The sequence below is a fragment of the Streptococcus macedonicus ACA-DC 198 genome, from assembly GCA_000283635.1.
Classification (GTDB): domain Bacteria; phylum Bacillota; class Bacilli; order Lactobacillales; family Streptococcaceae; genus Streptococcus; species Streptococcus macedonicus.
On record HE613569.1, the window covers coordinates 779,557 to 837,227 of the forward strand.

Here is a 57,671-nt window from a genome sequence, read left to right on the forward strand (position 1 = left end):
CCAGTGGGGAAGTTGCCGTTGCAGATGTCATTTATAAGCTCGTCAAATCAGTACCTTATTTTAAAGAACACCCTAGGCGTGTCTGGCAGCAAGCTTTGGAACAAGATAGTTTGAAGCGTAAAAATAACTTTGCTCTTTTGAAAAAAGAAGGAACAAAGCAGACTGTCATTCTTCATTCTCACATGGATACGGTTGGCGTTGAAGATTATGGTCTATGGTCCTTTACTTTAAAAGAAATCGCCCATGACTCTGATGCACTGCAAGCATTTTTCAAGACTTATGACGAAGATCCTCTCATTCAAAAACACGCTCAATCTGGTGATTGGCTTTTTGGACGTGGAATTCTTGACATGAAATCAGGTGATGCAGTCAATATCGCAACGATTTTCTATTATATGGAACACATGGATGAGTTGCCCTGCAATCTGCTTTTGATGACAAATGCCGTAGAAGAAAATGACCATACAGGTGTCATTCAGGCTTCTAGTGAGTTGTTGCGTTTGCGTCAAGAGGGATACGATTTCAAAGCTGCCATAAACACTGATTTTATTTCACCGTCGTATGAAGGAGATGAGAAAAAGTACATTTACACAGGCGCAGCTGGAAAAATGCTAACGTGTTTTTACATCAAGGGGCGTGAAACACATGTTGGAAGCTGTTTAATGGGAATTGATGCGACGCTTATCTCAAGTGCTATTAATCTGAAAATCAATACCAATCTTGATTTGGTTGAAACCATTTCCAATGAGGAAATTTTGCCAAGTTCTGCCTTACTGCAACGTGACTGCAAAGATTTCTACAATGTGCAAACGAATAAACGAGCCAATCTGTATTTCAATACATTTTTGTATGAAAAGAGTGCTGATGCGGTTTTGCAGACTTTGTTAGCTGCTAGTAAAGAAGCTGTTCAAGAAGTGACAACAAACTATGAGGAACGTTTCAAACTCTACACAGAAAGAAGCCATATTCACAGTAATATCAGCCACGACATTGTAGTAATGACATTTGATGAATACCTTGCTAGATTAGCGAAAAAAGGCTATGACACGAAGATGCTCATTTCAAGCTTTTTGAATCAAATTAAAGATTATGATAAACGAGAAGTCGGCTTTCAATTAATTGATTATCTAGAAGCTAAAACACAATCAGACGAAGCAAAGGTAGTTGTCTTTTTAGCACCACCATTTTGCCCACACAATTATACGGATTCTGATAGCGAGGTTGACCAAGCACTCGAACAAATGATGACAGAATTTCCAGAACAAAATTTTGTCAAACGTCGTTTTTTCCCATTTTTGAGTGATTCAAGTTACCTTGCCATGCGGGAAACGACAGAAGATATTAACAAGCTTAAAGCTAATTTTCCGTTAATGGATAGCATTTACCCATTGCCAGTTGATACCATTAGAACACTTGATATTCCTGCTGTTGATTTAGGTGTTTACGGCATTGGTGCACATACTTGGAAAGAGAGAATTTATAAACCATATTCTTATCACACCCTTCCTAAAGTCATCAGAAGTTTTATTGAACATCTCACCAAGTAACAAGAAATAAATTTAGAAAATTTCGAAAAGTGCTTGAAATTTCCAAAATTTAGGATATAATTATAAAAAAACACAGGAGGAAGCTAAGATGAACATGACACAAACTCTTACAAATTGGCAAAGTTGGCGTAAGTAGAGTTGTGTTTATGTGTTTGCATAGATACGACTTTTGGAGTGCTTCTAAAAAGTATCTATGCGCTAATCTTAGTTACAAAGATAAAAAAGCGTGTAGTAAGTAATTACTAGACGCTTTTCTTTTTAGTTGACTCACCCTGCTGATAGATAATGTTAAGATTTTAAAACCAACGGAGAAAAGAATGAAAAATAAAGCACTTATTGGAACCCTTATTACTCTTGTTATTTTAGTTGCTGGTTCGATGATTTATGACCAGACTAAAAGCGATTCAAGTAAAAATGATGTGGTTAAAATTGGTATTTTGCAGTATGTGACGCACGATGCTCTAGATGAGATTGAAAGAGGAATTGAAGACGGTCTTGCTGAGGCTGGCTATGATAGTGATAACGCTGAAATTACGGTGTTGAATGCTGAAGGTGACCAAAGCAAGATTCAAACGATGAGTAAGCAGTTGGTCAATGCTAAAAACGATGTTTTGATTGGTATTGCAACACCAGCGGCACAAGGTTTGGCGTCAGCAACGAGTGATATTCCAGTTGTTATGGGAGCTATTTCTGACCCAGTTGGTGCAAAATTAGTTAAAAATCTTGAAGAACCAGAAGGAAACGTAACAGGGGTTTCCAACCAAGTTCCGATTGAACAAACCGTAGATCTTATTCAAGAGATTACACCAAATGCCAAGACAATCGGTGTTTTATATGCTAGTAGCGAGGATAATTCAGTATCACAAGTCGCTGAATTTAAAGAGGATGCTGAAGCTGCAGGCATTAATGTCATTGAATACGCCGTACCGTCAACAAATGAAATCACAACAACAATGTCGGTCATGACAGGAAAAGTTGATGCTATCTTTGTTCCACAAGACAATACCATTGCATCAGCCTTTACGACGGTTGTTAATGCTGCCAATGCTGCGAAAATTCCGATTTATTCATGCGTTGATACAATGGTAGAGCAAGGAAGCATTGCATCAGTTGCCCAAAGTCAGTATGATTTAGGTGTGGAAACGGCAAAAATTGCTGTTAAATTGTTAGCAGGTAAAAAAGTGTCAGAGGTTCCTGTCAATATTGTCAATACAGGGACGCCAACCCTTAATTTGAAAGCCGCACAAGAGCTTGGTATTACAATACCAGATAGTGTTCTTTCAGAAGCCACAGTGGCTGTTGAGGCAGATGATAATTAAGAAAGAAGGAGAAAAATCAGATGATTATTTCGTCAGTATCACAAGGGCTTTTGTGGGGAATTCTTGGTCTAGGAATTTACCTTACCTTTAGAATCTTGAACTTTCCAGATATGACAACAGAAGGCTCATTTCCGCTTGGAGGAGCAGTGGCTGTTACTTTGATGAACCATGGTTTTCATCCTGTTTTAGCAACACTTGCAGGAATGCTTGCAGGGTGTTTTGCAGGGCTTGTGACAGGCTTGCTTTATACCAAAGGAAAAATCCCAACCATTTTAGCAGGAATTTTGGTGATGACCTCTTGTAACTCAATCATGCTCATGATTATGAAACGTGCTAATCTTGGCTTGCTTGATATTAAAACATTGCAAGATTTATTCCCGTTTGCAGACAGCACTAACTTGCTGATTATTGGTCTTTTAGCGGTTGCTATTGTTATTTCAGGATTGATTTTCTTCCTATACACACGACTTGGTCAGGCTTATATTGCTACTGGTGATAACCGTGATATGGCAAAAAGTTTTGGGATTAATACCGACCGCATGGAAGTTATGGGGCTTACGATTTCAAATGGGTTGATTGCTTTGTCAGGTGCTCTTGTCAGCCAACAAGATGGCTACGCTGATGTCTCAAAAGGAATTGGTGTGATTGTTATCGGGCTTGCTAGTATCATTATCGGAGAAGTGTTGTATTCAACTGGTCTAACACTTTTAGAGCGTTTGATTGCCATTGTTGTTGGGTCGATTTTGTATCAATTCTTAATCACGGCAGTTATTTCCCTTGGCTTCAATACGAACTACCTCAAATTGTTTAGTGCACTTGTCTTGGCACTCTGTCTCATGGTTCCCGTTCTTAAAAATAAATTTTTCAAAGGAGTGACCTTATCGCGATGAAAAAAATTGTAGAATTAAAAAATGCTACCGTTCAAGTTAATAACGGTCTTGACGAGGTCAAAACAATCCTTGATGACGTGAATTTGACGATTTATGAACATGATTTTTTGACGATTTTAGGTGGGAATGGTGCTGGGAAGTCAACGCTTTTTAACGTGATTGCTGGAACTTTGATGTTGACTAGCGGAAGCATTTATATCCTAGACAAAGATGTGACGCATTCACCTGCTGAAAAACGTGCTAACTATTTGGCGCGTGTCTTTCAAGACCCTAAAATGGGAACAGCACCACGTATGACTGTGGCTGAGAATCTTCTTATTGCCAAATATCGTGGTGAAAAACGTGGTCTTTTGCCACGAAAAATTCATGCGTTTACCGATGAATTTCAAGCGTTGGTTGCACGAACTGGTAATGGTCTTGAAAAGCATTTGGAAACGCCGACTGGGCTTTTATCAGGCGGGCAACGTCAAGCACTTAGCTTGCTCATGGCAACGCTAAAACGCCCAGAATTGTTGCTACTTGATGAACATACGGCAGCCCTTGACCCTAAAACGAGTGTATCCTTGATGAATGTAACAGATGAATTTGTAACAGGTGACCACTTGACAGCACTCATGATTACACACCACATGGAAGACGCTCTGAAATATGGCAACCGTTTGATTGTTATGAAAGACGGCAAAATTATCAAAGATCTTAATCAAGACGAAAAAGCCCAAATGGCAATCGCTGATTATTATCAATTGTTTGAGTGAGAGAACAGCGCATTGTTATACAAAAACTAAAATGATATTTTTCTTAAAATGTAAGATAATGTTGTAAAAAAAACTCCATAAAGCACTAGCATAGTACTGTTAGTGCTTTTATTGTGATTAAGGTTTATGATAAAATAAATATAATTTTAAACAGAATAATGGGAGAACGGGATTTATGACGACAATTAGGAGTGATAAGGAGACTGCACAAACTTACGCTAGTCAGCTTGTGACTGCTTGTCAAACATTAAGTGACGTTGGTAATGCTAGTCAAGATACACAAACGGAGCTTCAAGGGAATACAAAAGCTCACGACCTTATGGAAGAATCAAAGTCTTTGTTAGCACAAATTGTGTCAAGTGTTGAAACAGCTTCTCAAAATCTTCATTCGGTAGCTAGTGATTTTGAAGTGGTGGATCAATTGGGTGCAGAAAGTTTTGGGAGTTAAGTTAGAGTGGCTAGTAAAGATAGATTAATTCAAAAAGAATGTCAAATTATTGCAGTTTTTTGAGGAAGCGACGACGGATAATCGTAAGCTTGCAGAAAGTATTTCTAATGATTTTGAATGGTATGATAGGGAAAGTCTAAGGTTAGAAAATAGCCTTTGGGAAATTTTAGAGCACAGCCATTATGCAGGCGAGATTGAGCTTAATAATAATCAGCAAAGAGGTTTTCGGTCACGAACTTTTGATTGTGTGATTGATTCGATTGTTGATTTAAAAAAAGAGGAGATACGGCTTGAAGATGAGATAGACAACGTCCGCAATGAAAGACGTAAGTTATCTTTACAGGGGGAGAAACGAAATGGGACTTAATATGACTTTGGAGCAGTCAGAAGAACAAGCAAGGAGCACGCAGTCTGTTTGTCAAGCAGAATAGGAAGAAAACAATAATTGTCTCTGTCATAATTGTTCTCCTTGTGCTTGTTGCTTCGTTTTTTGGTTACCGAGCTTATCGTTATCATGATTTTAAAAGGGCTTATGAAAAGGGAACAACTTATGAGCAGTTAGATGTTTTGATGAATAATTCAAGGTATATAAAAAATTAGATAGATTAGGATATAATGTTGCTGATAAGGAGAGTTTAATAGGTGGTGTTGTTCCACGGATTCTAAATCAAAAGAAAACTGTTTGGGTTTATCGTCCTAAGAATGATAAGTTTGAAATATCTTATACTCTTGATGAAGAAACGGAAGTTTATTTTGAACTAAATCAAAAATTAAAAATGTTTGATACATATGTAATGATTTCTGATAACGGTGGCATACACTACGGAGAAAGTCTAACATCATCACAGCAGGAAAAATTGCTAAAGGTAGTCAAAAAGGAACTTAAAACCATGTTGAAAACTATTTATGAATCAATGTATGACTAATACTTAGAGAATTTTAAAATTAGTGAAACTGAGTCAAAGTGCTCAGCTTTTTCATCCCCACAATCGAGCTCTCTAATTCCAAAAGAAGAAAATCTTCTGAAAATATGGTATAATAATAGTGCTGTAATTCGACTTGCTAACCTTTTTTGGAGGCAAGGACCGTTTGTATGAAAAAAGCAAAGTAATTTGCTCGTATAAAAAATAAATGAGGAGAAAACATCGTAATGAGCGATATTAAAATTATTGCCCTTGGAGGTGTGCGCGAAAATGCGAAAAACCTCTATGTGGTAGAAGTTAATGACTCTATTTTCATTTTGGATGCTGGACTTAAATATCCTGAAATTGAACAATTGGGTGTAGATGAAGTCATTCCAAATATTGACTACCTAGTTGAAAATAAAAAACGTGTGCAAGGAATTTTCTTGACGCATGGGCACGCAGACGCTATCGGAGCTTTGCCTTATATTCTATCGGAATTTAAAGTGCCAGTGTTTGGCTCACCGTTGACAATTGAGTTAGCGAAGCTTTTTGTTAAGAAAAATAACAATGTTAAAAAATTTAATAATTTCCATGTTATTGACGCAGAAACTGAAATTGAATTTGTAGATGCGACAATTTCATTCTTTAAAACAACTCACTCAATTCCTGAAAGTTTGGGGATTGTTGTTGGTACAGATGAGGGAAATATTGTTTATACAGGCGACTTCAAATTTGACCAAGCTGCCCGTAAATATTACCGTACAGACTTGTCTCGTTTGACTGAAATTGGGCGTGAAGGCGTTTTAGCTCTTCTTTCTGATTCTGCTAATGCGACAAGTAATGTTCTGACAGCTAGCGAATCAGAAGTTGCTGCTGAGATGGATAGCATTATCGCAGATGCTGAAGGTCGTGTGATTATTGCAGCCGTAGCTTCTAACTTGGTTCGTATTCAGCAGGTATTTGATTCAGCCGCAGACTATGGTCGTCGTGTTGTTTTAACTGGTTTTGACGCTGAAAATATTGTCCGCACAGCCATTCGTATGAAACGCTTGCGTTTGGTTGATGAAAAATTGATTGTCAAACCAAAAGACATGCACAAGTTTGAAGACCATGAATTGATTATTCTTGAAGCTGGTCGTATGGGTGAACCGATTAATGGTTTGCAAAAAATGGCGCTTGGACGTCACCGTTATGTGCAAATTAAGGAAGGCGACCTTGTTTACATCGTTACAACGCCAAGTCTTTCAAAAGAAGCAGCTGTTGCGCGTGTCGAAAACTTGATTTACAAAGCTGGTGGTGTGGTTAAACTTATCACACAAACAACGAATGTTTCAGGTCATGCCAATGCGCGTGATTTGCAGTTGATGATTAACCTTCTTCAACCAAAATATTTGTTCCCAGTTCAAGGAGAATACCGTAACTTGGCAACGCATGCTGAGTTAGCGCAAGAAGTTGGTATGTATCCAGAAAATATCTACATCGTCAAACGTGGTGATGTCATGGTTCTTGGTAAAGATGGCTTTAATCACGAGGGAAGTGTCCCAGCTGGTGATGTGATGATTGATGGAAATGCGATTGGTGACGTTGGTAACATTGTTCTTCGTGACCGCAAAGTCTTGTCAGAAGATGGTATTCTCATTGTTGCCTTGACTGTTAATAAACGCGAAAAGAAAATTGTTTCAAAAGCTAAAATTCACACACGTGGTTTTGTCTATGTCAAGAAAAGCCGTGATATTTTGCGTGAATCAGCTGAATTGGTTAATCAAACTGTTGAAAATTACTTGGCACAAGAAAGCTTTGACTGGGGTGAATTGAAAGGAGCTGTCCGCGATGATGTGGCAAAATTCCTTTTCGACCAAACCAAACGTCGCCCTGCTATTTTACCAGTAGTTATGGAAGTGAGATAAGAAGATAAGGGAGGTAAGGCAAAAGCCAAGTCTCCCTATTTATTATTTTGGATGTGCAGTTTTTTCTTGTTTTTTTAAGTTTTGATTGATACACTAAAAGCCCAAGATTTGAAAGTATGGTATTTAATCCAAAAATTCTAGAAAGTGAGGATAAGTATGAAAAATTTATTTAGGATAATCTTTTTTATTCCCAGGCTCATTATCAGTATTATCTGGAATTTTTTCTGGGCTATTTTTAGAACGATTGTAATTATTGGAATTGTTTGTTTTGGTTTACTATATTATGCCAATAACAGCAGTTCTCAGTTAGCCAATACGATTTCAACCATTGCCAATAATGTCACAAGTTATTTTTCGGCAAATAGTGATGATATTGCAAATAGCCTAAAAGACTTGTCAACGGATGATTTTACTTATTATTCGGGGGCACGTTGGTCAAGTAATTCTGCCAATGTCTATATTGAGACGACTAATGAAACGTTGATTGAAGCTTATGAGGAAGCTATCAATGCTTGGAATGCCACAGGAGTTTTTACTTTTAATTTGGTTTCTGATGAATCATCGGCGGACATTATTGCGACTGATTATTCTGATGCTAGCTCGAAAGCAGCAGGCTTTGCAGAGACAGAGACAAATGCTTTGACGAATCGAATTACTCATGTTGATGTGAAATTGAACACTTATTATTTAACGGAAAATGACTATGGTTACACGCATGATCGTATCGTTTACACCGCAGAGCACGAATTGGGGCACGCTATCGGACTTGACCATGATGACGATGAACAGTCTGTTATGCAATCTTCAGGGTCTTACTACGGTATTCAAGATGTCGATATCCAAAAAGTTCAAGAGCTATATGCTTCTTAAACTGACCATAAATCTTGGAAAATCTGCTGATTTCGGCAGATTTTTTCATATTCTCCTAGTTTAACGACTTGTGATTTGGTAAAATAGACATATGATTATTTTACAAGGGAATAAAATTGAACGCTCGTTTTCGGGTGATGTACTTTTTGATAATATTAATATTCAAGTTGCTGAGAAAGACCGTATTGCGCTGGTTGGGCGAAATGGTGCTGGAAAATCAACTTTGCTTAAAATTTTAGTCGGCGAAGAAACACCAACATCTGGTGAAATTAACACAAAACGTGATTTGACTTTATCTTACTTGGCACAAGATAGTCGTTTCGAGTCAGAGAATACGATTTTTGATGAAATGTTGCACGTTTTTGATGATGTACGTAGCATGGAATCACGTTTGCGTAAAATGGAAATGCAAATGGCAGAGCTGACAGGTGATGCTTTTGATAAATTGATGTCAGATTATGACCGTATGTCAGAGGAATTTCGTGTCAAGGGTGGATTTACCTATGAGGCGGAAATCAAGGCGATTTTAAATGCTTTTAAATTTGATGAATCCATGTGGCAAATGAAGATTTCGGAATTGTCAGGCGGGCAAAATACACGCTTGGCGCTTGCCAAAATGTTGCTTGAAAAGCCTGAATTACTAGTGCTAGACGAACCAACCAACCATTTGGATATCGAAACTATTGCTTGGCTTGAAAATTACTTGGTCAACTATCAAGGCGCTTTGATTATTGTCAGTCACGACCGTTATTTCTTGGATAAGGTGGCAACGGTGACGCTTGATTTGACAGCACATTCGCTTGACAGATATGTTGGTAATTATTCTAAATTTATAGATTTGAAAGCTGAAAAGTTAGCACTCGAAGCCAAAAATTATGAAAAACAAGCCAAAGAAATTGCCAAGTTAGAGGACTTTGTTCAACGTAATATTGTGCGTGCTTCAACGACAAAACGTGCCCAAGCTCGCCGTAAACAGTTGGAAAAAATGGAACGTTTGGACAAACCAACGGCAGGGCAAAAATCAGCTAACATGACTTTTCATGCGGATAAAGTGTCAGGAAATGTAGTCTTGACGGTGACAGATGCGGCAATTGGCTATGATGACCAAATCTTGTCAGAACCAATTAATATTGATGTCAAGAAATTCGATGCCATTGCCATTGTTGGACCAAATGGTATTGGAAAATCAACCTTGATTAAATCAATTGTGGGTCAAATTCCATTTATCAAGGGAACGTCAACTTACGGTGCCAATGTTGAAGTGGGTTACTATGATCAAACGCAATCAAATTTGACGCGTACAAACACGGTTCTTGATGAACTTTGGAATGATTTTTCAACGACACCAGAAGTGGAAATTCGTAATCGTCTAGGAGCTTTTCTCTTCTCTGGCGATGATGTCAAGAAATCAGTCAGCATGCTTTCTGGTGGTGAACGCGCCCGCTTACTTCTTGCAAAATTGTCCATGCAAAATGATAATTTCCTTATTCTAGACGAACCAACCAACCACTTGGATATCGATAGCAAGGAAGTTTTAGAAGATGCTTTGATTGATTTTGACGGAACGCTTTTATTTGTCAGTCACGACCGTTATTTCATTAATCGTGTGGCAACAAAAGTGCTTGAAATCTCTGAAAAAGGCTCAACCCTTTATCTTGGTGATTATGATTATTACCTTGAGAAAAAAGCGGAGCTGGAAGAAATGGAACGTTTGAAAGCCGAAGAAGCACAGGAAAAAACAGTTGCCATTGTTGAAAAAGCGCCAGCTAATGATTATCAAGCGCAAAAAGCTAACCAAAAGGAACTTCGCAAACTCACACGCCGAATCGCTGAAATTGAAAATCAATTAGAAGACATTGAAGCGCGTGAAGAAGCAATCAACCAAGCGATGTTAGCCACAAATGATGCCGTAGAACTCGTTGATTTGCAAAAAGAACTCGATGACTTGACTGAACAACAAGAAAAACTCATGCTAGAATGGGAAGAACTCAGCGAACAGGTTGAAGGGTAATTTTAATGATATGTAGCTGTCTGGAAATAGCAATAGGCTAATTTTAGACAAGTTTGCATATCATTTTTTAGTTTTTAAAAAAATCAATAGCAAGCTATCTACTTTTTGTGTCAAAGTTCTATAATAACTATTGGTAAATAGATGAAAATGTCTAGCAAATCTTGAAATTTAGCTAAAAAATTGTTTTTGGACTAAGTTTTGAGAGGCTTGCTTTTTTGAGTTTGGAGGCAATAATGAACCCGACAAATGCTCCTTATGGCTGGTTAGTCAAACGGATAGCACATCGTTTGGAACAAAATATGAACAATTTCCTAAAACCGTATAATATCACGATTATGCAGTCATGGGTTTTGATGTTTTTGAAGCGAACAGAGAACTGCTATACTTTTAAAGAATTGGAGAAACAATTTGAAGTGTCTCAGCCGACAATGGCTGGTATTTTGGCGCGTTTAGATCAAAAAAATATGATTATAACAAGCCAAGATGAGAAAGACAAGCGTATCAAAAAAGTTGAAATTTCTGATGAAGGTAGAGCTTTGATTAATCGTTTGGGCGAACACTTAGATGATTCAGAGCGTGCAATTGTTGGGGATTTTACCAAAGATGAGCAAGAGATGTTTCATTTATTGCTTGAAAGAGCTTATTATAATGTTGTAGAAAGAGGTGACGAGAATGATTAAAACTTTATTAGCGCAGGTGAAGGAGTACAAAACGCCATCTTTACTAGCTCCTTTGTGTGCCGCTTTGGAAGTTTTCTTCGACATGTCAATTCCTTTTGTGATTTCGAAATTGATTGACCAAGGGATTCAGGCAGGAAATCTTGCGGTAGCCATGAAATATGGTTTGTTTATGTTATTTTTGGCTATTTGTGGTTTGACGACAGGTTTCCTAGCAGGGAAATTTGCGGCGCAGGCTTCAGCTGGTTTTGCTGCTAATTTGCGTGAAGGAATGTATGACAATATTCAAACATTTGCTTTCTCAAATATTGATAAATACAGCACAGATGGTCTTGTAACACGTATGACGACTGACGTGACAAACGTTCAAAATGCTTACCAAATGATTATTCGTGTGGTTGTCAGAGCACCATTAACAATCATTTTCAGTATGTTTATGTGTTTTGTGGTTGACCGTCAATTGAGTTTGATTTTCCTTCTTGCTGTTATCATTTTGGCGGCTTCATTACTGTTCATCATGCGTAAAGCAATGCCTGCATTTAACTATGTTTTTCCGTAAATACGATGATTTGAATGCCGGTGTTCAAGAAAATATTTCTGGTATTCGTGTGGTAAAAGCCTTTGTCCGTGAAGAACATGAAAATACAAAATTCACTAAGGCTGCTGAAAATATTTACCGCCTCTTTGTCAAAGCGGAAAAAATTGTTATTTTCAATAACCCAATCATGATGTTTATCATCTTTGCTTGTATGATTTGTTTGTCTTGGTTTGGGGCTCGCTTTATCGTAGCTGGTAGTTTAACAACAGGTGAGTTAACATCACTTCTTTCTTACATCTTTGCCATGATGATGTCACTCATGATGTTATCAATGATTATGGTTATGATTTCAATGAGTATGGCTAGTGCGGAACGTATTTCAGAAGTTCTTAACGAAAAAGCTGACATTGTTAATCCTGAAAATCCATTGATGGAAGTTTCAGACGGAAGCATTACTTTTGACCATGTGCATTTTTCTTACAAACACGGCGGTGGTGAAGAAGTGCTTTCTGATATTAATTTGAGCGTTAAATCTGGTGAAATCATTGGTATTATTGGTGGAACTGGTTCTGGTAAGACCTCATTTGTTAACTTGATTCCACGTCTTTATGATGTTGATTCTGGTTCAATTAAAGTTGGTGGACGTGATGTTCGCGAATACGATTTGAAAGTTCTTCGTGACCAAGTAGCGGTTGTTCTTCAGAAAAATGTCCTTTTATCAGGGACTATCTTGGATAACCTTCGTTGGGGAAATGAAAATGTGACAGATGAAGAATGTATGGAAGCTTGCCGTCAAGCTTGCGCAGATGAATTTATCGAACGCTTCCCAGACAAATACAACACTTGGATTGAACAAGGTGGTAGCAATGTTTCTGGTGGTCAAAAACAACGCCTTTGTATTGCCCGTGCATTGTTGAAAAAACCAAAAGTATTGATTCTGGATGACTCAACAAGTGCCGTTGATACTGCAACAGATGCGAATATTCGCCAATCATTTGCTGAAACGATTCCTGGGACAACGAAAATCATTATCGCCCAACGTATTTCAAGTGTACAACACGCCGATAAGATTTTGGTACTTGATGATGGTAAGATTTCAGGATTTGCAAGTCATGATGAATTATTGAAAACAAATGCTATCTACCGTGGAATCAACGATGTTCAACAACAAGGTGGCGGCGATTTTGATGCGGAAGGAGGTAGCAATTAATGGCTCAAACCAAAAAAGAAATTAATAAACAAGATACGCTAAAACGTGTATTGGCTTATGTCTTGAAAAACTATAAATGGCGCTTCTTGCTAGTATTGGTTTTGATTTTAGTAACAGCGCTTTGTATGGTAGGCTTTAGTTTGTTCATGCAAACATTGATTGATAGTTATATTACACCTCTTTTAGCTGCTAAAAATCCAGATTTTTCAGGGTTAGCGCACGCTATTTTTCAATTAATCATTATTGGTATCATTGGTGTTCTAAGTTCTTACACTTATAACCGTTTGATGGTTTATGTTGGACAAGGAACAATGCGTCGTATTCGTATTGATTTGTTCACTCATATGGAACGCTTGCCAATCAAATATTTTGATACACATGCTCACGGTGATATCATGTCTATCTATACTAATGACGTTGATACACTTCCTCAGTTGCTTAGCCAAAGTATTCCGCAAGTGGTCAATTCATTCTTTTCAATCGTGGTGACTTTTACAAGCATGCTTATTCTTAACGTGTCATTGTCAATGTTATCACTATTTATGGTTGTGATTTTGTTAACTGTTGTGCGTAAAATCGCTTCGAAATCGTCTAAACATTTCCATAACCAACAAAATGACCTTGGTCGTGTCAATGGTTTCATTGAAGAAATGATGGACGGTCAAAAAGTGGTTAAAGTTTTCAATTACGAAGAACGTGCTAAAGAAGATTTCCGAAAAATCAATCAACAACTCCGCTATTCTGCCACAAATGCCAATATCTATGCTAATATTTTGATGCCAGTATCAGCTAACATTGGACATATTTCCTATGTACTTTGTGCCATGCTTGGGGCAACCCTAGCACTTCATGGTTATGCTGGATTGACCTTGGGAACATTGGTTTCTTTCCTAGTCCTTAACCGTAGTTTTACAAATCCGATTACACAAATCAGTCAACAAATCAACTCAGTTATCATGGGCGATGGCTGGTGCTGACCGTGTCTTTAACCTACTTGATGCCGAAGTGGAAACAGATGAAGGTTATGTTGAATTGGTAAATGCTACTGAGGACGCTGCTGGTAATCTTCAAGAAGTTGAAGAAACAACTGGTATGTGGGCTTGGAAACATCCACACGAAGACGGCACTGTGACTTATCACAAGCAAGAAGGTCCTGTAACCTTCTCAGATGTAACCTTTGGTTATAACGATGATAAAATGGTTTTACATGACATTAATTTGTTTGCGGAACCTGGTCAAAAAATTGCCTTTGTTGGGTCAACTGGTGCTGGTAAAACAACCATTACAAACTTGATTAATCGTTTTTACGATATTCAAGAAGGTAAGATTCATTACGACGGTATTAATATTCGTAAAATCAAAAAAGCTGATCTTCGTCGTAGTTTAGGGAGATTGTATTGCAAGATACGCACCTCTTTACAGGAACGGTTATGGATAATATCCGTTACGGACGTTTGAATGCGACTGATGACGAATGTATTGCTGCGGCTAAGTTAGCTAATGCACATGATTTCATTAAACGTTTGCCAGAAGGTTATGATACAATTTTGACAGGTGGCGGAAGTAATTTATCTCAAGGACAACGTCAATTACTTGCTATTGCACGTGCAGCCGTGGTAAATCCACCTGCTTTGATTTTGGATGAAGCAACATCATCAATCGATATGCGTACCGAAGTTCACGTTCAAGAAGGTATGGATGCGTTGATGAAGGGTCGTACAACCTTTGTTATCGCTCACCGCTTGTCAACAGTTCGCAATGCGGATTGTATCATGGTTCTTGAACAAGGACATATCATCGAACGTGGTAACCACGACGAATTGATTGCGCAAAAAGGACGTTATTACCAACTTTACACAGGTAATGCCATTAGTGAATAATAGATTTAGACAATCTTTGGAAAATAGCAGAGCTGTTTTTCAAGGGTTGTTTTTCTATTTTAGGTATATATTTTTAGTTGAAAATGCTCAATTGTCGTGATACACTTTGTTCAAACCAAAGGAGGGTTATCATGGTGAAATCTATTAACATTCGGCGACTTTCAGAGGCTATTTCGGTTGAAAAATGCAATGGAACTAAGGTGAATTATTTCTTATATCCCGAATTTGAGATTCATCAAAATGTTTTACCTGCAAATACCATTCAGGATTGGCATAAGCAACAAGCTATCGAGGAAATTATTGTACCAACAAAAGGAAATGTAATCATTCAAGTTTTGGAAAATAATACCATAAAGACCTATACGGCGAATTGCGGTGAAGTCTTACGTGTCAAACAATCCATACACTGAATCATTGGTGATGACAAAGAAGAAACAGAATTTATCGTTTTCCGATTTATACCGACTGGCAACAACCAATCTGATAAAATCAAAAACGACAAAGTCGATTGCGAAAAATTGGTAAGGGAAATATTGGAGGAGAAGTAAGGTTTAAAGACCATTTGGCGTCTCTTTTACCGTTGTTTTTAAAACGTTTTCAAAATCTCGGTTGAATAATTTGTGATTTGGGAAATAATATTATATGATGAATGGGTAAGAAAAAGATATTTGGAGGGCAATATGATGAATTTGTCTCAAGAACAATATATAGATATGTATCTCAAAATGCAGCGTATTCGTGAGTTTGATATGCGCATTAATAAGTTAGTTCGACGCGGTTTTGTCCAAGGTATGACGCACTTTTCAGTTGGGGAAGAGGCGGCAAGTGTTGGTGCAATGGCACATTTGACTTATGATGATATTATTTTTTCAAATCACCGTGGACATGGGCAATGTATTGCTAAAGACATGGATTTGAACAAAATGATGGCTGAACTCGCTGGCAAGGTAACTGGTGTGTCAAAAGGTCGTGGTGGTTCCATGCATTTGGCAGATTTTGAAAAAGGCAATTATGGTACAAATGGTATTGTTGGCGGTGGTTATGCGCTTGCTGTTGGTGCGGCGTTGACACAGCATTATCAAAAAACGGGCAACATTGTTGTTGCCTTTTCTGGTGACGGTGCGACAAATGAGGGTTCTTTTCATGAATCAGTAAACTTAGCAGCTACTTGGGGATTACCTGTTATTTTCTTTATTATCAATAATCGCTATGGTATCTCTATGGATATTACGAGAGCGACCAATACACCGCATCTCTACACACGTGCTGAAGCTTATGGCATTCCTGGTTTTTACTGCGAAGATGGCAATGATGTTCTAGCGGTTTATGAGACAATGGGGAAAGCGGTTGACCACGTGCGTTCTGGAAATGGTCCAGCCATTGTTGAGGTAGAATCTTACCGTTGGTTTGGGCATTCGACAGCTGACGCAGGTAAATACCGTAGTAAAGAGGAAGTTGATGACTGGAAGAAAAAAGACCCACTTGTCAAATTCCGTACGTATTTGACTGAAAATCATTTGGCAAGCCATGACGAATTGGAAGCTATTGATGCACAAGTGGTTAAAGAAATTGATGATGCTTACGTATTTGCTCAAAATAGCCCTGAACCAGATTTGTCAGTAGCATTTGAAGATGTCTGGGCAGATTAAGCAGCTTTTTAATCACAAGAGGAGAAAGACAATGACTGAAACAAAACAAATGGCATTACGTGAAGCTGTCAATCTTGCGATGACAGAAGAAATGCGAAAAGATGATACGATTTTTCTCATGGGAGAAGATGTTGGCATTTACGGTGGCGACTTTGGAACGTCTGTCGGTATGTTTGAGGAGTTTGGACCTGAACGTATCAAGGATACACCGATTTCAGAAGCAGCTATTGCAGGAAGTGCCATTGGCGCTGCGATAACTGGGCTTCGTCCGATTGTTGATGTGACCTTTATGGATTTTATCACCATTGCCCTTGATGCCATTGTTAATAACGGTGCTAAAAATAATTATATGTTTGGTGGTGGTTTGAAAACGCCAGTAACCTTTCGTGTAGCCTCTGGCTCTGGTATTGGTTCAGCAGCGCAACATTCGCAGTCTCTGGAAGCTTGGTTAACCCATATTCCTGGTATTAAGGTTGTTGCTCCAGGGAATGCTAATGATGCCAAAGGGCTTTTAAAATCAGCCATTCGTGATAATAATATTGTTATTTTCATGGAGCCAAAGGCGCTTTATGGCAAGAAAGAAGAAGTAAACTTGGATCCTGATTTTTATTTGCCGCTTGGAAAAGGTGATATTAAGCGTGAGGGAACTGATTTGACCATTGTTTCTTATGGTCGTATGTTGGAGCGTGTTCTTCAAGCAGCAGATGAAGTAGTAGCTGACGGCATTAGCGTTGAAGTGGTTGACCCACGGACACTTATTCCACTTGATAAGGAGTTGATTATCAATTCGGTGAAAAAGACTGGGAAGCTCATGTTGGTTAATGACGCTTACAAGACAGGTGGTTTTACTGGGGAAATAGCTGCGCTGGTTACGGAAAGCGAAGCTTTTGATTACCTTGATTATCCGATTGTACGTTTGGCAAGCGAAGATGTGCCAGTACCATACGCACGTGTTTTAGAACAGGGTATTTTGCCAGATGTTGCTAAGATTAAAGCAGCCATTTATAAAATGGTACGCAATGGTCGTGATGCCTAAGGGAGGTGTTTTCTGTGGCAAATGAAATTATTATGCCAAAGCTTGGTGTGGACATGCAAGAAGGAGAAATTCTTGAATGGAAAAAAGCTGAAGGTGATGAGGTCAATGAGGGTGATATTCTGCTTGAAATCATGTCTGATAAGACCAATATGGAAATCGAAGCTGAAGATTCTGGCGTGCTGTTGAAAATCGTTCATCCAGCAGGTGATGTCGTAGCTGTTACCGAAGTTATCGGCTATATCGGAGCAGAAGGTGAAACTCTTGTTGATTCTGTGGGTGAGAAACATGTTGAACCGTTAGCATCGGCTCAGGAAGCGAAAGCTCAACCGTTGCAAGCAAGCACAGCGCCAGCGATTTCCCAAAAGACGTCTGAAACTGGAAAAGTCCGTGCTACGCCTGCTGCTAGAAAGCTAGCACGTGAGCGAGGTATTGACCTTGAAAAAATCACTGGCAGCGGTGAAAATGGGCGGATTCACAAGGAAGATGTGGAACAATTTAGTAAGATTCGTGTGACGCCACTGGCTCGTAGGATTGCAAAGGACAGAGGTGTTGACCTTGAGACACTGGTAGGAACGGGTGTTTCTGGTAAGATTACCAAGGAAGATGTTTTAGCAAGTCTAGGTGATGTTGCGCCGCAAAAAGAACAAGCAGATGTAAAAGTGACAGCGCAAGCGGGAGCTTTGGCTGATGTTACGGCTGCAAGTGACGGAGTTGAAGTCATTAAGATGTCTGCTATGCGTAAGGCAATTTCAAAGGGGATGAGCCATTCTTACTTTACGGCACCGACCTTTACGCTTAATTATGATATTGATATGACGAATCTGATTGCCCTGCGTAAGCAACTTATTGAGCCAATTATGGCAAAGACGGGTTATAAGGTGACCTTTACGGACTTAATTGGGCTTGCTGTGATTAAGACCTTGATGAAGGAGGAACATCGTTTCCTTAATGCTTCTCTGATTAACGACGCTCAAGACATCGAACTACATCATTTTGTCAATCTTGCAATCGCTGTTGGGCTTTCTGAAGGTTTAGTGGTTCCTGTGGTTCATGGTGCAGACCAGATGAGTTTGTCAGACTTTGTGGTAGCATCAAAAGATGTGATTCAAAAAGCACAAGCTGGTAAATTGAAAGCAGCTGAAATGTCTGGCTCAACATTCACCATAACGAACCTTGGAATGTTTGGAGTGAAGTCGTTTAATCCGATTATTAATCAACCAAATTCGGCAATCCTTGGGATTTCAGCAACTATTGAAACACCCATCGTTCATGACGGTGAAGTGGTTATTCGCCCAATTATGGGAATGAGTTTGACCATTGATCACCGATTGGTTGACGGAATGAATGGTGCAAAATTCATGCTAGATTTAAAAGCGCTTCTCGAAAATCCGCTAGAATTGCTAATCTAAAGTAAAAAACGTGGGCGGTGACATAGGTGACTCGGGCATCTTTAAAGCCTAATGTTGACAAATAAATGATGTAGTCGGTTGCTTGGGTGAGAGCCGCCCAAAGCTGACTGAGAAACAAAAGTATTTTCTGAAGGGAAAACGTAAAATGGCAGTAGAAATTATCATGCCCAAGCTTGGTGTTGACATGCAAGAGGGCGAAATTATTGAATGGAAAAAAGCGGAAGGGGAGCTTGTCCAAGAGGGCGATATTCTGCTTGAAATCATGTCTGATAAGACGAATATGGAAATTGAAGCCGAAGATTCTGGCATGCTTTTGAAAATTGTTCACAAGGCTGGTGATGTTGTTCCTGTGACAGAAATCATTGGCTACCTTGGTGCTGAAGGTGAAGTTATTGACGAAGTTGTGCAAGTAACACCAGAACAAGCAGCGGCAAACTTAACCGCAGCAGGCTTGGAAGTGCCAAAGGCGGTGACGGCTGATGTGACTTCTGAACAAAAAACTCCACTTGCAGCTGATGAGTATGACATGATTGTGGTTGGTGGTGGTCCTGCTGGCTATTATGCCGCCATTCGTGGTGCGCAACTCGGTGGCAAAATTGCTATCGTTGAAAAATCAGAATTTGGTGGCACGTGTCTAAATGTTGGCTGTATCCCAACTAAAACTTATCTCAAAAATGCCGAAATCCTTGATGGACTAAAAATTGCTGCTGGTCGCGGTATTAATCTGGCTTCAACTAATTATAGTATTGACATGGATAAAACCGTTGAGTTTAAAAATTCCGTTGTCAAAACATTAACAGGTGGCGTTCGTGGTCTCTTGAAAGCTAATAAAGTAACCATTTTTGACGGACTGGCTCAAGTCAATCCAGACAAGACGGTAACGATTGGGTCGCAAACGATTAAGGGACATAGTATCATTTTAGCAACTGGTTCAAAAGTATCACGCATTAATATTCCAGGTATTGATTCACCGCTTGTTTTGACTTCTGATGATATCCTCGATTTACGTGAAGTACCGAAATCACTAGCTGTCATGGGTGGCGGTGTTGTTGGGATTGAGCTTGGACTGGTTTGGGCATCTTACGGCGTTGATGTGACCGTTATTGAAATGGCAGACCGCATTATTCCAGCTATGGACAAGGAAATTTCGCAGGAATTGCAAAAAATTCTGACGAAAAAAGGTATGACCATTAAAACCAATGTCGGAGTAGCCGGAATTGTTGAAAAAAATAGCCAGCTTGAGTTGACGCTAACCAATGGTGAGACAATTCAAGCAGATAAAGCTCTTCTATCGATTGGACGTGTTCCCCAAATGCAAGGTCTTGAAAATCTCAATCTTGATATGGAAGGTAATCGCATCAAAGTCAATGCTTACCAAGAAACGTCAATATCTGGTATTTATGCTCCTGGTGATGTCAATGGTCAAAAAATGCTAGCGCACGCTGCTTATCGTATGGGAGAAGTGGCTGCTGAAAATGCTCTACGTGGCAACCATCGCAAAGCCAACCTCACCTACACACCAGCAGCGGTTTATACTCATCCAGAGGTTGCCATGGTTGGAATAACAGAAGAGGCTGCGCGTGAGCAATACGGCGATATTTTGATTGGAAAATCAAGCTTCACAGGCAATGGACGAGCTATTGCGTCTAACGAAGCTCAAGGATTTGTCAAAGTCATCGCTGACAGCAAGTATCATGAAATACTTGGTGTGCATATCATTGGCCCCGCAGCAGCAGAGCTCATCAATGAAGCGGCAACCATTATGGAAAATGAATTGACCGTTGATGACGTTGCCCAAGCGATTCATGGACACCCAACTTTTTCTGAAAATATGTATGAAGCTTTCCTTGATACTATTGGTGAAGCTATTCATAACCCACCGAAGAATTAAATCAAAAGTATGCTCTAAAACTATGTTTAGAGCATACTTTTATAATTGAAATAATATATTTAGTCCCCAAAGTAGCAGAGCTCATCAATGAAGCGGCAACCATTAAAGGTCTCTTAATGATAAAAGATAAAGAAATCGAAGCATGGTCTTCTGACGAATTAGCCAAAGAATTAACCATGCTCAAACAACAACTCTACTATCAGATGAAATTGACGGTAGAAGAGTTGGTTGCTTTTGGTCGTTTTCCTTATAGTCACGGACGTTTGACGAAAAAAGACCAAGGGAAAATAGATGAAGCAATAACTTACATGGACTTGCAGCTGTTTAGAAGGCGGATGATTGATACGCTTTCTGGTGGGCAGTTACAACGTATGTTTATTGCTATGGTTTTAGCTCAAGATACGGACATCGTCCTTCTTGACGAACCGCTTAACAATCTGGATATTAAGCAAGGTATTTCGATGATAAAAATACTGCGTTCTCTAGTTGATGACTTAGGGAAAACGGTGAGTTTAAGGATGGAAAAGTTTTCTGTTCAGGAACGCTTCATCACGTTATGGTGAAAGAGATTTTAGACAATCTCTATGATATGGACCTTATTTTAGATGAGATTAATGGTAATAGGATTTGTGTTTACCAATAGAAAGTTTATATGGTGAAAACATGAAGAAGCAATTGACATTACTATTAACCGCAATGATGGTACTCATTATGGCTGTATTTTTAGGTGATTGTTCGTCAAGCTCTAGCTCAAATAGTACAAGCCGATCTAGTGACGCCTCTGAAGTGACAATTACAGATGCAACAGGAAAAGTCAGCGTAGCGACGAATCCTAAAAAAAGTGGTTGTCCTTGATTTTGGTGTTGCGGATACACTCCGTACTTTAGGGTACGAAGATGTGATTGTTGGGATGCCGAAAGGGTCTGTACCAACGTATCTCTCTGATTTAACTTCTAAAGATTCTATTACTGACGTCGGAAATTTAAAAGAAGTTAATTTGGAAACTATTGCAAATCTAGAACCTGACTTAATTATCGCTTCTGGACGAACATCAAGTCAATTGGAAGATTTCCAAGAAATCTCACCGACAATTTATTTTTCAACAGATACGAGTGATTATTGGAATTCTCTTCAAAAGAACGTTACGGAATTAGTTAAAATTTTCGGTAGTTCTGCCAAGAAAGAAGCTAAAAGTCAATTATTAGATATTGATGATTTGATTGAAGAAACAGCAGAGAAAAATGCTGACACGACCAAAACAACGTTAATGTTGATGCTTAATGAGGGCAATATGTCAGGTATTGCTGCTGATGGACGTTATTCATTTGTTTATGAGGACCTTGGATTTAAAGCAACTGATTTGGAAATTGAAAAATCAAGCCACGGTGCTAAAGATAGTTCAAGTTCTTCAAGCTCATCAAGTTCATCATCAGACACGAGTTCTTCATCAAGCTCAAGCAATCAATATCACGGTTCTGGTTTAAGTTATGAAAGTATTAGTGAAGTCAACCCAGATATTATTTTTGTCGTTGACCGCACTTTGGCTATTGGGGGAGATGACTCAGCCAATTCAGATATTTTAAATAATGATTTGATTCAGGCAACGAACGCAGGTCAAAATAATAAAATCATTACCTTAACATCAGACCTCTGGTATTTGTCTGGTGGAGGTTTGGAATCAACCAAACTAATGATTGAAGAAGTTGCAGCATACGCAGGTAACTAAATCTTAATTGACCATAATCTCCCTAATACACATAGATAAGAGAGATTTTCTCAACCATAAAAAGCCTAAGAAAATAACATTAAAAAGCCTAAGAAAGTAACATTTCTAGGCTTTTTCGTTTTCTTCAACAGTTTGTGTCTTCGCGAGATAGACACCGATTAAAGTGGTGGCAATAGCTATGACTGATTGGAGATTTAGGTTTTCTTGGAAAATCACCCAAGCGTAAAGTGCCGCAACAACAGGCTGTGATAGAGTGATTAAAGAAGATAGGCTGGCATTGACTTTACCGAGACAGTAAGCTAGTAACCCTTGCCCAAGAATTTGGGAGACAAGAGCCAAAGCCAAAAGTGGCAAAAGCTCTGCTATATTTTATGGTAGGTAAAATTCTTCGGTCAAGAAAATCACAACAGCAAGCACTAATAGTGTTCCAAAGGCACTAAAAACCATAATCACGTTAGATTTGACGGTGTCGCGCAATTGATAAACGGTAATCATAAACATGTGTACAATAGCACGGTGAATCTTCTTAATCAAATTGCGCTGGCTAATATTTTATCAAGTGGTGATTATGACCGCTTGGTACGCAAGATTAATCATGTTTTTAAGAAGCGTTACGAGGCATTCAAAAAGGAATTTGAACGGTTTCAGTCGCTGATAAAGCTTTCATCAAATGTCAGCGGTCAATATTTTTTGGTGACTTTTCCAGATAAAATTAATCAGGGTGATTTGATAAAACAAGCTGAAAACGAAGGGGTTCGTGTTTACTATACCATGCAATTCTGGCAAGAAAAGGCAGCTTGTTCGCAGGAAAGTTTTTTTCTTGGGTTCAGTAAAATTGATTTGGAAAATATCCCAGATTGTGTCAGTCGCCTTAGACGAGCTTGGGATTGATCGCAGTATTTCATTGAGGAATTCTTCCAAGCAAATTAAGAGACTGAAAGCGGCGATTTTGCTATACTATTCTTGTATGTTATAAAAGGAGCTTTCGCATGAAATATATTGTCAATAACTCCCATAATCCTGCTTACAATGTGGCTTTGGAAGCTTACGCTTTTCGTGAATTGTTAGCTGAAGATGAGCTTTTTATTCTTTGGATTAATGAGCCAACGATTGTTATTGGTAAACACCAAAATGCTATCGAAGAAATTAACAAAACTTACACAGATGAACATGGTATTCATGTGGTTCGTCGTTTATCAGGTGGCGGTGCGGTTTACCATGACCTCAATAATTTGAATTACACGATTATTTCTAATAAATCACAAGAAGGGGCTTTTGATTTTAAAACCTTTTCCCAACCTGTCATTGAAACGCTAGCTGATTTAGGGGTGACAGCGACTTTTACGGGACGTAATGACCTCGAAATTGACGGAAAGAAATTTTGTGGCAATGCGCAAGCCTATTATAAAGGACGAATGATGCACCATGGTTGTCTGTTATTTGACGTGGATATGACTGTTCTTGGAAATGCTCTGCAAGTTTCAAAGGATAAAATTGAATCCAAAGGGGTTAAATCTGTGCGTGCGCGTGTGACCAATATTTTAGATGAATTGCCAGAAAAAATGACTGTTGAAGCCTTTTCAAATCAATTGTTAAATAAAATGAAAGAATCTTATCCTGATATGACAGAATATGTCTTTTCTGATGATGACCTGAAAAACATTCAAGCCTTGGCTGACCAACAATTTGGCACTTGGGACTGGACTTACGGAGAAGCACCAGAATATACAATTAAACGCTCTGTTCGTTACCCAGCAGGAAAAATTACCACATATGCTAATGTTGAAAAATCAGTCATTAAAGGAATGAAACTTTACGGTGACTTTTTTGGCATCAAAGATGTGGCTGACATTGAACAAGCCCTAATCGGACTTCGCTACGAATACCCAGATGTTTTAGCCAAACTCCAAACAATTGATACCACTCAATACTTTACCAACATCACTCCACAAGAAATCGCCAAAGCAATCGTGGAGTGAGGGAATATATAAAACTAGCTAGCAAAAATTGCTAGCTAGTTTTTATTATGTTTTTTAGTTAGGCATCTTGTGATGAGTATTTAGTGCTTATTTCCAAGTTGCGTTTTCGTAGGAAACAGTGACAGGGTTATCGTCACTTACAAGATAAACATCAACAATAGTTGCTTTTTGACCTGATGTTAAGCCATCAACAGGTTGGGTTGAAACATTTGTAAATGTGTAATCCAAGGTTTTACCTTCAGAATCTAAAACAGTCCATCCACCTAAATCAATATAATCTGAACTGGTATTCTCTACTATTGTTGTAACAACAAGTGCTTTTTTACCTTCAAATTTACTATATTCTTCCTCTGGATATCCTTCTTTTAAGTCAATATTTTCATCTATAACAGGTTTCTGTATTGTCATTTTTAAACCTGTTGATTCATATCCAGTAACATGCATATCAGCTTCAGTGAAAGTGTAACTTTCGTCAAATGAAAGGTTGTGAGAGGTCTCCTCTTTACTAGAGCTTGATTCTTTGATAATCTCAATAGAAGTCGTAGTTGTTTCTTCATCTGAGCTCTTTGAGCAAGCAACAAGTGTAGTAGCAGAAATGAACAATACTCCTCCTAATAACATTTTTTTCATTAAAAATTCTCCATTCAGCTTTTAACGTGGTTCAGTTTTTTTGCACGTTTTCCTAATTTAGTCTAAGTAGTGCGTGTGTTTGGTAATCCATTGTTGCAATTTAATATTAAGCCAGAATGAGTAGATACCGATTGTAATGATAGTTAAAATGAGCCACTTAATCCAATTGCCAAAGAGTTGTGTGGCTGTTCCGTCAAAGGCTAGACGGTGTCCGTCAATAACAGTATGTTTGACTTTCCAGTTTATCATGATACAAATACCCCAAGGTGCGCAGATTCCAAGGGTTAAAATGGTAATCAACCCAGCTAAAATACTGTGTCCAATGTAACTTAATAAACCACCGTCAAAATAACTTTCTCGTTTCATCCTATATATCTCCTTTGTATTTAAACGATTGCTTTACGCAAAAACGTTATTAGTGTAGCATATTGGACACAGCTATTCAAGATGACATGAGTAAAAACAAACGAAAACCACCCAAAGTTGCACTTTAGTGGTTATTATTTGTGGTGAAAAATGTTATTGTCTTTCGATTTATTCACGCATTATTTTGAGAAATTGTTTGGTACTTGGGGATGACGTGTTTTGTTTTTTCCAGAGAATTTGTAGGGTGTCGTGATTATTTTCAGCAAATGAACAAAGGTTAAGTCACTATCTGGATATGAGGTGTCGATAATGTTGCCAAGGCAAAGAGCAATTCCCACACCAGCTTTGACGAGAAGTGAAGCATTATAGAGCAAATTATAGGTTGCGACGATACGATAATCCCCTAAACCAGCCAATGCGCTAGGTTCTGTACTCGTTTGAGCAGAAGTGATAAGTGGGTAAGCCAGCGCATCAGTGAGGTTTGGCTTTTCAATCAGCGTTAACGGATGCCCTTTAGGCACCAAGGCTCCCCAGTGGTCACGGTTGTCAAGGGCTAGGTGATTGTATTTTTTGATATCGTAACTGCCAATGGTAATTCCTAAGTCATAAACGCCTTTATTTAAATGTTCGAGAATGTCATCTGCGTTACCGCTGCGAATATGGACACGAATATCTGGATATTGTTCGGTTAGCGTTCTGATAGCGCGGAAAACAATATCAAGCGACGGGCTTTCGGGAGCTCCGATGTAAATATCACCAGCAATGCTATCTGTTTTTCAAATGTTATTTTCAGTTTTTTCAACCAATGCTAGAATTTCAATGGCACGGTTGTAAAGGTATTGCCCGTCATCGGTCAATTGAATTTCACGGCTACCTCGGTGAAATAAAATCGTGTCTAATTCATCTTCTAATTCTTTAATTTGTCGTGAGAGTGTTGGTTGTGTCACGTGCAGAGCGTCAGCTGCATTGGAAATGCTAGAGAAGCCTTTGACAGTCATTATCATTTGAAAAATGAAGCAACAATCAATTTCTTAGGAACTTGTTTAGAAAATTTTGTGAAGTATGTTGGTTTGGTAAATGGACTGAATGCCCCAAACGAAGAAATTCTCAAACCTGCTGGAGCTAACGAAAGTACACCAGTATCTACGGATGCTAATTCAGGTCCTTCAGCTAGTTGGAATGCGAGTGCAGCCCCAGTAGTCAAGCCTATCACCTCTAACTAAACAACCCCATTTGATAAAACACTAGACGACATCTTTGGTTATGATTTAGGCATTGAAGGAAAAGATATTTTAGATACAGTAGCTTTAGATTAAAAACAAAAACGCCTTTATGGCGTTTTTTTGATTAATTAAGTAATTGCTGATAAAGGTTTAATTCCTCTTCCTCGTCAACGTTAAAGATAATTTTATTAACAAATTGGCTATGTTCTAAAAAGTCTTTTGCGGTTTGAATGGCAATTCTTGCCGCATTTTCATTAATAAAATGAACTTCATCATCTGTTGCAAGGGATGATAGAGCAACAGATTCAAGATGATTTTTTTCTGCCAATGTTAGACAAGATAAATAACTTTTAGCAAGTAAATCTTCATCAGTTGGCGTCAAATGTTCGTTGATAGCAGGGCTAACGGTGTGAAGCACAAATTTGGCAGGCAAGTTATAAGCTGGCGTAATTTTTGCCGTTCCAGTTGGTTCGTCATGACCTTGTTCTTGCATGAGTTTGTAGCAATCCAGACGAAGTTGCACACCAGCATAGGTATGAATAGCATTGTCAGCGCAGTCATGAAGCGGTTGGAAACAACCAAGCATACGGCGATTAGCAGTATTGACGATGGCATCCACTTTGAGACGCGTAATATCACCTTTCCAAACATAAAGGCGGTCGTCTGTTGGAATGGGTTGTAGATGATTAAAGAAAACAACGACACGCTCTGCTTTTTTGAGTTGTAGATAGTTGTTTTGCATATCCAAAAAGCTGCTTGAAACCGCCATTGGTGGACGAACATTAAGAAGAGCACGCAATAATGTTTCCTGACCAGCTAAGTCACTAGGAACATTAATTGCTCTAAATTGTGGATTTTCCTTAATCAGGTAATCTAGAAGGTAGGTCACCATTTCTTTTTTTGTCATATGGTCTCCTTAGCATAATAAAATCGCTTTCCTAAGCATAAGTATATCACCTTTTTAAGGAATTAGCATTAAGAAAAATGAAAAAATCTGAAAATGACAAATAGGAATCCGTGCAGCAGTAACGAATTCCTATTTTTTGATAATCAATTCCAATGCTTTTTGTAATTTTTCTTCTTGCTTTTCTTTATCCTCAACTGGATTTTCGATGATTTGATTGATTTTGTTGCTAATAACGATACCCATGGTACGGTTAATGCTAGAACGAACAGCAGTTAATTGTGTCACGATATCGATACATTCTTTATCGTCCTCAATCATTTTTTGAATCCCACGCAGTTGCCCCTCAGCACGTTTTAAGCGATTGATAATGTCTTTGTTATTTGTTGCCATAAAGCCCTCCTTTGACTGTTATTATACCGATATGGGGTATTATTTGTCAAACTCAAGACATTATCATTGACAGTAAATTATAGGATGTGATATCATCTAAATATACCCATAGGGGTATCTGTTGATAGAGAGGAGACAAGGTTATTTTTCTAAAAAAATTATTTTCATCATCGATAAAAAATATTGATATTACAGAACTTCAACGACTTTTAGATAAAGATATTGTGTTATTAGACGTTCGAACAGCTCAAGAATACGCTAGGGGGCATATTAAAGGAGCTCGGTCATATCCTTTAGAACGTTTGAATACCTATCAGGGTACTAAAGATAAGCCAATTTATCTTATTTGTCATTCTGGAGCTCGCAGCAAACGTGGCGCAAAATTATTACAACAAAAAGGCTATGAAGCCATTTCGGTTAAAGGCGGTATGATGGCTTGGCATAGAAAAATTATCGGAGGAAATAAATGACTAAAATTTTAATTGTTGGTGGTGTCGCAGGTGGGATGTCAGCAGCGACTCGTTTACGCCGCTTAATGGAGGACGCTGAAATTATTGTATTTGACAAAGGACCTTATGTTTCATTTGCCAACTGTGGGCTTCCATTTCACGTTTCTGGGGAAATAGCAGAGCGTGAAAGTCTTATCGTACAGACACCAGAACGTTTGAAAGCACGATTTGCTATTGACGTTCGACCAGAATCAGAAGTGGTGGCAGTTGATACGGATAAGAAAAGCATCACAGTTCGCTATGCGGATAAAGTCTATGAAGAATCATACGACAAACTGATTTTGTCACCAGGTGCCAAACCAGTTGTTCCTCAAATGGAAGGGCTAGATAGTGCTGATAACGTGTTTGTGCTTCGCAATATTCCTGACTTGGATAAGATTCTAAATGCATTAAACAACACCAAAGCTAAACGTGCCACTATTATTGGTGCTGGGTTTATCGGACTTGAAATGGCAGAAAATTTGGCTAAAAGAGGCTTGCAAGTGATAATCGTTGAAAAGGCACCGCATGTTTTACCACCGTTAGATGAAGAAATGGCTGCTTTTGTTAAGGATGAATTGACACGAAACGGCATAACAGTTTACACTAATCAATCTGCCAAAGCTTTCAAGGATAATGGAAAAGTTATCATTCTTGAAGATGGTAGTGAGCTACTATCTGATATTACTATCATGTCAGTTGGGGTTCAACCAGAATCAAATTTAGCCAAAGAAGCAGGTCTTAAACTTGGTATACGTGGGAGGATTCTTGTTAATGAGTATTATCAAACCAGCAATCCAGATATTTACGCTGTTGGAGATGCCATTATTGTCAAGCAAGAAATCACTGGTCAAGATGCGCTTATTTCTCTAGCTAGCCCAGCAAACCGTCAAGGTCGCCAAGTTGCGGATAATATCGCTGGCATCGCTCGTCAAAATAAAGGAAGTATTGGAACAGCTATTGTTCGTGTCTTTGATTTGGCAGCTGCTTCAACAGGCTTGAGTGAACGCATAGCTCGCCAACAGTTTGAAGATGTAGCTGTTGTCCATACAACATCAAAAGACCATGCTAGTTATTATCCCAATGCTAGTGACATCGTTTTGAAATTGATTTTTAATCAGAAAACGGGTGCTATCTATGGAGCACAAGCTGTTGGGCAAAAAGGCGTTGATAAGCGTATTGATATTCTAGCAACAGCGATAAAAGCAGTTCTGACGGTAGCTGATTTACCAGAATTGGAATTTACTTATGCACCGCCATTTGGCTCAGCTAAAGACCCAGTAAATATGGCAGGATATGCTGCGCTTAACATTATGGAAGGCTTTAGTGAAAATGTTCAATGGTATGCTTTATCAGATGAATTAGCCAAAGGAAAAATCTTGCTTGATGTTCGTACGGGAAAAGAAGTTTCACACGGTCATTTTGCAAATAGTATTAACATACCACTTGATGAATTGCGTGACCGTTTAGCAGAATTAGACGCCAATCAAGAATACATTATCAGTTGCCACAGTGGGCTTCGTTCTTACATTGGGGAACGTATTTTGAAGCAAAATGGCTTTAAGATTCAAAATCTTGATGGTGCTTATTTCCTTTATAGTACTGTCAAACCAGAGGAGGTTATTCATGATTAAAACAATTACAACTAGAGAATTACAAGAAAAAATAAGCAAAAAGAAGCTGCATTTGCTTGATGTTCGTGAGAAAGTAGAATACGCCATGGGACATGTGCCAACAGCGGTTAATCTACCTTTAAGCGAATTTGTATCAAGCTACCAAACACTTGATAAGGATAAGGTTTATCATATCATTTGCCAAAGTGGCTCACGTTCTGAACAGGCAGCAGTTTTCTTATCTCAACAAGGCTATCAAGTTGTCAATGTCGCAGGTGGCACATCTGCTTGGATAGGAGTATTGGAATACTAAAATAGTTGACATCATTAAGCAAGGCTACTGGTCCTGCTTTTATGTTATAATCAATCTATGATTGATAAGAATAATATGTTACAAAATGCAGAAAAGTTTGTTTATGATAAATTGCATACAGATACCAGTGGACATGATTGGTGGCATGTGGTGCGCGTGAGAAATACAGCGCATGAGTTGGCAGAAAAAGAAGGAGCAGACCAGTTTATTTGTGAATTGGCAGCGTTGCTTCATGATATGGCAGATGATAAGTTAAATGCTAATCCCGAGCAAGCTTTGACAGAGCTGAAAGCTTGGCTAATGCAACAAGAACTATCAGAAGAAGCTATTGAGCACATTATCCAAATTATCACGACCATGTCATTCAAAGGAAGTGGTCAAAGTGTTCCGCCAACTTTGGAAGGTAAGATTGTGCAAGATGCAGACCGTTTAGATGCCATTGGTGCAATTGGAATAGCGCGGTGTATGGTTTATTCGGGAAGCAAGGGACGTCCGATTCATGACCCAAGTAAGGTGGCACGTGACAATCTTAGTTTAGAAGATTATCGCAACGGGCAAGATACGGTAATCATGCATTTTTACGAAAAGTTACTCAAACTTAAAGAGTTGATGAATACGGCTTATGCTAGAAAAATGGCAGAGCACCGTCACAAAGTTTTAGAAGATTTTTTAACAGAATTTTACGCAGAATGGGACGGCAAGTTATAGGTTGCAACAAAAAGGCAAAATGTTATAATAGAAAAACGAAAAGATTGGGGGTCAATAAAATGACAATTAGACGTGCGACAATCGCTGATATTCCAACATTGATGGATCTTTTACAACAAGTTCTTTATGTGCACCATGTGGCAAGATCTGATTTATTTCAAGAAAAAGGTGTCAAATACACAGAAGACGAATTAGCGGCACTTATTGCTGATGATAATCGTCCGATTTTCGTTTATGAAGATGATAACGGAAAAGTGCTTGCGCATATGTTTACTATTGTTGAAGACGTTCGTGCACCAAAAGTTCCTCAAAAAACACTCTTTATTGATGATTTGTGTGTGGACGAAGCAGCGCGAGGACAAAAGATTGGTGAAAAACTCTATCAGTTTGCTTTGAAATACGCCAAAGAAATTGGTTGTTACAACCTAACGTTAAACGTCTGGAGTGCAAACAAATCAGCCGTTCGCTTCTATGAACGTCAAGGCATGACACCACAAGAAACACGTATGGAACAGATTATTGATTAAAAATGAGAAGTAAATGTGTAAAACGTTTACTTTTTATTTCTTGCTAAAAAAGACTTACGAAGAAAAAATTTTTATGCTAGACTAGCTCTTGTTGACTGTAAACTGGAGTCGAGTATGGGAAGGAAAAATCAGTAAAAAGATTTTCCAAAACGTTGTCCTTACAAAGGCTTTTTGTTTGTACGCAGACCTAGGTTGATTGGTTAATGAATAATTAATTAATTAATGAATGGAGAACTAAAATGCCTAGAAATTTTAAAGAAGCTTTGCTATTTACGTGTATGATGTGTGGAATGATGGTCTTTGGAATGAGTATTTGGAACTTGCAGGTTGCAGGTGCCTTTGCATGGAGCCATGTTTTTCTTGGTTTCTTTCCAGGATTTGTTGTTGCCTTTATTTTAGATATGCTTATTATCGGACCACTGGCTAAAAAAGTCACTTTTAGCCTTATCCCACGTGATTCAAAAAGCAAATACGTTAAAATTTTTGCGGTATCTGGTTGCATGGTTCTAGGAATGGTCACTTGTATGTCATTATATGGCATCATTTTCAATTTAGGCTTGGAAGGTGTCAGCCTTGTAGCCTATGGACAAGCTTGGCTAACAAATTTTGTTGTCGCATTACCATATAATTTTGTCGTGGTTGGTCCAATCGCCCGTTATTTCCTAGGCGGAATTCAAAAACAAGCCGTACTAGCCTAAACACCCCCTAAAAAAGCAAGGAGTTATCCTTGCTTTTTTAGGAGTTAAAAAGAAGTTTTGTCATTAAAACAACTTATCTTTATCACTTTTTCAAAAAAGTAGTATAATAACGGTAAGAACAATGTAACCGTTTTTAGAAATTGAGGAACAAGTTATGACTGATAACGTAAATGAAAAAGTTAATCAACTTGAACTTGAAACTTACGCAGCTAACGACGTTTACCAAGCTGCTAATACGCAAAGTTCTGGGTTAAAGCAACCACAAGTTGAAGAACGGCAAAAACGGTATGGAATGAATCAACTGAAAAAAGCTGACAAAGAACCTATTGCACTTACCTTCATTAAAAATTTTACAAGTCTAATGGCAATTTTGCTTTGGGTAGGTGGTGGCATTGCTATTCTGTCTCATAGTTTAGAACTTGGGCTTGTCATTTGGTTTGTCAATATTGTCAATGGGATTTTCAGTTTTGTACAAGAATATCGTGCCAGCCAAGCGACAGAAGCTCTCAAAAAAATGTTACCTTCCTATGCGCGTGTTATTCGTGAGGGACAAGAAGAGAAAATCTTAGCAGAAGAATTGGTACCTGGCGATGTCGTCTTGATTGAAGAAGGGGACCGTATTTCCGCAGATGGTCGGATTGTCTTTGCGACTGATTTGCAGGTTAATCAATCAGCGCTGACAGGCGAATCAAATCCCGTTTTTAAAACGAGTGAAGCTGATAATGACTCACAAAAGATAGCGCTTGAATACGATAATATGGTCTTTGCGGGAACGACAGTCTCATCTGGTTCTGCGAAAATGATTGTTTCTGCCATTGGAATGGCAACACAGTTTGGACAAATTGCTCACTTGACCCAAAATATGGCTGATGACAAGAGTCCGCTTCAAAAAGAACTAGACCATTTGACAAAGCAAATCTCAGTTATTGCGATTACAGTTGGTGTCATTTTCTTTATCGCAGCAACCTTGTTTGTTCATGAGCCATTTGCTAAAGCATTCATTTTTGCGCTCGGTATGATTGTTGCCTTTATCCCTGAGGGCTTGCTTCCGACCGTTACACTTTCTTTGGCAATGGCGGTGCAACGTATGGCTAAATCAAATGCCTTGGTTAAAAAATTATCTTCTGTTGAAACCTTGGGAGCAACTTCTGTCATTTGCTCGGATAAAACGGGAACATTGACCCAAAATGCCATGACAGTTAATCACCTCTGGCAAGTCTCTGGAGCTTATGAAGTAACAGGGCTAGGATATTCAGCAGAAGGAGACATTCGTAATAGCGGTGGTAAGAAAGCTTCGCTTGTCGAAAATCAATTGCTTGAACAACTTGTCCGCTTCGCTCACCTTTGTAGCAATGCACAAGTCTTGCCACCTGATGACGAGAATGCTTCTTATACTGTTCTTGGCGACCCAACCGAGGCTTGTTTGAATGTTCTTGCCGAAAAAGCTGGAATTACTCTTGAAAATAATAATCGCTGGGCACCGCGCTTGAAAGAATTACCTTTTGATTCTGTGCGCAAGCGAATGACAACGATTAATCACATTGATAGTTTGATTGATAGCAGTTCTTTGGTATCGATTACCAAAGGGGCTCCAAAAGAAATGACTGAGCTCTGCCATTATTATAAAGACCAAGAGGGCTTGCATGAAATGACTGCCGATATCCAAGCGTGTATTTTAGCAGCAAATGATGCCTTTGCTAAAAATGGCTTGCGTGTGATAGCTCTTGCTTACCGTGCTTTGGAAAAGGAGAATTTGGTTCAAGAAAGTCAATGGACTCAAGAAAATATTGAACAGCACATGGTCTTTCTTGGCTTGATTGCCATGAGTGACCCACCACGTGAAGGTGTGCGCGAAGCGATTGATAAATGCCATAAAGCTAGTATTCGCATTATCATGGTGACAGGAGACTATGGTTTGACCGCACTTAGTATTGCTAAGAAAATTGGTATTGTTCTTGGCGATGATGCACGTGTGGTAACTGGATTGGAACTTGAAAAAATGTCTGACGAGGATCTTAAAGAAGCTCTTACTGGTGAGATTGTCTTTGCGCGTGTGGCACCTGAACAAAAATATCGTGTCGTAACAGCCCTTCAAGAATTAGGCGAAGTTGTTGCGGTAACTGGTGATGGTGTTAATGATGCGCCGGCCTTGAAAAAAGCTGATATCGGCGTGGCCATGGGTGTTACGGGAACGGATGTAGCTAAAGAATCTGCTGATATGATTTTAACGGATGACCATTTTGCTTCCATTGTTGATGCAGTCGAAGAGGGGCGAGCGGTTTACCATAATATCAAGAAATTCTTGACCTATATTTTCAATTCAAATACGCCAGAAGCGGTGCCGTCTGTCTTTTTCCTCTTGTCCCGCGGTTTTGTCCCACTTCCTTTGACGGTTATGCAAATTTTAGCGGTTGACTTGGGAACGGATATGATTCCTGCTCTTGGTTTAGGAGTTGAACCTCCAGAACCCAATGTGATGCAAGAACCTCCGCGCAAATTATCAGACCGTCTTTTAAGTAAATCACTTCTTGTTAAAGCGTTTCTATGGTATGGCTTAATTGAGTCGGCACTTGCCATGGGTGCTTTCTTTATCACTTATTTTTTACATAATGGCAATTTGGCAGTACTTGCTAGTTCAGGTCAACTTTATCGTGAGGCTACAACCATGACTTTGGGGGCTATCATTTTCTGTCAAATTGGTATGGTGATGAATATCCGTACCTCTGACCAATCTATTCGTAAATTGTCTTTATTTGGCAATTCCTTAATCAATATTGGCTTGGTAGTTGAATTAGCTATTTTTATCCTATTAGTTTATGTACCTATTTTCCATAATCTCTTTAACACCGCAAGTTTGGGTGTGTGGCATTGGATTTATCTTATACTTTGCCCATTTGTCATCATTGGTTTAGAAGAAATTCGTAAGCGGCTGATGACACTTTAGAGACGATAAAAACGGTAACCCTAGCTTTTACATACGAGCTAGGGTTAGTTTTATTTTAAGGACGTTTGGAACGTCGAAAGTCATTCAACATTTTTAGAGAATTTGGTAGTTTGGCTTTTTCTTGACACTCTTGGAAAATGCTTGTAAAATTCAAGAGAGTAAAGAGGACGATATGGCAACAATTAATGACTATCTAGCAAAACATAAAAATGAAACGTTTGAGCAATTTCCATTTAACGAAGCAGATATTCTTTGCTTAAATGAACTGGGGTATTTTTGCTTTGAAGATTTGGATAATACGCTTGATTTTTCAAAAGAATTGATATTACATGACATTCTGGTGCCTTATGAGGCTGGTGAGAAGGTATTCAATCATAGTTTTTTGATAACCAAGGCGCGTGTTGAATTGCTGAAAAATGTAGCCTCATCACAACGGTTCGCTGATTTGCGTTTGTCAGCTTACGTTAATGATGTTAATGCTGAATACGAAAGACAATTCGCTGCTATGGTTTTTAGCTTACCTGAAATTGACCATTATCAATTGGTTTTTCGTGGGACAGATGACACTTTGATTGGCTGGAAAGAAGATTTTAAACTAACTTATATTCGTGAAATTCCTGCACATCGTGCAGCGGTGACTTATCTTGAGCGTTATTTAGCAAGTCATCCAATGCCTCTCACGGTATCAGGGCATTCTAAGGGTGGTAATTTAGCTTTGTACGCTGTGGCTCATGTTAAGGAAAAATGGCGTTCGCAAATCAAGCAAGTTTATATGCTCGATGCACCAGGTTTGCAAGAAAAAGAACTTGAAAATGTGGGGTATCAACTTATTCGTGAGCGTGTGCGTGTCATTCGCCCTGAAGGATCCATCGTTGGTGTTATGCTTTATAATGACATTGATCCTGTTGTGGTTAAAAGTCAGGCTTCTGGAATCATGCAACACGCTTTGACGACATGGCAATTGGATGTTGAGACGGGGCAGTTGATTTTAGCAGAACAGCCAACCGATTTAAGCCGTAATCTTGAAAAAACGTTTAAACAATGGACGGATGAATTGTCCAGCCAAGAATTGAAAATTCTCTTTGATACTCTTTTTGACACCTTGATGTCAAGCGGTATCAAAAGCATTAACGATGTGACGATTGACCGAGAATTTGGTGCGAAATTGGCAACGAGCATTGCTTCCTTTTATTCCATTGGAACGGAGAAGAAATTGCTCCTTGCTAAATCAGCGAAGTTATTTCTTGAAGCTTTTGTCGGACATAGTAAACTGGGAAGTCTGGGAAAGGACCGTATTGCCCTTAATTTTCCTGATTTTAACAGCTTGTTGAGCTATTTGAATACTAAAAAATTGAAATAAGAATGGCTTTTCAGTCTAAGAAGGAGGTTGCCAGCTTGCTAAAACAAATCCAATATTTTCAATCAGTTGTCGAAGAAAATTCCTTTACCAAGGCAGCCAATTCGCATTTTATCTTACAGTCAGCAATTTTGCACCAGACCGTGTAGCAGATTTGGCTATTTTTGCGGATGTCACTCCAATGGTTAACCAAGTTGAAACGCACGTTTTCAATCAACAATTAAATGCTCGCAAAACAATGGACGAATATGGTGTTCAAATCGAATCTTGGGGACCATTTGCAGAAGGGCGCAATGATTTCTTTACCAATGAAACACTTGTTGCGATTGGACAAAAATATCATAAATCAGCTGCGCAAGTTGCCCTACGTTACTTGATTCAACGTGATGTTATTGTCATTCCTAAAACGGTTCATAAAAATCGTATGGAACAAAATTTTGATGTCTTTGACTTTGTTTTAACAGATGATGACATGGCAGAAATTTTGAAACTTGATATGGGTGAAAGCCAATTCTTCTCACATGCTGACCCTGAAACAGTTAAAATGATTAGCTCGTTTAAGATTTAAATTATGCTTAAAAGGCATAAAACACTATGTCAAATAAGTATTTGTTATTAAAAACGAGAAGCGTATAATGGCAGTATAAACCCTATTAAGAAAGGAAAAACAATGACAATTAAACAAACAGCAGGACGTGACCAATTGGGTGAATTTGCACCAGAATTTGCACATTTTAATGATGATGTGCTCTTTGGTGAAAACTGGAATAATAATGATATTGATTTAAAAACACGCTGTATCATCACAGTTGTGGCGCTTATGGCATCAGGTATTACAGACAGCTCACTAAAATTCCATTTGCAAAATGCGAAAGCTAATGGTGTTAGCAAAGAAGAAATTGCAGCAGTCATTACACACGTGGCTTTCTATGCAGGTTGGCCAAAAGGCTGGGCAGTCTTTAACCTTGCCAAAGAAGTTTGAAACGAAGATTAAGAAAGATATGAAATGAAAGGATCACAAATGACAGATAAAGCAACTTTTGACAAAAAATGTATTCGGATAAGGACAACCAAATGACGCTTTTGCGCAATATTTTGACGGACAATCATTCTTGAACCCATTGGTTGGTACAGATTCACCGCTTTTCTTGGCGAATGTCACTTTTGAACCTGGTTGTCGTAACCATTGGCATGTTCACAATGCTGATAAAGGTGGCGGACAAATTTTGATTTGTACTGCAGGTCAAGGTTGGTATCAAGAAGAAGGCAAAGAAGCTGTTAGCCTTGAACCAGGGAAAGTTATCGTGATTCCAGCCAATACAAAACATTGGCATGGCGCTAAAAAAGATTCATGGTTTGGCCATATTTCAGTGGAAGTTCCTGGTGAAAACACGTCAAATACTTGGTTAGAAGCCGTTAGCGACGACGATTACAACGCCCTTTAAACTATTCTTTTACAATTATATTTGACTCATACAATCAAAACACAAAACAATCTCATTTCGCTTAACGCCCAGCTGAAAACGGTTTGGGCGTTTTTTATGTGACTACCGTGACAATTTTATCTAACCATGCTAAACTAAATTTATGACTCACATCACTCATAAAAGAATTGTGCAAGCTGGTCATTTTTTGCAACTTTTTAAAAATGATTCTCAATTTACAACACCGATTTTTAGAATTGACCACAAGCGAAAGCACCTTCAATTTGTCATTGTTTTTAAATTAGATGACGACGAGGCATTTTACGCCCTCAATCGTTCAAAACTTGGATATAATCATGAGTTGAAACGTCTCAAACGTTTTACCAAATCGACACTTTATCAAGGAATTTTATCCGTTCCGCTAAAGGCACGCCAGACGATTCAGATTTTACAAGTGCCAAATGATAGCAAGGTGGTCAAAGACTATGTGACCTATTACACTCAAACTCAGATTGATGAGATTTTACATGGAAAACCAACTGAAAGCAGTGACGTTTACGACCCATTTCGTGATGCACATTCAGCAATTTTTCACAATCTTTCCCAAGCAGAAAAGCTGATGTCTTACGAAAATTACCAAGGAATTCAAGATTTTCATCCTTTTTTAGTAGTGAAGGACCAAGCTTATGCTTTGTCTTGTGCTTACAAAGATCCGGTTAAAAAGAAAACAATCCATTTGCAATTAATGGGCTGGTATTATCGTGGTCAGCAATTGAAAATCAGTTGGAAGCCAGATAATCAACGCAAAGCACGTTGGCGTTCGTCCCTCGTTGCCATTGATAGAAAGACACGACGCTACTTCTTTCAAGGAAATATTTATCACGAAAAGGGAACAGCCCCCGTTTTTCTGGAACAGTTGACCTTTACCTTTCACGATTCTATACAAAATAGCAGAGTTGCTAAGGTGGAATTTGCAAGATTTATAAATGCAATCAAGAAACAAGAACGTGCAGCTTTGTTAAAGCGCCGCTGAAAAGAGGATTTCTTTGACGTTACAATTCACTTTTTAAGCTCACGGATAAACTCTCCACTGGAAACCTTATTTATGCTATAATATTTTCTGACTGAAATCGAAACATTAGAAAGTAACAAAATGACAGAAATTGATATTGAATGTTATTATGAACTTGCTCAACAAAAGCAAAAAGAGCACCGCAAATTTTTAGCGACACTCAAGAAAAGAGCACCCAAAAATCTTGATAAAATCACTCAAGAAATTCACACTGAAGTGTTTAATGAGATTGATTGCACCAAATGTGCCAACTGTTGCAAAAGCTTAGGACCGCTTTTTACAGAAGCTGACATCACACGCATTTCAAAAGTCTTTCGCATGAAATTGTCTGTTTTTGAAGAAACGTATTTGCGTGTTGATGAAGACGGCGACAAAGTTTTCCAATCTATGCCTTGCCCATTCTTAGGCGATGATAACCTTTGTACAATCTACGACGTTCGTCCCAAAGCTTGCCGTGAATTTCCACACACCGACCGCAAGAAAATCTACCAAATCAATCACTTAACCATTAAAAACACCCTTTTCTGCCCCGCCGCCTATCTCTTTGTCGAAAAACTCAAAGACCGCTTGGAAGGGAAGTAGGAAGAAGCCCACTTTAAAACCAATTTGAAGTGGGCTTTTTTTGATTAAGTTGCTTTATATGCTATAATATTTGCCAAAGGAGTTTTCATGACATCAGATTACCATTACTTATTATTCGATTTGGACCACACTTTGCTTGATTTTAATGCGGCAGAGGATGTGGCGTTGACAGAGCTTTTGCAGGAAGCGCGTGTGTCAGATATTCAGGCTTATAAAGATTTTTACATTCCCATGAATCGTCAGTTGTGGGATGATTTGAGCCTTAAGAAAATCACCAAAAAAGAGTTGGTCAACACGCGTTTTACACGACTATTTGCGAATTTTGGGCATGAGGTAGATGGGCATGCTTTTGCCAAACGTTACCAAGAATTTCTTAGTCAACAAGGGCAAACTTTAGTTGGTGCAGATAAGTTGCTTGATAATCTTAGCCAGCAAGGCTACCGTATTTTTGGAGCAACCAATGGCATTACCAAAATTCAAACAGGGCGCATGGCAAATTCAACGATTAAAGATTATTTTGAGCATGTTTTCATTTCTGATGAAGTCGGTTACCAAAAGCCAGATAAAGGTTTTTATGATGTCATTGCGGGAGCTATTCCCCAATTCAATCATCAAGAAGCACTGATGATTGGTGACAATCTTTTAGCCGATGTCCAAGGTGGCAACAACGCAGGCATTGATACCGTTTGGTACAATCCAGCCCGCAAAGAAAATCATACCAAAGCCACTCCAACCTACGTGGTTAAAGATTACCAAGCTTTACTTAAATTATTACGATAATGATAAAAATCAAACCCAGTGTGACACAGTAGAGTTAACAAAAATCAGCTGAACATTGTGTTTCAGCTGATTTTTAGTAATCGATTTTTCGTTCTTCAGTGATTAATCTTGCCGTTTGCTCAGGGTTGATAATGCGAATTTGGTGTCCAATTTTATCAATTAACTGTTCATCTCGCAAGGCTTTAACCATTCGAGCGATTGTTACAGCATGTACGCCGAGATAGCAAGCGATTTCTTGATACGTAAAGACGGTGTCGAGCACGAGAATACCAGAAGAATCTTTTTCTGCTTGATCAAGAAGAAAGCGACTAAATTGGACTAGAGCAGGCTCGTTTTTGCTGCTATGAAAATGTTCCATAAGGTAGACAAGATTTTCGGTCAAAGTATTAACCATCAAAGTTGCCACCGATGGAAAACCAAGTAAATCCTGAAAATTTCTGTTTGGAATACGATAAGCGACACAAGGTGTCTTAGCAATGATTAAAAACGTCTTTTTCCCATAATAATTGAGATTAAAAGCAGTCATCAATGGTGTAAATCCGACAAATTGTTGTTTCTTGAAGTAGAGATAAGTTGTTTCTTTGCCGTCGTAAGAAATAGAAGAAAGTGCACAAACACCTGATGATAGGATATAAATATCACCATTTACTTCTCCAGCAACAGATTTCGTCAGCTCATCGCCTTTTTGAAACGTCACACGCTCACCATATTGGAAAAGTTCTGTAATGTTCAATGTAGATTGCATACTTACCCCTTTCTAAATTAACGTAGGCCTTATATATATAACTATATAGTTTATGTCAAAAAAGCGTTTAAATCAAGTCTTAATTTGTTAGAAAGAGTTTGAAAATGTCTTGATATAGACTTTTGAAATGGCTATTTTTTCGCCAAACAAAAGTAAAATCATGGCTTATTGGTGGTAAATCAAGCTTAATTTCAAAGAGTTTGCCACTGTCTAATTCTTTTTGAACCACACTTTTATAGACAAAAGTAATACCAAGATTATTCGTAATCAATTGACAAATCGCGTTAAGACTACCGATTTCGGTAATTTGATGAAAGTCAGTGATAGCTAAATTAGCTTCTTTTAGTGTCACTTCAAGCATTTCACGTGTTCCAGAGCCTTGTTCGCGAATGATGATAGGATAGTCTAGTAACTCTTCGAGCGTGTAGGTTTTATCCGTAAGTCCAGCTTTTGGGGAAGCAACGGCGATAAAGGGTTCGGTTTTATAGGACATAAAGTCATATTTTTCTTTGGAAAAGAAACCTTCAATTAGAGCAAAATCAATTTTTCCTTGGTCAATGTCCTTTAATAACGTTTCCGTATTATCAACCAGCATTTTAATTTTAAAATTAGGATGTTCGGAAAGAATGATGGCTAATGAATCGCTTAACACATATTCGCCGATAGTCAAAGTAGCACCGAAGTTAATTGGTGTTTGATCTTGATTGAGATGTGATTTGAAATGTTGAATGTCATTGTTTATTGTTGTCAGCAAATCAAGCAATTCTTTACCACTTTTGGTGAGTTGACATTGTTTTCCAGAGAAAGTAAAGAGTTTGGTTTGATAATCATTTTCCAAAGTTTGAATGTGTTTGGTGACAGCGGGTTGTGTGATATGCAATTCTTTAGCAGCTTGGGTAAAATTAAGCGTGTCGCAGACTTTCATAAAGGTAAAAACACGGTAATCAAGCATAATAATCTCCTATTATTTTTTGTTATTATATCATAATAAATCATAATTTTACATTATGGCTTGTCCAAGTTATAATATTTTGTGAAAAGGAGTTTTTGTTATGATGACAATTGAGAAAAAATTGCCGGGCATCATGTTTTGTGTGATTCTGGCTTTGCCAGCCTGGTTTTTAGGGCATTTATTTCCACTTGTAGGAGCGCCAGTATTTGCAATTTTACTTGGGATGGTTGTGGGGAATTTTCATAATAATCGCACCCAAACTACTGATGGTATTGCTTTTACATCAAAATATATTTTACAAGCGGCGGTTGTTTTATTAGGTTTTGGTTTAAACTTAACACAAGTTTTTAAAGTTGGGACACAATCATTGCCAATTATTATTTCAACCATTACAGTCTCGTTAGTTGTAGCGTTTTTATTGCAAAAATGGCTAAAATTGGATAGTAATATAGCAACCTTGGTTGGTGTTGGGTCATCTATTTGTGGTGGCTCAGCCATTGCCGCAACAGCACCAGTTATCAAAGCAAAAGATGAAGAAGTCGCAAAGAGTATTTCAGTTATCTTTCTCTTCAATATCTTAGCAGCACTAATTTTTCCAACATTGGGAGACTTACTTCACCTATCTAACCAAGGTTTTGCGCTTTTTGCGGGAACAGCTGTCAATGATACGTCATCCGTTACGGCGACAGCGACAGCTTGGGATGCTGTTCACGGGTCAAATACCTTAGACGGTGCAACAATTGTGAAATTAACGCGCACACTGGCCATTATTCCGATTACTTTAGGGCTGTCATTCTATAAAGCCTATCAAGATTCAAAAAATGGCAGAGCTAAACAAACGACTTTCCAATTGAAAAAAGCTTTTCCAATATTTGTCCTTTATTTCCTATTGGCTTCGATTGTCACGACAATTGTCAGTGGTTTAGGAATTGATACAGTTATTTTTGATAATCTTAAGACACTCTCAAAATTCTTTATTGTCATGGCAATGGGGGCTATTGGTCTTAACACGAATCCTATCAAACTTATTAAGACTGGTGGACAAGCTATTGGAGTGGGGGCTACGTGTTGGATAGCTATTACCTGTGTCAGTCTTTGGATGCAGCATCTTCTAGGGATTTGGTAATAAAAATGTAGAAACAATGTTTGTGAATGTTCAATCATTGTTTTTCTTTTTTGAAAAACGATAGCGTTTACTTGAAACCGTTTCCTGAAGTGCTATAATAAACTTGGATACCTTAGTTAAATTTTATGAACAAAGACCGTTAATCTTATGGCTAACAGTTGTAAGGCGTGAAATTAGCAACGATAAAGGAGAAAAGGTACGATGGCATATAAAACAACTTATCCTTATACAAACGAGGTTCTTGCGACTTTTGATAATGCAACGGATGGAGCGTTAGAGGAAGCTTTGGCAAATGGGCATGCGCTTTACAAAAAGTGGCGTGCTGAAGGAGGCTTGGATGAGCGAAAAGTTCAATTGCATAAAATTGCTGAGTTGCTACGTCGTGATGTTGACAAGTATGCTGAAGTCATGACAAAAGATATGGGAAAACTCTTCACAGAAGCTAAAGGCGAAGTGGAACTCTGTGCAGAAATTGCGGATTACTACGCTGATAAGGCAGAAGAATTTTTGAAACCACGCCCGCTTGAAAATATTAATGGTGATGCTTACTACATCAAGCAAGCGACAGGTGTTTTGGTAGCCGTTGAACCATGGAATTTCCCATTCTATCAAATTATGCGTGTCTTTGCGCCAAACTTTATGATTGGAAATCCGATGATTTTGAAACACGCTTCAATCTGTCCAGCATCAGCACAAGCATTTGATGATTTGGTTTTGGAAGCAGGTGCACCAGTTGGCGCATTCAAAAATCTCTTCCTTTCTTATAATCAAGTTTCCAAGGTTATTGCTGACCCACGTGTTGTTGGGGTTTGCTTGACTGGTTCTGAACGTGGTGGTGCTTCTATTGCGGCAGAAGCGGGAGCAAATTTGAAAAAATCATCTATGGAACTTGGTGGTAACGACGCCTTCATTATCCTAGAAGATGCCGATTTTGATTTGCTTGATAAGACCATTTTCTTTGCTCGTCTCTACAATGCTGGTCAAGTTTGTACCTCATCAAAACGTTTTGTCGTTGTTGGTCAAGAAAACTATGACAAATTCGTTGATATGGTGGTCAAACATTTCAAATCAGCCAAATGGGGTGACCCAATGGACCAAGCGACAACTTTAGCACCGTTGTCATCAGCAGCCGCAAAAAAAGAAGTGCTTGGTCAAATCAAATTAGCTAAGGAAAATGGTGCAACTGTGGTTTACGGTGATGAACCAATTGACCACCTAGGAAACTTTGTCATGCCAACTGTTTTGACAAATATCACCAAAGAAAATCCAATCTACAATCAAGAAATCTTTGGTCCAGTTGCTTCTATCTATAAAGTTGATACTGAAGAAGAAGCCATCGCACTTGCCAATGATTCTAGCTATGGTCTTGGTGGTACCGTCTTTTCAAAAAATCTTGACCATGCCAAAGAAGTGGCTGCCAAGATTGAGACAGGAATGTCATTTATCAATTCTGGTTGGACATCACACCCAGAAATCCCATTTGGAGGCATTAAAAATTCAGGTTACGATCGCGAATTAAGCGAACTCGGCTTTGATGCCTTTGTCAACGAACACCTTGTTTTCGTTCCAAATGATTAATTAACTCGCTCTCCTTTTATTTATATTTAAAATAGAAAACCGCAAACTAATTTAGCTTGCGGTTTTTTGGCTGTGCTGTAAAAGTCTTATTTGTTAAATAACGTTTATGAAAAATCACGTAAATTTTTCCTTGGGTCGGGATGTGGAATATTATGTTACTCACGTTTTCTTCGACGAACTGCCAGATAATAACAATTATATGCCCATGTTGTCGCACAAAGAACGAGCGACAGTAGTAGGATATGATGTCTAACAAGGAACATGATAAAAGCACCGATTCCCAAAAGCAATCCGATTTTAAGATACGTTTTCAAATGAAGCTGATAAATGCTTTGATTATAATGCGTTGTGGTCAAAACACCTGCATAAAAACTGAGAAAACTAAAAAGAAAGAGAGCAAATCCAAGGTTAGCGTGATGAGAATCAGCTAAAAATTCTATTCCAACGGTGAAAATATTAATACCGATAAAAATCGGAATATGAGCATAGAACATCAATGAACCTGCCGTCTGACGATGATGGTCTATTGCCAAGAAAGTTTGTGTCATGTAAGAAATAAACATGAAAGACATTCCAGCAAATAATAGGGCACCTTGATAAAGAGATTCTGTCAGCGGATAGGTACTGATAATGGCAATGACAGTTTCACCCAAGGTAAAATTGTCACCAACTGAGCTCGCTCACAGCATGCGGAAAATTAATGTGTGACGAATCGTGATAGCGCCTTGTAAGAACTGGAAAAATGTTGGGAATGAGGTAAATTAACACTGTCCAAATATTAGCTCCCAATAATCCTAATGCAAAAGGTAACAAAGAAAGCCCATAAATGGCACAAATAACAATGTTAAATATTATGTCTCTGTTAAATCCTAAAACACGCCCTTTGAGAAATATTGTAGCGCAATAATGGCGTAAGCTAGTATGAGAAGCCAATTAAAGATAACGACAGTCGGATGTCCAGCGTAAAGATGCACCATATTCATATCAAATGTTAAAGCAAGATTTCCAACAACAAACATCAGCACAATAACAGAGAAAATATCAATTCTCCTCGAATCACCGTATTTATTGTAGTAAAACACTTCGGTCATCCAAAGATTCAGCGAAATAATGAAAAAATTTCTTGAACACCAACATGACTTAAATGGATTGATGAGATCAATTGACTGATGCCCAAAACAAAAGCCAAGTCAAAGAAAAGTTAATAGTTGGATACACGTTTAGCAAGAAATTCTGGCATAATAGCTCCTTTACTTTCAATGAATCAATCTTGCCTTTATTTTACCAAAAAAGCCAAATTTCAAAAATAAGAGGAACTTTTACCACAGCAATGCTAAAACGATTTTGCTATAATATAAACATGAATGAACTGATTAAACATAAACTGGAGCTGTTGCCAGATAGCCCAGGATGCTATATACACAAGGATAAAAATGGCACTATTATTTATGTTGGTAAGGCAAAAAATCTGAAAAATCGTGTGCGTAGCTATTTTCATGGCAGCCATAATACCAAAACAGAACTTTTGGTTTCAGAAATAGAGGATTTTGAGTATATTGTCACAGGTTCCAATACCGAGGCGTTGCTTCTTGAAATTAATCTCATTCAAGAAAATATGCCAAAATACAATATCAAGCTCAAAGATGATAAATCCTATCCTTTCATCAAAATCACAACTAATGAGCAGTACCCACGTTTAATGATTACCCGCCAAATCAAAAAAGACGGTGCCATGTATTTTGGACCCTATCCTGATTCGGGAGCGGCAACGGAAATCAAACGCCTGTTAGACCGCATTTTTCCGTTTAAGAAATGTACTAATCCTGCTAATAAAGTTTGTTTTTATTACCACTTAGGGCAATGTAAAGCACATACGATTTGTTATGTTGACCATAATTATTTTGTTGATATGGCGCACAATGTGAAAAATTTCCTTAACGGTCAAGACAATAAAATTGTTGACCAACTTAAAGATAAAATGCAAAAAGCGTCAGATTTAATGGAATTTGAACGTGCGGCAGAATATCGCGATTTACTGCAAGCTATTTCAACTTTGCGCACGAAACAGCGCGTGATGAGCCAAGATATGATGGACCGTGATATTTTTGGCTACTACGTTGACAAAGGCTGGATGTGTGTGCAAGTATTTTTTGTTCGCCAAGGGAAACTCATTCAACGTGATGTTAATATGTTTCCTTATTACAATGACCCAGAAGAAGATTTTTTGACTTACATGGGACAATTTTACCGTGACAATAAGCACTTTATTCCCAAAGAAATTTTCATTCCTAAAGAAATTGATGAAGAATTGGTTAAGGCGATTGTTGATACGAAAATCATCAAGCCCCAACGTGGCGAGAAGAAGCAGCTTGTTAACCTAGCTATCAAAAATGCACGTGTGAGTTTGCAACAAAAATTTGATTTGCTTGAAAAAGATGTTAAGAAAACTTATGGTGCTGTTGAAAATATCGGCGAATTGCTTAACATTCCAAAGCCTGTTCGTATTGAAGCCTTTGATAACTCAAATATTCAAGGAACAAGCCCTGTCGCTGCTATGGTGGTCTTTGTAAATGGAAAACCAAGTAAGAAAGATTATCGAAAATTCAAGATTAAAACGGTTGTCGGACCAGATGATTATGCCAGCATGCGCGAGGTCATCTATCGCCGTTATAGCCGCGTGATGAAAGATGGCTTAGTGCCACCAGATTTGATTATCATCGATGGTGGTCAAGGTCAGGTCAATGTGGCGCGTGATGTTATTGAAAACAAGCTCGGTCTTGATATTCCAATTGCTGGTCTGCAAAAAAATGATAAACACCAAACGCATGAATTATTGTTTGGTGACCCTTTAGAAGTTGTTGAATTGCCACGAAATTCCGAAGAATTTTTCTTGTTACAACGTATCCAAGATGAGGTGCACCGTTTTGCTATTACCTTCCACCGTCAAGTGCGTAGTAAAAATTCATTCTCATCAAAACTTGATGGCATTGCTGGATTGGGACCAAAGCGCAAGCAATTACTCATGAAGCACTTTAAGAGCCTACCCAATATTCAAAAGGCTGATATAGACGATATTGTGAACTGTGGTATTCCACGAAATGTCGCAACTGCGATTAAAGAAAAATTAAATGAGGAGGAAGATGTCAATGCTAACCATTAAACCGATTACTAAAGAATTTGCTGTTTGTCAAGTTGAGGATTATTCACAAGTCAATCTGGAAAAATCCATTTGTTTTTACTGGAGCAACAGATGACGAAAAATCACTTGTTTGTCCGATTGCACTTATCCCTGAAAATGCTTTGAACGTTGATAAGACTTGGTCAGCTTTTCGAATCGAGGGTGTTTTAGACTTTTCTTTGATTGGCATTTTATCAAAAATTTCAAGTTTTTTAGCAGATAATAATATTGGTATCTTTGCCATTTCGACTTATAACACGGATTACATTTTAACGAAAACAACGGATTTTCAAAGCGCACTCCGAGTATTAGAAGTAACAGGATATCAGATTTTGGGATAATTTTTGCAAGAAACGAAAGGTATTCTTGAATATAAATAAGAAAATTTCATGAAAGTTTTCTGTTTCTGTTTGTAATCTTTTTTAAACTGTGCTAACATGGATAGGGATTTTTTAAGGAGATAAGCATGTTTAAGAATTTTAAGAAGAGCCTTTCTTATCTGCGAAAAAAGCACTTTTGGCTACCAAGCCTTATGATAATGCTGGTTGCTTTTTTACTGATTCTTCCACAAATCATATCAAAAGGTGTTATTGTTGGCAGTGATTTTCTCTTTCACTATAATCGTTTTTATGAAACGGCTATGCAGATTAAGACTGGTAATTTCAGTTATTTTATATCTTTGTATGGCTTTTATAGCTCGGGGCGGATTATTAATGCGTTATACGGTCCCTATTTTGCCTATTTTCAAGGTTTGCTGGTTCTAATCAGTCGCAATTGGTACACGTATCAGTTGGTATCACGCTTTTTGTTGAATGTGATTGCAGGCTTTTCAATGTATCGATTGATACGCAGGGTAGCTGTCAAGCCTAAAATTTCTCTAGCCATTGCCATTTTTTACATGATGACTTTTTCTGTTCAATATTGGACATTTAGGCAAGGTTTTTCAAGTTGGGGAGCTGCTTTTATGCCGTGGTGCATGATTCCAGCGATTGATTTTGTGAAAACTAAAAAAGTAGGCGTGCTACGCTTAGCCGTTGCTGTCGCTTTGATGATGCAAGTCCATATGCTAAGCTGTTTCTTGCTCATTGTTTCTTATTTGCCGTTTTATTTGTACGGTTTTATCAAATCTAAAGAAAAGAAAACCATTATCATCAAAGGAATACAAGCTGTTTTACTTGCTCTTTTATTGACAACGAATGTCTGGGCTGCGCTTATTGACGTTGGGCGTAATAATAATTTGATTGAACCATTTATCAATTCAAAATTATACATTATGACGGTGAATCAACGTAGCATTCAATGGCTGATAACACCGTTACCTTTGCTATTTTTGGTGCTGTATCAATTGTATTTTTCATTCAGACATTGGCGTCATTTTGATACACTATTACGAGTCACAACGGGAGCATTTTTCTTCTTTCTCGTTCTGTCAAGTAGCATTTTCCCTTGGTACAGTATTAACAAATTAAACCTTTCTTTGGTCAATTTAATTCAATTCCCATTTCGCTTCTTTGTACCTGCTACGGTGTTATTATTGTTAGCAGTAGCGTTAGTTTTAGAGCGTTATTTTGACATCAAATGGTCCAAATTAGTGACAGTTGGGGCGATTTTGATTAATCTTTTCAGCCTTGCTCAGTTAACACATCTGCAACAAGAAAAAATTGCTGAATACTATACTGCTAAACACCCCATCAAAACTAAAAAACACACTTTTGTTTGGGGAAATTCTGAGGAAGTTCGAGCTAGTTTTCACAGTTCAGATTTGTATGAGCTGTTAGATTTAATCTCGAAATCAACACCAGATTATCTTCCCACCGAAAAATCAAACAAGGACAACAAATACGTTCTTTATGAAGAATTTGTCATCGGTCATACAGATACTTTTGACAAATCACAAGATGGCAATACTCTTATCTTCACATGGACTGCTGACAATAGTGGTAAGGTTAACATTCCAATCGCCAAGTATAAAGGCACCGAGCTAACGCTCAATGGTAAGAAACTAAGTCGTACCGATTATTCCTTGTCAGGAATTGGAACACCGACTGTGACACAAAAAATCGGAAAAAACACATTAAAAATCACTTACCATATTGGCGTCTGGTTCAAAGTTTTGCTGATTGCTAACGCCCTCACATGGCTAGCAACAGCAGGCTACGCTTGTCTAAAGAAATTAAGAGTGATAAAAAAAGTATAATAATTTTAGGACTGGAATTACACATCCAGTCTTTTTATTTTAGAAAAATCTTGTTTCATGTTACATTTCTTTCCCAAAACTACTAAAAAAAGCTGTGAACTCTTTCAAAAAATGTTAGAATAGAGGAGCAAAGAATATTTTAGAAGGAGGTTCGCTTATGAAGTTTCTAGAATTAAATAAAAAGCGCCATGCCGTCAAAACTTTCAATGACAAACCCGTTGATTATAAGGATTTACGAACAGCCATTGAAATCGCTACATTAGCTCCAAGTGCTAATAATATCCAACCTTGGAAATTTGTTGTGGTGGAAGATAAAAAAGCCGAGCTTGCTGAACATCTCCCAGAGATTAATAAAAAGCAAGTGGAGCAATCACAGTACGTTGTAGCGATTTTTACCGATACAGATTTGGTTCAACGTTCTCACAAAATTGCTCGTATTGGTGTCAAATCATTGAGTAATGATATGTTAGGTTACTACATGGAAACCTTACCTGCTCGTTTTGCAGAATTTGACGACAAACGCAAAGGCGAATACCTTGCCCTTAACGCTGGAATTGTTGCCATGAATCTTGTTTTGGCTTTGACTGACCAAGATATTTCATCAAATATTATTCTTGGTTTTGATAAGTCATCAACCAATGATATTCTAAAAATTGATAAACGTTTTCGTCCAGAGCTCTTAATCACTGTTGGTTATAGCGATAATAAGCCTGAACCAAGTTATCGTTTGCCTGTTGACGAAATTATCGAACGTCGTTAAGCGTATCGACTTTAATTTCATGCACCAAACTTGGTTTATTTGCTAGGCTGAGTTTGACAAATACAGTAACATGAGTTTACCGATTTTTGGTGAATTCAAAGATAAAACAAGATAGCTTTTCTTTTTTGAGAAAAGCTACCTTTATGGAGGAGTTATAAGAATGACAGTAGATTTTAAAGCAGAAGTTGAAAAACGTAAAGATGCCATGATGGAAGACCTCTTTGCTCTTTTGCGTATTAACTCAGAACGTGATGACAGCAAAGCTGACAAAGAACATCCATTTGGACCTGGCCCAGTAAAAGCTTTGGAACATTTCCTAGCTATGGCTGAACGTGATGGTTACAAAACACGTAACATTGATAACTATGCTGGTGATTTCGAATTTGGTGAAGGTGACGAAGTTCTCGGAATCTTTGCTCACTTAGACGTTGTGCCTGCAGGTAGCGGTTGGGATACTGACCCTTATGAGCCAGTTATCAAAGATGGACGCCTTTATGCGCGTGGGTCATCTGATGATAAAGGTCCAACGATGGCATGTTACTATGCCCTAAAAATCATCAAAGAACTTGGTTTGCCAGTATCTAAAAAAGTTCGTTTCATCGTTGGTACTGATGAAGAATCAGGCTGGGGCGATATGGAATATTATTTTGCTCACAATGGCTTGAAAAACCCTGATTTTGGTTTCTCTCCAGATGCTGAATTCCCAATTATCAATGGTGAAAAAGGGAATATCACAGAATTCCTACACTTTGCAGGTGACAATAACGGTGCCTTCACATTGAATAGTTTCGATGCTGGACTTCGTGATAACATGGTACCAGAATCAGCAACAGCTATCTTCACAGCTGACAGCACTTTGGCTGAACTTCAAGAAAAATTAACAGCATACACAACAGCTGAAAACTTGACTGCTGAACTTACTCAAGAAGGCGACGCTTTCCGTTTGACAGTTGTCGGAAAATCAGCTCACGGTTCAACACCAGAACTTGGTATCAACGGTGCAACATACCTTGCTAAATTCCTTAACCAATTTGCTTTTGAAGGAGCTGCTAAAGCTTATCTTGAAACAGCAGCAAACGTTCTTCACGGTGATTTTGCAGGTAAAAACCTTGGTGTTGCCTATACTGATGAAAAAATGGGCGCTCTTAGCATGAACGCTGGTGTTTTCAAATTTGACCGCAACTCAGATGACAATACAATCACTCTTAACTTCCGTTACCCACAAGGTACAGATGCACAAACTATCAAAGCTGAACTTGAAAAACTTAACGGTGTGACAAAAGTAACACTTTCAGATCACGAACACACACCACACTATGTTCCAGCTGATGACCCATTGGTTGCAACACTTCTTTCTGTTTACGAAAAACAAACAGGCTTGAAAGGTTATGAACAAGTTATCGGTGGTGGTACATTTGGACGCCTTCTAAAACGTGGTGTTGCTTTCGGTGCAATGTTCCCAGATTATGTCAATACAATGCACCAAGCAAATGAATTTGCCGACGTTGACGACCTTTACCGTGCTGCAGCAATCTACGCCGAAGCACTTTACGAATTAATTAAATAACCTTTGACAATGACAGGAGGAGCTTGTTAGCATATATCAAAGCAGGAAAAGCAAATCTGTCTATGCTTGTATTTCAACTGATGAAATCTTTTCATCAGAAAGCATACTAAAGGAAAAAAAGCAGAAAAATTTGGAGAAAAGACTTGAAATAGCTCCAAAAATATCTTCGTCTAAGAAAGATGCCTCTAAAACAAAAGTAAAAGAAAAAACGCAATTTGAACCTAAACGTAATAAAGTTAAGATGGCAGGAGTGGTTGACGATAAGAGTTTAGCAGCATTGATGACTTTAAAAGATAAACTCTCTGAAAAATAGAAGGGAGACTGCTATGGATACCATTGAACAATTAATTGCGGACATTATGGCAGATGAGCAAAATACGACCTACACTCAACAGGGCATAAAGCCACTTTTTACTGTTCCAAAAACGGCTCGGATTAATATTGTCGGACAAGCTCCTGGCATTCGTGCGCAAGAGTCGGGTTTGTATTGGAATGATCCAAGTGGTGATAATTTGCGAAAATGGCTGGGCGTTGACCGAGAAATATTTTACGATTCTGGACTTTTTGCGGTTGTACCAATGGATTATTATTTTCCGGGAACGGGAAAATCAGGTGATTTGCCGCCACGAAAGGGCTTTGCTGAAAAGTGGTACAAACGAACCTTGGCTTTTGCACCAAATATTGAATTACATATTTTGACTGGCTAGACTGCTTCCTATTCTTATCGTTTTTATTGTGTTCTTTCCTCTGCAGTGGATAATCAACACATTTCAAAAGTAACCTTATAAATTTTAGTTATTATATTGGGCTGAAACCCTTGCTACAAGCGGACTAGCACAAATGCAAGCTCGACAAAAACATAACTAAATAATCTATTGCTCTTATGATGATATTTTACCAAACTAGAAAAACTAGTCCGGAATCTCACCATAAGAGCATGTATACTTGTGTATAGTAAGTTTGTTGAACTGCAACAAATACAGGAGGGACAAATGTTTTTAGCAATTAGAGAGATTAAGAAAGAAAAACTACGGTACGGCTTGATTCTGGCAGTCGTCGTCTTAATCAGTTATTTGATTTTCATTTTAAGTGCCCTGGCACTTGGGCTGGCAACAGCTAACACCGCTGCGGTGGACAGCTGGCAGTCTAAGTCCTTTGTAATGACCAAAGACGCAAATGGCAATGCTGGACAGTCATTACTGACAACAAAACAGGTTGATCAGTTAAGCGGCGAAAAAACCGCAACACTTGGCATTACACCAGTTAATATGAAAGTTGGCGGAAAACGTGAATCCGCACAATTCGTTGGGATGAATAACGACGAGTACATCGCTAAAAACCTACAATTAACCAAGGGGCACTTGCCAAAGGCAGCTAACGAAGTCGTCCTCGCTGACTCAGTTGATAAGGATATTTACGGTATGGGAGATAAAATTTCGATTGGGTTATCTGATACGAAATATAAAATCGTGGGTTATGTGAAAAATGCCACGTATAATACCGCACCTGTTATTTATGGTGAGTTAGCGCAATGGCGTGTCATTAAGGGCGTGTCAGATCAATTCCAAGGTAGCGTCGTTGCTTCAAAAACGTCACAATCGGTCGATGATAAAGCATTAAAGACTTATTCATACCAAGCCTTTATCAATAAATTGCCAGGTTATACACCGCAAAAAGCGACGTTTGGTCTCATGATTGGCTTCCTAATTGTCATTTCATTGATTGTGATTACCATTTTCCTCTACATTCTAACGGTTCAAAAATTGCCTAACTTGGCAGTTTTGCGTGCACAAGGCATTCCAAATCGTTTCTTGGCCCAAAATACGTTATTTGAGACGTTCTTTATTATGGCAACTGGTATCGTCGTTGGTGCCGTACTATCGGCATTAACTGAATTTGGGATTCCAGATAGCGTACCAATGGCATTTGATTGGGGATTGATGGGACTCATTGCAGCCGGATTGATGGTAACCGGGTTACTGGGTGCCATCATTCCGATTCGTGTAATTAGTAAGATTGATCCAGTATCAGTAATTGGAGGTTGAAAAGATGCGTGAAGAAAAACTAGCCCTTGAACACGTGACGAAACAATTTGGTCAAAAAAACAATTTAGTTACGGCACTAGAAGACGTCAGTTTAGCGTTTAAAGCTGGTGAGGTGTCGCTTATCATTGGACCTTCAGGATCTGGTAAAAGTACCTTGCTAACCATTTTAGGTGGGTTACAGACACCAACAGATGGCTCAGTTCGTTTGAATGGTCACGATATCAGTGATTTGAGTACCAAAGAAGCCGAAAAAATACGACTTGAACAAATCGGGTTCGTCTTACAGGCATACAATCTCGTGCCATATTTAACCGTAGCGGACCAATTCAATCTTGTAGACCAGGTGAAGCCTAAAAATAACCTCAGTCAAGATGCATTTGACAAAATTATTGAAACGCTAGGCATTCAAAAATTATTAAACAAATACCCTGGCGAATTGTCTGGCGGTCAACAACAACGCGTTGCGATTGCCCGAGCATTGTATACAAACCCAGCAATCATCTTAGCCGATGAACCTACGGCAGCCTTGGATACGGCGCGTGTCAAAGAAGTTGGCCAACTTTTTGCCAATATTGCGCATGACGAGGAGAAAGCAGTCGTCATCGTCACGCACGATGATCGTTTACGAGAGTTTTCTGATAATATCTACAAAATTGTCGACGGAAAACTATCTAATACGGACTGATTAACACACTGGCTCTTATGATGAGATTCCGGACTGGTTTTTCTAGTTTGGTAAAATATCATCATAAGAGCATTTCTATTTATGGTTACACGTTATGAAGAGGACTTAAAAAGATGAACTCTCTGAAAAATAGAAGGGAGACTGCTATGGATACCATTGAACAATTAATTGCGGACATTATGGCAGATGAGCAAAATGCCTCTTACACACAAAGAGGGATTAAACCTTTGTTTACTGTGCCAAAAACAGCACGGATAAATATAGTCGGACAAGCTCCTGGCATTCGTGCGCAAGAGTCTGGCTTGTATTGGAATGACCCAAGCGGTGACAATTTACGAAAATGGTTGGGTGTCGACCGAGAAATGTTTTATAATTCTGGACTTTTTGCGGTCGTGCCAATGGATTATTATTTTCCTGGCACAGGAAAATCAGGTGATTTGCCGCCACGAAAGGGCTTTGCTGAAAAGTGGCACAAACGAACCTTGGCTTTTGCACCAAATATTGAACTGCACATTTTAGTTGGTTCTTATGCGCAGCGCTATTATTTACATCAGAAATCTTCTGCTAAATTAACAGAAACGGTAAGGCATTACCAAGCTTATTTACCAGAATTTTTCCCTTTGGTACATCCCTCACCTCGCAATAACCTCTGGCAAGCAAGAAATCCATGGTTTGCTGAAAAGGTTATCCCAGATTTGCAAAAACGCATCAAAGAAATTCTTGAGAAATAACAAAAAGGCTAGGACACAACAAGTGCCTAGCTTTTTATGTGTTTATAGAATTACAAGTCATGGTTGGTTAAACGTGTATAATTTGCAAACCGCTTAGGTTAGCTATGATAGTTTCATTTATTTTCCAAGACAGAATTGGCTAAAGAGTTTTGTGATTAATTCATCAGGTGCTGCATCACCTGTGATTTCACCGAGAATTTCCCAGCAACGTGTTAAATCAATTTGAAGAAGATCAACAGGTATTCCTAGTTCAAGTCCCTCATTGACGGCTTGCAAACTTTGCACCGCTTTTTCAATCAATGAAATATGGCGAGCATTTGAAAGATAAGTCGCATCTTTCTCAACAATACCAGCATTGTCAAAGAAAAGTTGGTTAATACGTTCTTCAATCACGTCGATATTTTGATTTTTAAGAACGGAAATGCGAATGACATCATCTGGCAACTGATCAGCTTCGATTTTTTCTGGTAAATCCGTTTTATTAAGAAGAATAATGCGGTTACTATCTTTGCTAAGTTCCAAAAGTGCACGGTCTTGGTCAGTCAAAGGTTCAGAACTATTGAGCACAAGAAGAACAAGGTCAGCTTCCTCAAGGGCTTTTTTCGAACGTTCCACACCGATTTTTTCAACCACATCATCTGTTTCGCGGATACCAGCTGTATCAACTAGTTTCAAAGGCACACCTTTGATATTGACATATTCTTCAATCACATCACGGGTTGTTCCCTCAATGTCAGTAACGATAGCCTTTTCTTCGCGTAACAGATTGTTAAGCAAACTTGATTTACCAACGTTTGGACGACCAATGATAGCAGTAGATAAGCCTTCGCGCAGAATTTTGCCACGTTTTGCAGTACGCAATAGATTTTCCAAAAGTTCTTGGAATTCTTGTGTTTTTTCGCGGATTAAAGCTGTCGTCATTTCCTCCACGTCATCGTATTCAGGGTAGTCGATATTGACCTCGACTTGAGCTAAGGTGTTTAGAATTTCTTGGCGCGTGTCATTGATTAATTGTGACAATGACCCATCAAGTTGTTTTACCGCAATATTCATGGCTTTGTCTGTTTTCGCACGGATAATATCCATAACGGCTTCCGCTTGTGTCAAGTCAACACGACCATTCAAGAAAGCACGTTTGGTAAACTCACCAGGTTCAGCAAGACGAGCCCCTTGGCGCAAGACAAGTTGCAAAATTTCATTTGTCACGGAAACACCACCGTGCGTATTAATCTCCACGACATTCTCACAGGTAAATGTTTTTGGCGCAAGCATCACAGACACCATAACCTCATCAAGCACTTCATCAGTATCAGGGTCAACAATGTGACCGTAATTAATCGTATGTGAAGCGACCTTGTTAAGGTCTTTACCATGATAGACTTTTTGTGCAATAGCTAGCGCTTCCGTTCCAGAAAGTCTTACAATTCCGATTGCCCCC

53 protein-coding genes and 11 pseudogenes (2 of these 64 only partly in view) are annotated in these 57,671 nt (G+C 38.5%); 51 read left to right on the forward strand and 13 right to left on the reverse strand.

Annotated elements, in window-relative coordinates:
* The 21 genes and pseudogenes from SMA_RS04020 to SMA_RS04110 all read left to right on the forward strand — a co-directional run.
* A protein-coding gene (locus tag SMA_RS04020; RefSeq protein WP_014294350.1) for a zinc-binding metallopeptidase family protein crosses the window boundary here: on the forward strand, positions 1 to 1,547 show its 3' portion. The gene continues 91 nt to the left of window position 1, outside the view; 1,547 of the gene's 1,638 nt are visible here — the last part of the coding sequence; the start codon falls outside the window, past its left edge; its stop codon occupies positions 1,545 to 1,547.
* A 317-nt stretch (positions 1,548 to 1,864) separates the two neighbouring features.
* Positions 1,865 to 2,866, forward strand: a complete 1,002-nt coding sequence (gene trpX, locus SMA_RS04025; RefSeq protein ID WP_014294351.1) for a tryptophan ABC transporter substrate-binding protein — start codon at positions 1,865 to 1,867, stop codon at positions 2,864 to 2,866.
* A 20-nt stretch (positions 2,867 to 2,886) separates the two neighbouring features.
* On the forward strand, positions 2,887 to 3,756 hold the full coding sequence (locus tag SMA_RS04030; RefSeq protein ID WP_014294352.1) for an ABC transporter permease: 870 nt from the start codon (positions 2,887 to 2,889) through the stop codon (positions 3,754 to 3,756).
* Positions 3,753 to 4,511, forward strand: a complete 759-nt coding sequence (locus SMA_RS04035; RefSeq protein WP_014294353.1) for an ABC transporter ATP-binding protein — start codon at positions 3,753 to 3,755, stop codon at positions 4,509 to 4,511. The genes SMA_RS04030 and SMA_RS04035 overlap by 4 nt, the downstream gene beginning before the upstream one ends.
* A 175-nt stretch (positions 4,512 to 4,686) precedes the next feature.
* Positions 4,687 to 4,959 (forward strand): TIGR04197 family type VII secretion effector, encoded by a 273-nt coding sequence (locus SMA_RS04040; protein WP_014294354.1) that lies wholly within the window; start codon positions 4,687 to 4,689, stop codon positions 4,957 to 4,959.
* Between the two features lie 49 nt (positions 4,960 to 5,008).
* Positions 5,009 to 5,326, forward strand: coding sequence for a hypothetical protein (locus SMA_RS04045; protein WP_014294355.1), 318 nt, complete (start codon positions 5,009 to 5,011; stop codon positions 5,324 to 5,326).
* A 74-nt stretch (positions 5,327 to 5,400) separates the two neighbouring features.
* A pseudogene (locus SMA_RS10865) lies at positions 5,401 to 5,885 on the forward strand (hypothetical protein).
* Between the two features lie 224 nt (positions 5,886 to 6,109).
* The gene (locus SMA_RS04050) at positions 6,110 to 7,771 is read left to right on the forward strand and encodes a ribonuclease J (protein ID WP_014294357.1); all 1,662 of its coding nucleotides are present in this window, start codon (positions 6,110 to 6,112) and stop codon (positions 7,769 to 7,771) included.
* 156 nt (positions 7,772 to 7,927) lie between these two features.
* On the forward strand, positions 7,928 to 8,641 hold the full coding sequence (locus SMA_RS04055; RefSeq protein WP_014294358.1) for a matrixin family metalloprotease: 714 nt from the start codon (positions 7,928 to 7,930) through the stop codon (positions 8,639 to 8,641).
* A 91-nt stretch (positions 8,642 to 8,732) separates the two neighbouring features.
* Positions 8,733 to 10,652: an ABC-F family ATP-binding cassette domain-containing protein gene (locus tag SMA_RS04060; RefSeq protein ID WP_014294359.1), complete on the forward strand. Its 1,920-nt coding sequence runs from the start codon at positions 8,733 to 8,735 to the stop codon at positions 10,650 to 10,652.
* 233 nt (positions 10,653 to 10,885) lie between these two features.
* Complete coding sequence (locus SMA_RS04065) at positions 10,886 to 11,332, forward strand: MarR family winged helix-turn-helix transcriptional regulator (RefSeq protein ID WP_014294360.1); 447 nt, start codon at positions 10,886 to 10,888, stop codon at positions 11,330 to 11,332.
* Positions 11,325 to 13,077: pseudogene (locus SMA_RS04070) on the forward strand (ABC transporter ATP-binding protein). Before SMA_RS04065 ends, SMA_RS04070 begins: the two are co-directional and overlap by 8 nt.
* Positions 13,077 to 14,957, forward strand: a pseudogene (locus tag SMA_RS04075) (ABC transporter ATP-binding protein). The pseudogenes SMA_RS04070 and SMA_RS04075 overlap by 1 nt, the downstream one beginning before the upstream one ends.
* 131 nt (positions 14,958 to 15,088) lie before the next feature.
* Positions 15,089 to 15,505 (forward strand): annotated as a pseudogene (locus tag SMA_RS04080) (cupin domain-containing protein).
* 132 nt (positions 15,506 to 15,637) lie between these two features.
* The gene (locus SMA_RS04085) at positions 15,638 to 16,606 is read left to right on the forward strand and encodes a thiamine pyrophosphate-dependent dehydrogenase E1 component subunit alpha (protein WP_014294362.1); all 969 of its coding nucleotides are present in this window, start codon (positions 15,638 to 15,640) and stop codon (positions 16,604 to 16,606) included.
* Positions 16,607 to 16,637: 31 nt separating this feature from the next.
* Complete coding sequence (locus SMA_RS04090; RefSeq protein WP_014294363.1) at positions 16,638 to 17,642, forward strand: alpha-ketoacid dehydrogenase subunit beta; 1,005 nt, start codon at positions 16,638 to 16,640, stop codon at positions 17,640 to 17,642.
* Positions 17,643 to 17,695: 53 nt separating this feature from the next.
* Positions 17,696 to 17,824: pseudogene (locus tag SMA_RS12365) on the forward strand (lipoyl domain-containing protein); the annotation flags it as partial.
* A 189-nt stretch (positions 17,825 to 18,013) separates the two neighbouring features.
* A pseudogene (locus tag SMA_RS04095) lies at positions 18,014 to 19,051 on the forward strand (dihydrolipoamide acetyltransferase); the annotation flags it as partial.
* 145 nt (positions 19,052 to 19,196) lie between these two features.
* Positions 19,197 to 20,942, forward strand: a complete 1,746-nt coding sequence (gene lpdA, locus SMA_RS04100) for a dihydrolipoyl dehydrogenase (protein WP_014294365.1) — start codon at positions 19,197 to 19,199, stop codon at positions 20,940 to 20,942.
* 104 nt (positions 20,943 to 21,046) lie between these two features.
* Positions 21,047 to 21,585: pseudogene (locus SMA_RS04105) on the forward strand (ATP-binding cassette domain-containing protein); the annotation flags it as partial.
* Between the two features lie 198 nt (positions 21,586 to 21,783).
* The gene (locus SMA_RS04110) at positions 21,784 to 22,668 is read left to right on the forward strand and encodes a siderophore ABC transporter substrate-binding protein (RefSeq protein ID WP_223246259.1); all 885 of its coding nucleotides are present in this window, start codon (positions 21,784 to 21,786) and stop codon (positions 22,666 to 22,668) included.
* Positions 22,669 to 22,773: 105 nt separating this feature from the next.
* Here the strand turns inward: SMA_RS04110 and SMA_RS11985 are convergent, their stop codons facing one another.
* Both SMA_RS11985 and SMA_RS11990 read right to left on the reverse strand, forming a co-directional pair.
* Positions 22,774 to 23,022 carry an EamA family transporter gene (locus SMA_RS11985; protein ID WP_223246260.1) on the reverse strand — a complete coding sequence of 83 codons (249 nt, stop codon included), beginning with the start codon at positions 23,020 to 23,022 and terminating at the stop codon, positions 22,774 to 22,776.
* Between the two features lie 15 nt (positions 23,023 to 23,037).
* Positions 23,038 to 23,202 carry a hypothetical protein gene (locus SMA_RS11990; RefSeq protein ID WP_223246261.1) on the reverse strand — a complete coding sequence of 55 codons (165 nt, stop codon included), beginning with the start codon at positions 23,200 to 23,202 and terminating at the stop codon, positions 23,038 to 23,040.
* Between SMA_RS11990 and SMA_RS11320 the strand changes: the two genes are divergently transcribed.
* Entirely contained in the window at positions 23,185 to 23,559 is a 375-nt protein-coding gene (locus SMA_RS11320) for an aminotransferase-like domain-containing protein (RefSeq protein ID WP_162470419.1), read from the forward strand. The two genes, SMA_RS11990 and SMA_RS11320, sit on opposite strands and share 18 nt — an antisense overlap.
* A 98-nt stretch (positions 23,560 to 23,657) precedes the next feature.
* Positions 23,658 to 24,647 (forward strand): lipoate--protein ligase, encoded by a 990-nt coding sequence (gene lplA / locus SMA_RS04125; RefSeq protein WP_003064342.1) that lies wholly within the window; start codon positions 23,658 to 23,660, stop codon positions 24,645 to 24,647.
* 87 nt (positions 24,648 to 24,734) lie between these two features.
* Here the strand turns inward: lplA and SMA_RS04130 are convergent, their stop codons facing one another.
* The 4 genes from SMA_RS04130 to SMA_RS11995 form a co-directional block, all read right to left on the reverse strand.
* Positions 24,735 to 25,277 carry a hypothetical protein gene (locus SMA_RS04130; RefSeq protein WP_014294367.1) on the reverse strand — a complete coding sequence of 181 codons (543 nt, stop codon included), beginning with the start codon at positions 25,275 to 25,277 and terminating at the stop codon, positions 24,735 to 24,737.
* Positions 25,278 to 25,334: 57 nt separating this feature from the next.
* Positions 25,335 to 25,643, reverse strand: a complete 309-nt coding sequence (locus SMA_RS04135) for a DUF898 family protein (protein ID WP_014294368.1) — start codon at positions 25,641 to 25,643, stop codon at positions 25,335 to 25,337.
* Positions 25,644 to 25,822: 179 nt separating this feature from the next.
* Complete coding sequence (locus SMA_RS04140; RefSeq protein ID WP_318248504.1) at positions 25,823 to 26,407, reverse strand: substrate-binding domain-containing protein; 585 nt, start codon at positions 26,405 to 26,407, stop codon at positions 25,823 to 25,825.
* 12 nt (positions 26,408 to 26,419) lie between these two features.
* The gene (locus SMA_RS11995) at positions 26,420 to 26,590 is read right to left on the reverse strand and encodes a LysR family transcriptional regulator (RefSeq protein WP_280144263.1); all 171 of its coding nucleotides are present in this window, start codon (positions 26,588 to 26,590) and stop codon (positions 26,420 to 26,422) included.
* Between SMA_RS11995 and SMA_RS04145 the strand changes: the two genes are divergently transcribed.
* Positions 26,591 to 26,866, forward strand: a complete 276-nt coding sequence (locus SMA_RS04145) for a hypothetical protein (protein ID WP_223246267.1) — start codon at positions 26,591 to 26,593, stop codon at positions 26,864 to 26,866. It abuts the gene before it with no gap.
* Between the two features lie 124 nt (positions 26,867 to 26,990).
* Here the strand turns inward: SMA_RS04145 and SMA_RS04150 are convergent, their stop codons facing one another.
* Both SMA_RS04150 and SMA_RS04155 read right to left on the reverse strand, forming a co-directional pair.
* Complete coding sequence (locus tag SMA_RS04150) at positions 26,991 to 27,773, reverse strand: protein-ADP-ribose hydrolase (protein WP_014294369.1); 783 nt, start codon at positions 27,771 to 27,773, stop codon at positions 26,991 to 26,993.
* Positions 27,774 to 27,902: 129 nt separating this feature from the next.
* Positions 27,903 to 28,163 (reverse strand): metal-sensitive transcriptional regulator, encoded by a 261-nt coding sequence (locus SMA_RS04155; protein WP_012961838.1) that lies wholly within the window; start codon positions 28,161 to 28,163, stop codon positions 27,903 to 27,905.
* Between the two features lie 188 nt (positions 28,164 to 28,351).
* Between SMA_RS04155 and SMA_RS04160 the strand changes: the two genes are divergently transcribed.
* The 15 genes and pseudogenes from SMA_RS04160 to pynA all read left to right on the forward strand — a co-directional run bounded on the left by SMA_RS04160 (position 28,352) and on the right by pynA (position 40,669).
* Positions 28,352 to 28,633, forward strand: coding sequence for a rhodanese-like domain-containing protein (locus tag SMA_RS04160; RefSeq protein WP_306473125.1), 282 nt, complete (start codon positions 28,352 to 28,354; stop codon positions 28,631 to 28,633).
* Positions 28,630 to 30,285: an FAD-dependent oxidoreductase gene (locus SMA_RS04165; RefSeq protein ID WP_014294371.1), complete on the forward strand. Its 1,656-nt coding sequence runs from the start codon at positions 28,630 to 28,632 to the stop codon at positions 30,283 to 30,285. Before SMA_RS04160 ends, SMA_RS04165 begins: the two co-directional genes overlap by 4 nt.
* Positions 30,278 to 30,577: a rhodanese-like domain-containing protein gene (locus tag SMA_RS04170; RefSeq protein WP_014294372.1), complete on the forward strand. Its 300-nt coding sequence runs from the start codon at positions 30,278 to 30,280 to the stop codon at positions 30,575 to 30,577. The genes SMA_RS04165 and SMA_RS04170 overlap by 8 nt, the downstream gene beginning before the upstream one ends.
* A gap of 57 nt (positions 30,578 to 30,634) precedes the next feature.
* The gene (locus SMA_RS04175) at positions 30,635 to 31,285 is read left to right on the forward strand and encodes an HD domain-containing protein (RefSeq protein ID WP_014294373.1); all 651 of its coding nucleotides are present in this window, start codon (positions 30,635 to 30,637) and stop codon (positions 31,283 to 31,285) included.
* 59 nt (positions 31,286 to 31,344) lie between these two features.
* A complete protein-coding gene (locus SMA_RS04180; RefSeq protein ID WP_014294374.1) occupies positions 31,345 to 31,812 on the forward strand; it encodes a GNAT family N-acetyltransferase in 468 nt (155 codons plus the stop codon).
* A 239-nt stretch (positions 31,813 to 32,051) separates the two neighbouring features.
* Complete coding sequence (locus SMA_RS04185) at positions 32,052 to 32,510, forward strand: DUF2798 domain-containing protein (protein WP_014294375.1); 459 nt, start codon at positions 32,052 to 32,054, stop codon at positions 32,508 to 32,510.
* 154 nt (positions 32,511 to 32,664) lie between these two features.
* Complete coding sequence (locus tag SMA_RS04190) at positions 32,665 to 35,454, forward strand: cation-translocating P-type ATPase (protein ID WP_014294376.1); 2,790 nt, start codon at positions 32,665 to 32,667, stop codon at positions 35,452 to 35,454.
* Between the two features lie 172 nt (positions 35,455 to 35,626).
* Positions 35,627 to 36,814: an Mbeg1-like protein gene (locus SMA_RS04195; protein WP_044563025.1), complete on the forward strand. Its 1,188-nt coding sequence runs from the start codon at positions 35,627 to 35,629 to the stop codon at positions 36,812 to 36,814.
* A 2-nt stretch (positions 36,815 to 36,816) separates the two neighbouring features.
* A complete protein-coding gene (locus tag SMA_RS12370) occupies positions 36,817 to 36,960 on the forward strand; it encodes a helix-turn-helix domain-containing protein (protein ID WP_014294378.1) in 144 nt (47 codons plus the stop codon).
* A pseudogene (locus SMA_RS04200) lies at positions 36,933 to 37,379 on the forward strand (aldo/keto reductase); the annotation flags it as partial. The gene SMA_RS12370 and the pseudogene SMA_RS04200, both read left to right, overlap by 28 nt.
* 102 nt (positions 37,380 to 37,481) lie before the next feature.
* On the forward strand, positions 37,482 to 37,793 hold the full coding sequence (locus SMA_RS04205; RefSeq protein WP_014294379.1) for a carboxymuconolactone decarboxylase family protein: 312 nt from the start codon (positions 37,482 to 37,484) through the stop codon (positions 37,791 to 37,793).
* 39 nt (positions 37,794 to 37,832) lie between these two features.
* Positions 37,833 to 38,256 (forward strand): annotated as a pseudogene (locus SMA_RS04210) (cupin domain-containing protein).
* Between the two features lie 142 nt (positions 38,257 to 38,398).
* On the forward strand, positions 38,399 to 39,268 hold the full coding sequence (locus tag SMA_RS04215; RefSeq protein ID WP_014294380.1) for a hypothetical protein: 870 nt from the start codon (positions 38,399 to 38,401) through the stop codon (positions 39,266 to 39,268).
* A 120-nt stretch (positions 39,269 to 39,388) separates the two neighbouring features.
* A complete protein-coding gene (locus SMA_RS04220; RefSeq protein ID WP_014294381.1) occupies positions 39,389 to 39,889 on the forward strand; it encodes a YkgJ family cysteine cluster protein in 501 nt (166 codons plus the stop codon).
* A gap of 87 nt (positions 39,890 to 39,976) precedes the next feature.
* On the forward strand, positions 39,977 to 40,669 hold the full coding sequence (gene pynA / locus SMA_RS04225) for a pyrimidine 5'-nucleotidase PynA (protein WP_014294382.1): 693 nt from the start codon (positions 39,977 to 39,979) through the stop codon (positions 40,667 to 40,669).
* 73 nt (positions 40,670 to 40,742) lie between these two features.
* Here the strand turns inward: pynA and SMA_RS04230 are convergent, their stop codons facing one another.
* Entirely contained in the window at positions 40,743 to 41,414 is a 672-nt protein-coding gene (locus SMA_RS04230) for a Crp/Fnr family transcriptional regulator (protein WP_014294383.1), read from the reverse strand.
* Between the two features lie 79 nt (positions 41,415 to 41,493).
* Positions 41,494 to 42,366 (reverse strand): LysR family transcriptional regulator, encoded by an 873-nt coding sequence (locus tag SMA_RS04235; protein WP_014294384.1) that lies wholly within the window; start codon positions 42,364 to 42,366, stop codon positions 41,494 to 41,496.
* A gap of 100 nt (positions 42,367 to 42,466) precedes the next feature.
* On the opposite strand from SMA_RS04235, the gene SMA_RS04240 reads away from it, so the two are divergent.
* Together SMA_RS04240 and SMA_RS04245 are read left to right on the forward strand one after the other, a co-directional pair.
* On the forward strand, positions 42,467 to 43,492 hold the full coding sequence (locus SMA_RS04240; protein WP_014294385.1) for a YeiH family protein: 1,026 nt from the start codon (positions 42,467 to 42,469) through the stop codon (positions 43,490 to 43,492).
* A gap of 201 nt (positions 43,493 to 43,693) precedes the next feature.
* Complete coding sequence (locus tag SMA_RS04245; protein WP_014294386.1) at positions 43,694 to 45,070, forward strand: NAD-dependent succinate-semialdehyde dehydrogenase; 1,377 nt, start codon at positions 43,694 to 43,696, stop codon at positions 45,068 to 45,070.
* 155 nt (positions 45,071 to 45,225) lie between these two features.
* Here SMA_RS04245 and SMA_RS12000 read toward each other — a convergent pair whose 3' ends face one another.
* The gene (locus tag SMA_RS12000; protein ID WP_014294387.1) at positions 45,226 to 45,723 is read right to left on the reverse strand and encodes a low temperature requirement protein A; all 498 of its coding nucleotides are present in this window, start codon (positions 45,721 to 45,723) and stop codon (positions 45,226 to 45,228) included.
* Positions 45,724 to 45,939: 216 nt separating this feature from the next.
* The gene (locus tag SMA_RS12005; RefSeq protein ID WP_265643850.1) at positions 45,940 to 46,152 is read right to left on the reverse strand and encodes a hypothetical protein; all 213 of its coding nucleotides are present in this window, start codon (positions 46,150 to 46,152) and stop codon (positions 45,940 to 45,942) included.
* A gap of 278 nt (positions 46,153 to 46,430) precedes the next feature.
* Between SMA_RS12005 and uvrC the strand changes: the two genes are divergently transcribed.
* The 10 genes and pseudogenes from uvrC (at position 46,431) to SMA_RS04300 (ending at position 56,233) form a co-directional block, all read left to right on the forward strand.
* Positions 46,431 to 48,230 (forward strand): excinuclease ABC subunit UvrC, encoded by a 1,800-nt coding sequence (gene uvrC, locus SMA_RS04255; protein ID WP_044563223.1) that lies wholly within the window; start codon positions 46,431 to 46,433, stop codon positions 48,228 to 48,230.
* Positions 48,217 to 48,589, forward strand: a pseudogene (locus SMA_RS04260) (ACT domain-containing protein). Before uvrC ends, SMA_RS04260 begins: the two are co-directional and overlap by 14 nt.
* 125 nt (positions 48,590 to 48,714) lie before the next feature.
* Positions 48,715 to 50,445, forward strand: a complete 1,731-nt coding sequence (locus SMA_RS04265; RefSeq protein WP_014294391.1) for a putative glycosyltransferase family protein — start codon at positions 48,715 to 48,717, stop codon at positions 50,443 to 50,445.
* A 157-nt stretch (positions 50,446 to 50,602) separates the two neighbouring features.
* On the forward strand, positions 50,603 to 51,205 hold the full coding sequence (locus tag SMA_RS04270) for a nitroreductase family protein (RefSeq protein WP_014294392.1): 603 nt from the start codon (positions 50,603 to 50,605) through the stop codon (positions 51,203 to 51,205).
* A 160-nt stretch (positions 51,206 to 51,365) separates the two neighbouring features.
* Positions 51,366 to 52,772 carry a dipeptidase PepV gene (gene pepV / locus SMA_RS04275; protein ID WP_014294393.1) on the forward strand — a complete coding sequence of 469 codons (1,407 nt, stop codon included), beginning with the start codon at positions 51,366 to 51,368 and terminating at the stop codon, positions 52,770 to 52,772.
* Between the two features lie 130 nt (positions 52,773 to 52,902).
* Positions 52,903 to 53,085: a hypothetical protein gene (locus tag SMA_RS04280; RefSeq protein WP_014294394.1), complete on the forward strand. Its 183-nt coding sequence runs from the start codon at positions 52,903 to 52,905 to the stop codon at positions 53,083 to 53,085.
* A 13-nt stretch (positions 53,086 to 53,098) separates the two neighbouring features.
* Positions 53,099 to 53,476: pseudogene (locus SMA_RS04285) on the forward strand (uracil-DNA glycosylase family protein); the annotation flags it as partial.
* Positions 53,477 to 53,764: 288 nt separating this feature from the next.
* Positions 53,765 to 54,817 carry an ABC transporter permease gene (locus SMA_RS04290; protein WP_014294396.1) on the forward strand — a complete coding sequence of 351 codons (1,053 nt, stop codon included), beginning with the start codon at positions 53,765 to 53,767 and terminating at the stop codon, positions 54,815 to 54,817.
* 4 nt (positions 54,818 to 54,821) lie between these two features.
* On the forward strand, positions 54,822 to 55,502 hold the full coding sequence (locus tag SMA_RS04295) for an ABC transporter ATP-binding protein (RefSeq protein ID WP_014294397.1): 681 nt from the start codon (positions 54,822 to 54,824) through the stop codon (positions 55,500 to 55,502).
* Positions 55,503 to 55,648: 146 nt separating this feature from the next.
* Complete coding sequence (locus tag SMA_RS04300; RefSeq protein ID WP_014294398.1) at positions 55,649 to 56,233, forward strand: uracil-DNA glycosylase family protein; 585 nt, start codon at positions 55,649 to 55,651, stop codon at positions 56,231 to 56,233.
* 117 nt (positions 56,234 to 56,350) lie between these two features.
* Here the strand turns inward: SMA_RS04300 and mnmE are convergent, their stop codons facing one another.
* Positions 56,351 to 57,671: the 3' portion of a tRNA uridine-5-carboxymethylaminomethyl(34) synthesis GTPase MnmE gene (mnmE, locus tag SMA_RS04305; protein WP_014294399.1), read on the reverse strand. 53 nt of this gene lie beyond the right edge of the window; 1,321 of the gene's 1,374 nt are visible here — the last part of the coding sequence; its start codon lies beyond the right edge, outside the window; the stop codon is at positions 56,351 to 56,353.

What these genes read in the sequence shown, in the direction of transcription:
- trpX (WP_014294351.1), top strand. Translation starts at nt 1,865, where the DNA reads ATGAAAAATAAAGCACTTATTGGAACCCTTATTACTCTTGTTATTTTA.
- SMA_RS04030 (WP_014294352.1), top strand. Translation starts at nt 2,887, where the DNA reads ATGATTATTTCGTCAGTATCACAAGGGCTTTTGTGGGGAATTCTTGGT.
- SMA_RS04035 (WP_014294353.1), top strand. Translation starts at nt 3,753, where the DNA reads ATGAAAAAAATTGTAGAATTAAAAAATGCTACCGTTCAAGTTAATAAC.
- SMA_RS04040 (WP_014294354.1), top strand. Translation starts at nt 4,687, where the DNA reads ATGACGACAATTAGGAGTGATAAGGAGACTGCACAAACTTACGCTAGT.
- SMA_RS04050 (WP_014294357.1), top strand. Translation starts at nt 6,110, where the DNA reads ATGAGCGATATTAAAATTATTGCCCTTGGAGGTGTGCGCGAAAATGCG.
- SMA_RS04055 (WP_014294358.1), top strand. Translation starts at nt 7,928, where the DNA reads ATGAAAAATTTATTTAGGATAATCTTTTTTATTCCCAGGCTCATTATC.
- SMA_RS04060 (WP_014294359.1), top strand. Translation starts at nt 8,733, where the DNA reads ATGATTATTTTACAAGGGAATAAAATTGAACGCTCGTTTTCGGGTGAT.
- SMA_RS04065 (WP_014294360.1), top strand. Translation starts at nt 10,886, where the DNA reads ATGAACCCGACAAATGCTCCTTATGGCTGGTTAGTCAAACGGATAGCA.
- SMA_RS04085 (WP_014294362.1), top strand. Translation starts at nt 15,638, where the DNA reads ATGATGAATTTGTCTCAAGAACAATATATAGATATGTATCTCAAAATG.
- SMA_RS04090 (WP_014294363.1), top strand. Translation starts at nt 16,638, where the DNA reads ATGACTGAAACAAAACAAATGGCATTACGTGAAGCTGTCAATCTTGCG.
- lpdA (WP_014294365.1), top strand. Translation starts at nt 19,197, where the DNA reads ATGGCAGTAGAAATTATCATGCCCAAGCTTGGTGTTGACATGCAAGAG.
- lplA (WP_003064342.1), top strand. Translation starts at nt 23,658, where the DNA reads ATGAAATATATTGTCAATAACTCCCATAATCCTGCTTACAATGTGGCT.
- SMA_RS04130 (WP_014294367.1), bottom strand. Translation starts at nt 25,277, where the DNA reads ATGAAAAAAATGTTATTAGGAGGAGTATTGTTCATTTCTGCTACTACA.
- SMA_RS04135 (WP_014294368.1), bottom strand. Translation starts at nt 25,643, where the DNA reads ATGAAACGAGAAAGTTATTTTGACGGTGGTTTATTAAGTTACATTGGA.
- SMA_RS04150 (WP_014294369.1), bottom strand. Translation starts at nt 27,773, where the DNA reads ATGACAAAAAAAGAAATGGTGACCTACCTTCTAGATTACCTGATTAAG.
- SMA_RS04155 (WP_012961838.1), bottom strand. Translation starts at nt 28,163, where the DNA reads ATGGCAACAAATAACAAAGACATTATCAATCGCTTAAAACGTGCTGAG.
- SMA_RS04165 (WP_014294371.1), top strand. Translation starts at nt 28,630, where the DNA reads ATGACTAAAATTTTAATTGTTGGTGGTGTCGCAGGTGGGATGTCAGCA.
- SMA_RS04170 (WP_014294372.1), top strand. Translation starts at nt 30,278, where the DNA reads ATGATTAAAACAATTACAACTAGAGAATTACAAGAAAAAATAAGCAAA.
- SMA_RS04175 (WP_014294373.1), top strand. Translation starts at nt 30,635, where the DNA reads ATGATTGATAAGAATAATATGTTACAAAATGCAGAAAAGTTTGTTTAT.
- SMA_RS04180 (WP_014294374.1), top strand. Translation starts at nt 31,345, where the DNA reads ATGACAATTAGACGTGCGACAATCGCTGATATTCCAACATTGATGGAT.
- SMA_RS04185 (WP_014294375.1), top strand. Translation starts at nt 32,052, where the DNA reads ATGCCTAGAAATTTTAAAGAAGCTTTGCTATTTACGTGTATGATGTGT.
- SMA_RS04190 (WP_014294376.1), top strand. Translation starts at nt 32,665, where the DNA reads ATGACTGATAACGTAAATGAAAAAGTTAATCAACTTGAACTTGAAACT.
- SMA_RS04195 (WP_044563025.1), top strand. Translation starts at nt 35,627, where the DNA reads ATGGCAACAATTAATGACTATCTAGCAAAACATAAAAATGAAACGTTT.
- SMA_RS12370 (WP_014294378.1), top strand. Translation starts at nt 36,817, where the DNA reads ATGGCTTTTCAGTCTAAGAAGGAGGTTGCCAGCTTGCTAAAACAAATC.
- SMA_RS04205 (WP_014294379.1), top strand. Translation starts at nt 37,482, where the DNA reads ATGACAATTAAACAAACAGCAGGACGTGACCAATTGGGTGAATTTGCA.
- SMA_RS04215 (WP_014294380.1), top strand. Translation starts at nt 38,399, where the DNA reads ATGACTCACATCACTCATAAAAGAATTGTGCAAGCTGGTCATTTTTTG.
- SMA_RS04220 (WP_014294381.1), top strand. Translation starts at nt 39,389, where the DNA reads ATGACAGAAATTGATATTGAATGTTATTATGAACTTGCTCAACAAAAG.
- pynA (WP_014294382.1), top strand. Translation starts at nt 39,977, where the DNA reads ATGACATCAGATTACCATTACTTATTATTCGATTTGGACCACACTTTG.
- SMA_RS04230 (WP_014294383.1), bottom strand. Translation starts at nt 41,414, where the DNA reads ATGCAATCTACATTGAACATTACAGAACTTTTCCAATATGGTGAGCGT.
- SMA_RS04235 (WP_014294384.1), bottom strand. Translation starts at nt 42,366, where the DNA reads ATGCTTGATTACCGTGTTTTTACCTTTATGAAAGTCTGCGACACGCTT.
- SMA_RS04240 (WP_014294385.1), top strand. Translation starts at nt 42,467, where the DNA reads ATGATGACAATTGAGAAAAAATTGCCGGGCATCATGTTTTGTGTGATT.
- SMA_RS04245 (WP_014294386.1), top strand. Translation starts at nt 43,694, where the DNA reads ATGGCATATAAAACAACTTATCCTTATACAAACGAGGTTCTTGCGACT.
- uvrC (WP_044563223.1), top strand. Translation starts at nt 46,431, where the DNA reads ATGAATGAACTGATTAAACATAAACTGGAGCTGTTGCCAGATAGCCCA.
- SMA_RS04265 (WP_014294391.1), top strand. Translation starts at nt 48,715, where the DNA reads ATGTTTAAGAATTTTAAGAAGAGCCTTTCTTATCTGCGAAAAAAGCAC.
- SMA_RS04270 (WP_014294392.1), top strand. Translation starts at nt 50,603, where the DNA reads ATGAAGTTTCTAGAATTAAATAAAAAGCGCCATGCCGTCAAAACTTTC.
- pepV (WP_014294393.1), top strand. Translation starts at nt 51,366, where the DNA reads ATGACAGTAGATTTTAAAGCAGAAGTTGAAAAACGTAAAGATGCCATG.
- SMA_RS04290 (WP_014294396.1), top strand. Translation starts at nt 53,765, where the DNA reads ATGTTTTTAGCAATTAGAGAGATTAAGAAAGAAAAACTACGGTACGGC.
- SMA_RS04295 (WP_014294397.1), top strand. Translation starts at nt 54,822, where the DNA reads ATGCGTGAAGAAAAACTAGCCCTTGAACACGTGACGAAACAATTTGGT.
- SMA_RS04300 (WP_014294398.1), top strand. Translation starts at nt 55,649, where the DNA reads ATGGATACCATTGAACAATTAATTGCGGACATTATGGCAGATGAGCAA.